This is a genomic window from Rickettsia fournieri, assembly GCF_900243065.1.
GTDB lineage: Bacteria > Pseudomonadota > Alphaproteobacteria > Rickettsiales > Rickettsiaceae > Rickettsia > Rickettsia rickettsii.
This window is the reverse complement of sequence record NZ_LT978484.1, coordinates 1-45,000: the sequence shown is the minus strand read 5'-3', so window position 1 is coordinate 45,000 and position 45,000 is coordinate 1. Positions and strand designations below refer to the sequence as shown.

Below are 45,000 nucleotides of genomic sequence, written 5' to 3'. Positions count from 1 at the left end.
ACTTATACAAATATAAGTAATTACTCAGTCCAAATATTTACTGTCACTATCTTTAACTAATTGTTTGCTTTTAAGACTATAATTTCTTTTCTTTTTTCAATTTCCTATATCTCTTCTCAAAAACAAATACTGTTTTGTCTAAAGAAAGAATTAAAGTAATGAGTAACAAAACTTATTTGCTTATATACTCATTAGACTTATTGCATATACTCCTTTTAAAGGTAGTTTGTCCACAGAATCTAGTAATGCTTGACATATTTTATAGTAACAATATCTTTTTATTAAAATTTTGGAGATATTTAGATTAACTTATGAAAATTGCTAAATTACAGGCAAAGATACTTTTTTCAGCATTAAATAAATGGAATAACGCCGGTTTACTTGTATAATACAACTATATTACTTAAACACGATATAGAAATATTAAATTTTGATTGGCAGAAATTAGCTAGATATTCTTTTTGGGTTTCTTGAATATGTATAGTTAATGCTATTTTGTCTGATCGTTATCTACACGAATTATTAGAATATATTTTTAATGCCCCGTATCTGCCGAAATTTATTACCTTATCAACTTTATCGGGAATAATTTATTTTGTTGGTTTTAAAAGACAGCAACAAAAACCAGAGAAAATTTTTAGCAATGGGGCAGTATTATTTTGAGGGGTCTTAACCACTGTTTGTGCTATTTATCAACTAGGAAAAGCATTTGATTCAGGGAGTGGACATTTTTCCATTTTATTGCTTTTATCTTTTATTGTTTATGCCATATTAGGATATTTCTCTAAATCAAATTTAATTTGGTGCGTTGCTTTAATTGCACTAGGTAGTTGGATGGGAGCAGAAACCGGGTATATGTCAGGATGGGGAGCATATTACTTAGGTATGAATTATCCATTACGTTTTATATTATTTGGAGGAATATTAGCATTCTCTGCTCTTGCACTAGAAGAAAATAAAACATTCAATCATTTTACTCAAGTAACTCTTGTAGTTGGTTTATTATACTCATTTATTGCAATGTGGTTATTATCAATATTTGGAAATTATGATCCTGAAGATTATTACTTAAGTAAAGCCGATAGAATTATTTCATTGGTCTTTATTATGTGCCTTAATGTCTGGAGTAGCTATTTATCACGGTTCAAAACAAGATAATTCGGTAACTAAAGGATTCGGGGTTACTTTTTTATTTATTAATTTATATACAAGATTTTTTGAATACAACTCATAAAGCAGTATTTTTACAATTCTAGGAATAAGCTTTTGGTAGCTTGGAAGTAAAGCAGAGAAAATTTGGAATCTTACTGCCAAAAAATAATTAATATATAAAGTTCTGCTTTTGTAAGGCACGTATATATTCAGATAGAACTTAAAAAATTGGCAGCAATGTCTTTGTAAGCCCTCGAATGCCGAACATTTCATAACTGCTGTTGTTTCTTGTCTGTGGCCTCTCTGCTCTTGTTAGCTATAAATTATAAGTTTTTTTTTGAAATAGGATATGTCCTCTCAAAAATATTATTAATTTTCGCTAAAAAATTTCTTTAATTATCACAATTAAAGTTATTTTGTTAACAGTCCCATAAAGTAGTTTTTAAGCAATAATATATAAATTAATTATTTTTAATTCATAAAGTATCTTAATAAAATATAATAAATACCCTACAATAATATTAAAAAATATTAAGGATAAAATATATGAATTACTTAGGATATGGTGGTATTGCTCTTGGAACAATACTTGCATAGTAATATCATTTAATGTGAATAAATCAATATTAGGGGCTATCATTCATGGATTTTTTGGATGGTTTTATATTGTATATTATTTGTTATTTAGAAAATAGACTTCTTGCATAACCTCCTTCTAAAGGCGATTTGTACGTCAATCCGGTACTCGCATCCTCACGTTACTTGCGTGTACGCTGCGGTGGCAAGTGCTTCCGTCTTTCTTTCAAGTCCCTCTTTCTAGATAGGTTATGCAAGAAGTCTAATAATAGGCATCATCTACGAGAATAAAAGCTTTAAGTTGCTTTAAAGAGTGAAGTTTGTTAATCTCTATAAAAAACATATTTGAGATTATATGATAACTACATATTTAAAGGAAAATAGTTCTATAGTAAAAAATGAAGAATATATTATTAATGAATCCACATTATGGGTTGATTTATTCAATATAACAGATGAAGAAAAAGTAATAGTAAACAATACATTAAATATAGAAATACCGACTTTAAAGGACATATCGCAAATTGAGATTTCTGAGAGGTTATATGTTGAAAATGAGGCATTATATCTAACTATTACGGAACTCGTTAATAAAGAGCAAGAATTTCCTGAAACACATTCTATAGTATTTATTTTGCATAAATGTTGTCTTATAACAGTTCGTTACGTAGAATTAATACCCTTTAATGACTGTATAAATAAATTTGCTAAGCAGCTTAATAACAAACATAATGCAGAAAATATTTTATTTATGTTACTTCGTAATATGGTAACAAGATTATCGAATATTGTACAGTCGATTAGTATGGATATTGATGATTATGGACGTTTAATACTTGATAATAATATTAATGATTTGCGTATAGATCATACCAATGTATTAAAGAAAATAGGTCGAAAAGGTGATTTACTTTCTAAAAGCCGTGAGTGTTTATTTTCTTTAACTATGGCTATTCAATATATTTTAAAATCTCCACAAATAACTCACAATAAAGCATCTAAGGATCTATTAGATATATTGCTTCGAGACGTAGACTCAATAATTAATTTTTCACAATTTATATCTAGCGAGATTGCAAGAACCCTAGACGCAGCACTCGGTATGATTGCAATTGAACAAAATAATATTATTAAAATTTTCTCGTTGGTTACTATATTTTTTCTCCCACCCACTTTAATAGCTAGTATTTACGGCATGAATTTTATCGTAATGCCTGAGCTTAAATCACCATATGGTTATCCTATAGCCTTATTCTTAATGCTATTATCTATAATTATCAACTCTAAATTTTTATAAATACTATATAGCTTTATATGATTTTTTCTTATTAAAAACTTAACAGCTATGAATAAAATACCAACTATATCTTGACTTTTATAAAAAATTGCCATATTATGTGGTAATTCCCATAGAATATGGTAATTAAGTTAATTATATAAGGATATAAATATGCAAAAAATATTGTTTAAAGGCCCGAATATAAGTGTGAGAAATGAAAATCCTGATATCAAGGAAATAAAAACCTTAGCTGACTTACCTTCAGGTACAGGTAGTGAATATTTTATAAGTGCACATGGATTAGAGTTTTTCTATAAACCTACTAATTTATAGTGGGAAAAATTAAATCATATTTTATGCCTGAGCCTTCTTACTTATCAATGCGTATATTTTCTGATGAAGGTACAACTTCTGTGTTAGATATTACACTGCTTAATAAAATATAAAATAATACCACTGCAAATCAATGTAATATTGTTCATATATTTTCTTGTCATTCAGGAGCCGCTCAACATCATTTAGATTGTATACAGGGCAATATGGTGTTTATGCACTTATAATAAGGCCAGCGATGCAAATATTGTACTATTAGCTCAAAATAATTACGATGCTAGAACAAAAAATGACTCTTTATTTGAATATATAAGAGATCATTTTCATCTATTAGTAGCATCAGATTTTAGTATAAGCTATAAATTAGACGATCAAATTTATAGTTTTTCTTTAAGTGCTAATAAAATTAAACAGATGAAAAGCATAGAGGAGTTGCCGGCTTTTCTCCATAAAGAATATAAAGCTTAAAATTTTATAAAAATATTCATGCGAAATATCATGAATCATATCCTGAAATATTTAACTTAAATATAGAAACAAAGCCGAAAGAATTAACATACGATGACTTAATCAGGGTATTTAGTAGAGCTTTAACCTTAGAAGCATATAATTTTAATAAATTTTCTCTAAGCAAGATAGAGACTATGTTAAATCAGAAAGGATTATACACTGATACTAGTATAGCGAACGCTATAGAGAAAGGTGATTTAGCGATTCTAAAAGCTGTACTTGAGCATCCTACTATAGAGGTAGGTAGCTCTAATATTTATAAGGCAGAAGAGACGCATAATTTAGACGTTATCGAATTAGTAGAAAAATATTATAATTCTACTATAAATACTATTACGTCTGAAGAAAATACTATAGATACAACACTTACTGTAGTAGAAGAAGTACCAGCATTAGGAGAGGGGACAGAGGGAGTATAAGTAATAAAATTCAATATTATTCCTGTGGAAGGCTTGCTTGCATGGCTTGAAAAACCTACTCGATGTCATTCCCGCTTTCGCGGGAATGACATAAAACGAGCCATGCCACAACGCAGCGACTGCAAGGAGCGTGGCAATCTATAAAAAATAGTAAAAAATCTGTAGATCAGAATTTTTTACTGGATTGCTTCGTCAAAATTTTCAATTTTTCCTCGCAATGACGGCAAAACCAAGCCACGTGAGTAATGCCAAGTCATTTCAATAGACCTCTTCGGACACTCTACTTCTAGAGGTAATTTGTACGTCGATCCGGTACATCGAATCCTCACGTACTCTTTTGTATGCTGCGGTTCTGCGTTCCGTGTCTCCTTCAAATTCCTCTCTATAAGCGAGTTTCCGAAGAGGTCTATTAAAATCTAAATATTTCTTAAAATTACTTTACTTAATTCATAATTCAAGTGTGAGAAGTTTATCTCTTCAAATCCTTTTCTCGGTATAATAATCATTGCAAATTTTATAGCCTTAAAGCTAGAATCACTAACAATAATTCTAATTAGATGTCGTATACGCCTTTTAATTTTGTTGCGAACTACAGCTTTTTTATTTAGCTTTCTGCTAACTTTGATTCCTAAAAAGGTGTTATATTTTGATTCAAGGAAGCTTTTTGGAAGTTTTGTGGCGATTACCAAAATAAAATATCTCTCATAGAGCTTCTTTCCAAGCTTATTTATAAGCTCAAATTCTTTTTGATTTTTTAAAGAGGTAATAGACAATTTGGTAAGTCAGATTATTTTAAGCAGATAATTTATGTCTACCTTTAGCACGACGTTTTCTTAAGATTGCTCTTCCGGTTGGAGTCGCCATTCTAGATCTAAAACCATGTCTTCTTTTTCTAACTAAATTACTAGGTTGAAATGTACGTTTCATAATATTTACACCGAACGAAAATAAAAATTAATTATTATAAATATGTCATCCCGTGGTCAAGCCACGGGATGACATTAAATACTTAAATATGTGCTTTTGCTTTTTCTACGATACTTACGAATCCGTCACTGTTATTGACGGCAAGTTCTGCAAGTACTTTACGATCTATATCGATTTCTGCTTTTTTAAGAGCTCCCATAAATTGAGAGTAAACAAGCCCATGTTCTCTTACTGCTGCATTTATTCTTTGAATCCATAAGCCTCTAAAATCACGTTTACGGTTTCTACGATCTCTATAAGCATATTGGAGGGCTTTTTCTACTTTTTCAATAGCTACTCTAAAACAGCTATTTGCTCTACCTCTATAGCCTTTGGCTAATTTAAGGATTTTCTTATGTCGACTTTTGGAAATTTTTCCTGATTTTGCACGTGTCATTGCTTTAGCTCCTAGTTAATTAATTTATACCGTACGGTAAAAAATATTTTTTAATATTATATCCGTCTTGAGGACAAAGTATTGTAGTTCCTCTAAGGTTACGAATTTGAGCTTTAGTACGACGACGCATAAAATGTTTTTTACCTGCTTGAGATGCAATAACCTTGCCGCTAGCAGTAAGTTTAAAACGTTTTTTTACGGCAGATTTTGTTTTTAATTTAGGCATATTGTTCCTTATAATTGGTATTTCTAGGTTGAAACGGTAAAACATTAGGCATACCAAAGCCATATTACCGATGAAACCTAGATAATAGTTTTTTTTATTAGTTATTGCAAGATTTTTTTATAAAAATGTACTATAATGTTTTTAATCAATCGATAATAATTTAAAAATGTTTGGACAAAATCCTAAAAGAAGCATATTAAACGGTGACGGTACTCGGTTAGAGGTACAGTCTATTTTTAAGACTATACAAGGGGAGGGGATTTTTGTAGGTTGTCCTGCGATCTTTATTAGGCTTGGAGGATGTAATCTTGCTTGTAATTTTTGTGATACGGAGTTTGAAGATTTTGATTTAGTAGATATAGATAAGATTTTGAATAAAGTAGAAAGCCTGGCATTAAATTCTAAAAATGAAAAATCGATTAATTTAGTAGTAATAACCGGCGGTGAGCCGATGCGTCAACCTATAGAGTTATTATGTCAGAAGTTATTAGACCGAGATGTTAAAGTTCAAATAGAGACTAACGGTACGTTATATCGTTCTTTGCCGAAAGAAGTGTCTATAATTTGTTCGCCGAAGGTAGGTAAAACCGGTTATAGTAAAATAAGAGAAGATTTATTGCCTAAAATTAGTGCGGTGAAATTTATCGTTGCTAAAAATATTTTAGAATATAGTCTCATACCGGAAGTAGGGCAAACCTCTTATAATATACCGGTTTTTATTCAACCTATGGATCAAAACAACCAAAGACTTAATGGCGAAAATAATGAGTTAGCAGTAAAATTAGCATTAGAGAGCGGTGCTAGATTATCTCTGCAAACTCATAAATTTTTAAATATCCCATAGATTTAGGTCGCCGTATGACCCCTTTTCATCACCTAATAATATTACTATTCCAACGTTACCATTGTCAGAATTAGAAGGGTAAAGCTATTTAAAAATTTTAATTATAACTATATAATTTCCCTAATTGTCTTTGTTGTTCTACAGAAGGGAAAGGTAAGATAATTTTGTCAGCATCTATGTTGCTTTTTGATGTTGATGTTATCATAGATTCAATTGAAAACTTTCGGTACAGAATTGTTGGAGTTGTGCTACATGTAATTACCTGCTTTTCATTGTCTAAATTAGAAACCTCCGCATTGTCTGCTTGTTCTCTAACATTTGTTTGGTAGCACATATGTAATATACTAAACTAAATCTAAGTGAATTTTGCATTCCGGTTCTTTAATTTTTAACAAGAGTATTGATACATAAGAATCGTCATCTTCACTATCTTCACTCTCGCTGTCACTCCCAAATTATAGTCAGCGTCAGAAGAGTACATAATAGATTCAAGGAGAAAATCCTTATTATATCCTTGGCAGCAATTTCTTCTCCACAGTTTGAGGGATTTGCAATACGCTTAGGTTGTATCTGTTTCATAATTTCCTTACAAAATAATTTCGGTTAGAACTAAATTTCTTTTCAATATCCAATAAATTAAAGAATTTTAACTAAGGAATATATTATAGTCAAAAATTAATTTACTTGAATTTTTAATTGTACTTAAGTATGATAATGAAGATTTATAATAAGTTAATATGGAGTAATAATGAGTGAAATATTAGAACTTGAAGCGGAATCCCGCACGGAATTCGGTACGGGAGCAGCAAGAGCATTAAGAAGAGCAGGGCGTGTTCCGGCTATTATTTATGGAGCGGCTAAAACACCTGTTAGTATTTCTTTGGAAGAAAAGGAAATAACTAAATATTATAGAAAGCCGGCTTTTATCTCTCAGTTAATTAATTTAACAATTGATAAGAAAAAATATAAAGTATTGCCGAAGGCTGTAGACTTACATCCTGTTACGGATATAGTACGCCATGTTGATTTTGTCTTTTTAGAAGAGAAAACCCAAAAAATGGAAGTACCTGTAGTATATGAAGGGAAAGAAAGAGCTTTAGGCGTTAAAAGAGGTGGATACTTTAATATAGTAAAAAGAAGAGTTACTTTATTATGTGATGTTAATAATATCCCAAGAAACGTAACTATAGATGTTACTAATATGCCTATGGCTACTTCGCTAAAATCGTCAAAAATAGAATTACCAAAAGGATGTAGTTTTGTTACAAAAAAAGAATTTGTCCTTGCAACTATTATAGGACGTAGAGGAGCAAAAACTGAAGCTGAAGGGGAACAACAAGCCGCTGAAGCAGGGAAGTAAGATAATTTTCACGATAAGGACTTGCTTAGATACTTAAATCGTTATTGCGAGGATTCGTAGGCGTTGTTGTTTAGCTCGTTTTATGCCATTCCTAGCTAGAAGCGGGAATCCGGTAATCTTTAATTGTCATACTGCGAGCTTGTAGCGGTATCCAGTCTTTGTTAATTTTTTTCTGGATACCGTGGTCAAGCCATAGTATGACATCGGGTAGGTTTTTCGATCCACGCAATAATGCTGAGCTAAGAATGACATTATTCTGTACTTCTTGCAAATCAATACTTCTTCAAAAATTTTCCATTACTATTTACTTAGGTAAATTATTATGATTCTTGTTATTGGTCTTGGTAATCCAGGAAAAGAGTATCAATATACGAGGCATAATGTCGGCTTTATTGCTATAGAGAAAATAGCAAACCAATATAATTCATCATTTAGTACAAAGAAAAAATTCAATTGTGAAATTGCTGAAACTATTAGTGATGGACAAAAGATAATTTTTATAAAGCCTACCACCTATATGAACTTGTCTGGTAAGTCAGTGATATCGGTGAAAACATATTATAATATCCACCCCGCAAAAATCTTTGTTATTCATGATGATATTGATTTAGAAACAGGTAGAATAAAATTTAAAACCGGTGGCGGTAATGGTGGGCATAATGGTTTAAAGTCGATTGATGGGGTTATAGGTAATAATTATAATCGGATTAGGATTGGAGTCGGTAGACCGCAAAATAATCAGGATATAGCAGATTACGTACTTAATAATTTCTCTAAACCGGAGTATGAAACAGTAATGCAAGATATAGATAGAATCACTAGTAACTTTGGTTTAATATTAGAGAATAAGTTAGAAGAATTTAAGAATAAGATAGCTTGATATATTCAATGTTATTCCTACGACTTGATCGACGTTGCTGAGTGGATACCAACTCGTCATTGCGAGGAGATGCGTAGCATCGACGTGGCAATCTCGTGCAGTAGTATAGAATTCCTGAGATTGCCACGTCGATGCTACGCATCTCCTCGCAATGACGGGAAAACGATATTAAAACTAAACAGCAAAGAAGCAAAGATTTATGACACAAAATTTTGAAATTGTTTATGCTGATGCAATGGATAGAACTCATAGAACTATAATTATTGAGGCTTTGAACAAAGATGCTAGAGAACAAAAGGGGTTAGTAGGAGATATTGAATCTTTTTCATTTTCCTGTTTAGATCAGGATAAAAATTTTGTTGTAGGAATTAGCGGTATGAGTTTTTGGGGGGATTTTACATTGATTCACTCTTTGTTAATGAAAATATAAGAAACTAAAATTATTATGGTACTGTACTAATGCAAAAGGCTGAGGATTTAGCACGTGAACGAGGCTGTAATTTTATTCATCTTGTTACTATGGACTTCCAAGCAAAATCGTTTTATGAGACACTGGGGTATAAAATTGAATTTGCTATGCACGGTTACGAAAAAGATTCTATAATGTATTATTTACGGAAAAATTTATGACACTAAAACTCGGAATTGTTGGGTTGCCAAATGTCGGTAAGTCGACGTTATTTAATGCCTTAACGGCAAGTCAGGCTGCAGATGCCGCTAATTATCCGTTTTGTACTATTGAGCCTAATAGCAGCAAAGTTTTAGTGCCTGATGCGCGTTTGCATAAACTAGCAAGCTTAGCCGGAAGCGGTAAAATTATTCCGTCTTATATTGAGTTTGTCGATATTGCAGGGCTTGTTAAAGGAGCAAGCAAAGGGGAGGGGCTAGGCAATAAGTTCTTATCTCATATCAGGGAAGTCGATGCAATACTGCACGTACTGCGTTGTTTTGAAGATGAGGATATAACGCACGTACATAACAAAGTCGATCCGCTGCATGACCTCGAGATTATTGAAACGGAATTAATACTTGCCGATATAGAATCGGTTGAAAAGCGTTTAGCTACAAGTGCAAAACGCTTGAAGTCAGGCGATAAAGCAATGGCAGAGCAGATAGAGCTGTTAAAAGAGGTTTATAAGGTATTAGGTGAGGATAAACCTGCAAGAGTGCTAAATGAAGCTTTAAGAGTTGATAATTTAAAACAATTGCAGTTAATTACCTCTAAGCCCGTTTTATATATATGTAACGTACTTGAAAAAGATGCAGCTATAGGTAATGAATTTACAAAATTAGTAGCGGAAAGAGCAAAGAAAGAAAATGCTAAAAGTGTCGTAATTTCTTCAAAAATAGAAGCTGAAATTGCTTTACTTGAAAGCATGGAAGAAAAGGAAGAGTTTTTAAAATTTATAGGTTTAGACGAAACAGGGCTTAGTAAAGTCGTTAAAGAGGGGTATAATCTTTTAAACCTTAAAAGCTTTTTTACTATAGGACCAAAGGAAGCCCATAGCTGGACTTTTAAAGACGGCACACTTGCACCGGCTGCTGCCGGTATTATTCATACCGATTTTGAAAAAGGTTTTATCAGAGCAGAAGTTATCGGCTATAAAGATTACATAAATCTCGGTAGTGAAGCAAAAGCCAAGGAAGTAGGTAAAATGCGTTTAGAGGGTAAAGAATATAAAATGCAGGATGGGGATATAGTACATTTTAGATTTAACGTTTAAATAACGATCAGCTATGAAAACAATTTGACCAAAACGGTCTCTTGAAGTTCAAGATAGGCTTGATTATATAGTGCAGCAAATTTTGGCTGTTGCCAAGGATAAAATTGCCTTGATTATCTTGTATGGCTCGTATGCTAGGTGATTGGGTTAAAGATATGTATACAGAAGATCATATTACTTATAGTTATACAAGTGATTTTGACTTTTTAGTAGAAAAAAAGATAAATTTAAGGAGCATGTTACTTTAAGGGTAGAATCTAAGATAGAAAAAAGGTTAGAACAAACAGGCTTAAGAAAAGCCGAGGTTTTTTCGCTAGAACCTTGGATAGACAAGCTTGAAAAAGGGCGTTATTTTTATACCGACATTAAGAATGAAGGTATTTTTTTATATGATAGTGGCGAGCAGCTTTCTCGAGCTAAAAATTTGCCTTGGAGTGAAGTAAAAGAAATGGCTAAAGAAGATTATGAATACTGGTTTGGTAGAGGCAAGAGTTTTTTTATTGATTGTAAATACCCATTAGAAAGAGGTGATTTTAGTAAAAGTGCTTTTGAGCTGCATCAAGCCACTGAAAGTGTTTACAGTAGCATTTTATTAGTTTGTGCGGTTGTATATTATTTGCGGTAAATGCTTTTATATTAGAAGTTATTTCAACGAGTCATAATCTTGCAATCGCTATGATATTTGCACCGATGATGATTCATATGGTTGGGCATAATCTACTTATCCCTATGACGCTTCGTTATGCACTGAAGGATTATGCTAAAGTAACAGGTACAGCAGGATCTATATTTGGTGCAATATACTACGTAGTTATCGCTGCTGTAACTTATTTGGTTTCTAAAATACACGGCACAACGATAAGCAATTTTGCTTTATTATGCTTCGTTTTAAGTATTAGCTCTGCTATTTCGTTTTACTGTATTTGGATTTTATATAATAAAAAGTCAAATATTCCTAACTAAACACAGGTGTCGTCATTATGAGCAGCTGTGGTGTTGTTGTATGGCCCGAAGAAAGCGTTCGATGTCATTCCTGCGAAAACAGGAATCCAAGGTAAAGCGAGATAAATCAAACTTTTAGTTTTAAAAGTCTAGCATATTTATACTTTTTTGACTGGATTCCCGCCTACACGGGAATGACATTAAGAAAGTTAGAGATAACCTGGTATATCATCTGTATGCTCTTCACCCTCAAGAGTCATATCCTCTTTTAAGGTTTCCATACGACAGCTACTAAATACATCAAGGTTATGCTGCTCGGCTTGCCATTTTAAGCTAGCTTCTTTAAAACTAACAATACCTTTTTCAATTTCTGCTAATGTCAAATTTTTTATTTCGTGTAAAAAATTCTCTATATCTGCTTTTGCTTCTGGATTTTTTTCGATGAATGGATTAAAAAACTCCTTGATACCTGCTAATAATTCTTTTTTCCCAGGTTCTATATCTTTAGAATCTAGAGCTTGAGCTATCGGTATATTAACTGTATCCTCGTTGTTTGCTATATCCTCTTCCTTTTCAAAACTTTTATCAAGTGCGTTATTAGAAGTATTAATATGGAATAACTCTTTATAAAAATTATTCATGACAATTTGGTCGTTAGGGTTATTTGCATTATAATGATTTATTATTTTATCAATAGCTTCTTTAAACTTTTCATTATAAGGTGCATCTCTAAAGGTGGAGCTTCCATATATAGATTTTTTAGCAAATTCTTTTAGTGCTTGCAGATTTTCAGTACTAGAATTACTCATCTCAGCATGTTTTTCCGGAATATAAGTAGCTATTTCTATTAATTTATTACCAAAAATGCTTTGAGCGGTTTTTTCATCAGCTTGTTGTGTTGCTGCTAATATTTTACTGGGCATATTATTTTTCACTAGTTCTAGTATGCCTCCGCCGCAACAAACAGTTTGGTAATCATCATTATTTTCTTCTTTTAATGATAAATACAAAGCGTTGTCTATGTGATAGTTATTTTCCTTTAATAATTTCCATGTTTGTAAGGTTGGGTCATTAGCATATATTCCACCATCAATAATTTTATGTGATTTAGTATTGGTTATATTACGGAAATTGTGGCTGGGGAAATATCCAGGTGCTGCAGTGATGCCTTGTATTATATCTGAAATGTAATAATCATTCTCTTCACTTTGTCTAGCATCTATAGTAGAGAAGGCTATAAGAGGATTTTGTTTATTATTTAGATCATAACCTGTAACTACAACATCACCGATTAAATCCTTGAGGGTATAATCCTTACAATATTCTTTCAATAATTTTACTAATGGTTCAGGAGAAAATTTATGGCTGAATAAGCCATTAAAACTCCAAAGTTTTCTAAAAGTTAATCCTACCGGAAAAATATTGTGTGCCATTTCTTCAAACAGTTCTTGAGCTTGCTCTGCACTGAATAAAGGTTTCCCGGGATTATTAGGATTCGGTAAATTAAGCAAAATAGAAATAAGTCCTCCAACACTGGTCCCTCCAGTAAAATCGAATATCTCACAAGTAGGCTTACCGGTTATTTGCTCCATTATTTTTAATTTTTCTAAATGGATATTTCCTTTTACTCCACCGCCTTCAAATAGTGCTAAGCTAATCTTATTATTGTTTATATCTACCATAACTACCTTTCAAAAATACTAAGCGAGCAAAATACAATAAAAATTAACTTTTGTCAATAAAAACTTATCTGTCTAAAGTCTAAACTGAAATTTAACTTATAAAATAAATTGTCACTATTAGTAAAGAAAACTTAATTAATGATTAATATTTTAGTATATAGCTAATATTATAACTACAATGGTATGAGATATGCTAAGTCATCCTAGTAATATAGATCCTCAGTTATTAGCTCAAGAAGTAAATACAATGATGCCCTTAGTAGAGAAAGATTTAGCTGATGTTGAAGATACAATAACTTATGGAAAAGAACAATTATTTAAATTTGTTAAAGATAAGAAAATTATGGAAGCTTTGGCATTTATGTATTGTTTTGAGGGAAATACTGGACAAACTTTAGATATTAAAGAATTTTGTACTACAAATGATTTATTGTATAGAGATGATTTCAGTGCCCTTACGGAGACACTAGATACTTTCACACCCCTTATAGGGATATTTTTTTCTAAATAATTTAACACTAATTCTACTATAAATAATAATGCTAAAATACGAAAACTTTGATAGCTCCTCTGATGAAGAGTTAAAAGAAAATTATACTTTATCTAAGTATCTTAATTTTTTACTTAAAAATATACTAGATATTAATTATATATATAACTCTGAAGATTTTAAACTTAAGCTAGGTTTAGTATTACATAATTTAGCTGATAGATTTTTTAAATATTCTACTATTAGAAATATTTATAAAAAAATTAAATCTGAAATATTAGTTGTAGATAATGAGTATTACGAAGAAAATTTTAATATTATCAAAACTGCTTTTAATAAACATAATTATTTAAAGATTATAACAAAGAAAATATAAGTGATAAGGATTATCAAAAGCTATTGCACTGTGTATTTAATCCAAATCACTCTATTCCTAAGATATTTGCTTTAGCAGACGGTATTACTGCTCAGCATGCAAAGAAAGTATTATTACAAGAATTGCAAAACAGTAATATCAACTTAAAAAAGTATAAGTAATAACCCATACATAATTCTAAATGACTTTTAGCTTTTGCTGAAATGATTGGCAGGAATAATAAAATCAGCTAAAGCACCGGATTTTAGAAGAAATAAATAGTGATTTATCTACTATATGTAAGATCTCAAATACTAAAGAAGAAACTTTTACAATTAATCATATAGTACATTATAAAACCGGTAATGTACAAACAGATGTACCTGGCTTAGGAAAGTATGATGAAATTTTATCTAAATTTGAGCAAGAACATGAATATAAACATGCTATTATAAAACGTATATTTGAAGTTGTGCATGCTAAAGCATCGACACAAAATATAGAAGAATTACCGCGAAAACTAAATTACTTTGCAGAAAAGTTAACACATTGGTTATTTATGCTTGCAACGCATAGAAATAATGCAACCTTATTTACGGCTCCTATGTTTTTAGCACTTATTGATAAAAATAGTATATTTATTATCATATAAGGAGTTTTTTCCTATGTCTGCTGAGCATGCCGTTGCTCAAACAAGAGGTATACTGAAAAACTATAAATATGTGTTACCAAATTCCTGTCCAATAGATTTATGACACTACAAATGTACAAAATGGTAATCTATTACTTATTAAAGAAGGTAATATATTAATAGAATGGCTTAGTAAAAAATTAAATAATTATAAACTAGCAAATATAGCACGAATATTTGACATCTTAGCTTCAATGTAATTTTACAAAAATATGGATAATGTAAAAAGCAATGATATAAAATCTTTTTTAGCAAAAGTGCATAAATTAGAGAATTGTTCTATAAATTTGTTAAATGCATTAGACCAAAATTTAACTGCTTTAATTCTTAAAGTAAACAATATAGGAGAAGGAGAACGCAATTTAAAGCTTACAAAAACTAAATTGCTTGAAAAAAAGGATTTTTCTCAAGATTTAAAGGATTTAATTGAAATAACCTACTTGGAATTTACTGAAAGCTTAAAAAATATTGAAGGGTTTTTAGCTCAAAAACACTCATCTCTCAAGAAAGAAATTAAAAAAATCCTACCTGAAATTCTACAAATTTTATGTGCTAAAATAAAAGAATGGTATGATATTGATGCACCTGAATATGCTAAGAATGTATTACAAGATATTACCCCCAAATTTAATCAAACTATTTCTCCTACCTCGTCTCAAAAGAGATTAAAGATATATATGATTCAAATGATGATAATAATCAAACTTTGGAAACAACTGATATAGACAATAGTATGAAAGAATATTTTAAACTAATTGGAGAACATACTAATACTATATACGATTAAAAACAGTATTAATATTATGGTCTTTTTGAGGTCCTAGAACTTGGTAGCTAAGAGTAAATGAATCAGGATTTAAAAATACATAGGTAGTATTATATTGATCTTTACCACATAGATGATTGCCTGTAGCTTGTATACTCAAATGATTTGAAGAATTGTTTCTGCAAAACTTCGGAGGACTCGCATGCTCACCATTCTTGATTAGCGTGGATTTGATAATCGTAGTCGTGATAGTGAATTTGTAATTCCTCTTTCTAGATTAATTCATTTAAACTTTTAAGTAAGAAATATGCTACCCCCTCACCGTAACCATAATTATCTATAATTCTGTTAATTTGGTATTTTCCGGAGAATCTTGAAAAAATTTCTTTTACTGAATCGTTTTTTGAGAGCATTTGATATATATCTATGTCATTCCTGCGACGTTTTGGCTTATTGTATGGTTGTTTATGTCATGCCCACGAAAGCGGAAATCCAGTAATTTAAAGGTTATACGCAATAAGTTTGTACAATTAAAAGCTCGATTTATTTTACTTTACCCGGGATTCCCGCTTTCGTGGGAATGACATCGAGTCGGTTTTTCGGACCATGCAACAAAGTCAGCTTGACCACGGTATGACATTTAGTTCTGCAATATTTTCATTAGCAAATTAATCTCTTCGCGTAATTCTATATCGTTTTCCAGTAATTCTTCTACTTTCTTAATAGCATGCATAACCGTCGTGTGGTCTTTTTTACCGAATTTTTTACCGATATCTGCAAGACTTTTCGGCGTTAATGCTTTACTAAGATACATGGCTATTTGACGCGGTCTTGCAACTTCTCGTAATCTCCGTGATGAAGACATATCGGATAACTTAATATTATAACGGCTAGCTACCTTTTTCTGAATATCTTCAACGGTAATTATTCTTTCATTAGAACGCAGTAAATCCCGCAAAATATTTTGTGTGTTTTCGAGTGTAATTTCTTTTAAAGTAAAATTAGAATGAGCGATCACCTTATTTAAAGCTCCTTCAAGTTCTCTAACGTTTGAAACGATTTTAGATGCTAAAAAATCAATTACGTCTTTTGGTATTTTAACGTTCATCTGCTCAATCTTAGATTCTAGAATACCAAGTCGTAGCTCATAAGTAGTACTATGAACGTCGGCAACTAAGCCCCATCCAAGACGAGATTTTATCCGATCTTCAATATTATCTAAATCTGAAGGCGATCTATCACAAGAAATAACCATTTGACGGTTATTATCAATCAATGTATTAAAAGTATGGAAAAATTCTTCCTGCGTACTATCTTTACCGCAAATAAATTGAATATCATCAATCATTAACACGTCAACCGAACGAAATTTCTCTTTAAACGAGATTACTTCTTTATTACGCAGAGCTTTAACAAACTGATACATAAATTTTTCTGCCGACATGTATATCACTTTGCGGCTTGGATTATTCTGCTTGATGTACCAACCGATTGCATGCATTAAATGAGTTTTACCAAGCCCTACGCCGCCATATAGAAAAAGCGGATTAGACTCAGAAACCGCACCTGATGATTCCGCAACCGCTCTTGCGGCTGCATAAGCTAGCTCATTTGGGGCTCCAACCACAAAATTATCGAAAGTAAAACGTACGTCAAGGGTTGAAAAGATATTTTCCGAATTAAGCTCACTGCTGCCGATATCGGCAAAAGTCTTAGTAGGTAAGTCTATAACTGTTTGGGTTGTTCCAGGTAACTCTTTAGTAATTATTTCAATTGACTTAATGGTATTATTATAATGTTGAAATAGTTGCAATATGACCATATAGTACTTGGATTTTATCCAATCTCTAACAAAGTTAGTAGGGGCACAAAGAATAACGGTATTTAATGAAGACTCTATAAAATTGACTTTACTAAACCAGCTATTATATAGAGTTTCACCGTAATGATTGTAAAGATCTTGAGCCACGTGACTCCAGACATTTACATAATTATCACCTTGATCCGTTAAAATTATTTGGTTAGTACTCACTTAAAACTGCCACGGTAAGTTATTTTGTTTCCAGCCTTTATCTTGATTATTTCCTTCAAAGCCGTCACTAATATTATAACAATTTTTATAACCTATATTAGTTATAAAGTTTGCTGCGATAAATGACCTATATCCTGAACGGCACAGAAAAAATATTATTGCATGAATTTTATCGTTAACGATAGATAAAAAATTATCTTCAAAATCTTTATTCAATTGCCAATTTAGAAAGATCACCTTATTTTTATTATCTAAATGAGGTATCCCCACTTGTTGCCACTCTTCTCTAGTTCTAACATCTACAAGAAAAGCATTATCATTTGAAATTAGCATATCATAAGCTTTTGTAGAACAGATATTTTGAACCGACATATTTACGCTTTTTTGCTGTTATTGATAATACAAAGTTAATAGAATTTTACCCATGTAGAATGGATTTATTAGAGTGCTGAATTATTAAAGCATTTTAAAATGATCTTGGTATATGATTATTTTAATAATATTATTATAAAAAAATTTTGCAAGATGTTATAGATGAATAAATTAAATAAAAACTCTTTACAAAAGAAACTTTTTTACCGTAGTAAAAATCGCGGTTGCAGAGAAATGGATTATATACTCGGTAGCTTTGCCGAAAAGTACCTATCCTTAATGGATGAAAAAAAACTTGGAAGCTATTCTTTAATACTTGATCAAAATGATAATGATCTTTATAATTGGATTAATAATAAATCTTCTGCTCCTTCTTATCTAGATGCCGAAATAATTGCTAAATTACGCAAAATAGCAAAAATATAAACTCCTGTAGAATGTTACAACAAAAATTTCCGGCTGCTGCCAAATCTTTCTTTGCAATTGATAATTTTACTAAGAATCTTAAACAAGATTTCATCTTGAGTGCGAGTAATGAAGAGGAGGCGTTGCAATTATACAAGCAAGCTTTATTTTTTTCTTCTAATGAAAAGATTTATTACTTTCCAAGCTATAATACCATCCCTTATGACCATACGTCACCAAATGCAAATATCTTATCTAGACGTGCAGAAACATTAACCAAGCTAACAACAAATAATAGTAATAGCAAATTACTCATCACTCATACAGCGAACTTATTAAACAAATTACCGCCGAAAGATTTTTTTTCTAAATATTTTTTGAAATTATCCCCTAAAATGAAATTTACTACGGATGAGCTTGCTATGTTTCTAGTAGAAAATAGTTTTACAAGAAATGCGAGTAGCATCGATGCCGGGGAATTTGCGGTTAGAGGCGAAATCATTGATATAATATTGCCCGGTCCTAAAGCTTATAGAATTCATTTTAGCTGGGGTTATATTGAATCAATAAAAGAATTTGATATTGATACGCAAATTTCGACTAAATCCTGCAGGGAGCTTATTATTAGTCCTGCAAATGAGATAGTTTTAAATAGTGAAACTATAGGTAATTTTAAGAATAATTACTTACGAAATTTTGGAGTTAATCATACTGATAATGCTTTATATGAGGCGGTAATATCTGGAAGAAAATTCACAGGATATGAACAATTACTCCCGTTATTTTACGATTCCTGCTCTAACTTAATAGATTATTTAAACGATCCTATTTTCATATTCGATAATTTGTCAAAACAAGCCATTTTAGAATTTGAACATAGTTATAACGATTTTTATTCGGCAAGGTCAGAGGCAAATAAACTTAAATTTAATAGTTTCTATCCCACCCTTGCACCGACTAGCTTATATTTTACCGCTTCTGAAATAACGGAATTACTAGAACAAAAAAATAATATACTACTTACTTTTGAAAACTCAGAGCAAGCTAGCTTAATTGAAAATATAGCTGCTACAAGTTTTATAGAAAAGAAAACAGTTTTCGATAAATTATTTGAGGTTATTAAAGCAAATTCTCATAAGAAAATTATTATAGGCTCAAGCGTTTTAAGTAGTTTTGAGCGAATCAAAAGCATAATTCAAAATTATGAATATAAATATAATGAGATAAATAAATTAGATGAGGCTAAGGCTTCAATGATAAATGTCGGGATAATTCCTTTAAATCAAAGCTTTTATACGAAAAAATATTTATTTATTACCGCTAGCGAATTATTAGAAGAAAAACCTAGCTCTACAAACACTAACAAAAAACTTAAAAATATCTTGCTGGAGCTTGATAATTTAGCTGAAGGCGAATTGGTTGTTCACAAAGATCATGGAATAGGGCAGTTTTTAAAGCTAGAAGCTTTAGAAATTAAAGGCAAACCACATGATTTTTTAAAGATTTTATATGCCGGCAATGATAAATTATATGTACCAGTTGAAAGTATAGAAGTAATAAAAAAATACGGCAATGATAATGCGGAGCTTGATAAGCTTGGTAGCGTTTCATGGCAAAGAAGTAAGGCAAAGCTTAAAAATCGTATAAAAGAGATAGCACTGCATTTAATACAAATAGCAGCTAAAAGGAAACTTAATAGTAGTGCTTCCGTTGAATTTGACCTTGAAGAATATGATAAATTTTGTGCTAATTTTCCTTTCAGCGAAACGGAAGACCAATTAATCGCTATAAACGATATTAAAGAAGATCTAAGAAACGGTATGTTAATGGATAGGTTAATATGCGGTGATGTCGGGTTTGGTAAAACAGAGGTAGCAATGCGTGCCGTTTTTATGGTAGCAAAATCTCTAAATGAACATTTACCTCAAGTAGCCGTAGTTGTACCGACAACTATTTTATGTAGTCAACATTTTTCAAGGTTCATAGAAAGGTTCAAAGGTTTTGGTTTAAATATCAAGCAATTATCTAGCGTTATTAGTTCTAAAGAAGCAAAAATTATAAGATCGGAGCTTGAAAGCGGTAAAATAAATATAATAATAGGCACTCATTCTTTATTACATAAAAATATAAAATTCTTTAATTTGAAATTGTTAATAATCGATGAAGAACAACACTTCGGTGTCGGTCAAAAAGAATTTCTTAAATCGCTAAAATCCTCTTCCCATGTACTTGCAATGTCGGCAACACCGATTCCTCGAACGCTGCAAATGTCAATGACCGGTTTAAAAGAACTTAGCATTATTGCAACGCCGCCTCTAAACAGGCTGGAAGTTCGTACCTCGGTGATGCCGTTTGATCCTGTTATTATCAGAGATGCATTATTACGCGAACATTTTAGAGGCGGAAGAAGCTTTTATGTAGTTCCAAGAATTAAAGATATAGAGGATATCACAAAACAATTAAAACAAATCGTGCCGGAATTAAGCTATAAAATAGCTTACGGAAAAATGACTCCGAGTAAAATTGATGAGGTTATGAGCGAGTTTTATGCCGGCAAATTCGATATACTAGTCTCAACTACTATTATAGAATCAGGAATTGATATAGCCGAGGCAAATACCATGATCATACATAATGCTGATATGCTGGGTCTTAGTCAGCTATATCAATTGCGTGGTCGCATAGGTCGAGGTAAAATGCGGGGTTATGCCTATCTAACGGTAGCAAGTCATAAAAAGATGACATCGCACTCCTTCAGACGCTTAGAGATAATACAAAATAGTTGTGCTTTGGGCTCAGGTTTTACTATTGTAAGCCGTGATATGGATTTACGAGGTTTCGGTAATTTGATAGGTGAAGAACAATCAGGACAAATTAAAGAAGTAGGTACAGAACTCTATAAAGAAATGCTGGAAGAACAAATAGCTATTTTAAAAGATGAACCGATTGTTTCAGAACAACCCTTTATCCCGACTATTAATTTGGGATTATCCGTCTTTATTCCAGATAATTATGTAGCCGATGCAGCTCTTAAACTTGGACTATATAGAAGAATAGGTAATTTAAGTAATGAGATAGAAGTAGAGACATTTAAAGATGAGATGATTGATAGATTCGGTTTACTACCGATTGAATTTAATAATTTACTTGATATTGTAAAAATAAAACTATTATGCTTTAAGTTAAATATTGAAAATCTAGATTCAGGAGATAACGGATTTGTGATTAAATTTTATAAAAATGCCGATATGACTGATAAAATTTTAAAATTCGTTAGTACTTACTCTAATCAGGCAAAAATCAAACCAGATAATAAATTAGTATATATCAAGAAATTAGTAGATAAAAATATAATTGTTGAGGCAAATCAACTACTTTGGAATTTATCGGAGGTGTAGACTCGGTGTCATTCCTGCTCCGTCATTGCGAGCAGCCGTAGGCTGCGTAGCAATCTCATGAAATAATAACAAACTCCTGAGATTGCTTCGTCAATTGCTATGCAATTTCCTCGCAATGACGGTAACACGTTTTTAACATAATAAATATGTCCCATAACCTAAAGCAATTATTTCAACAACATAACGTAAAAGGTTTGTCGATTAATTCTAAAACCGTTAAGGATAAAGACGTCTTTTTTGCGATTAAAGGACGGAATACTGATGGAAATGATTTTATTAAGGATGCTTTAAGCAAAGGTGCAGTATTAGTAATTACGGACAATAAAAAAAATATTGTTATAGATAAAGTAATTTACGTAAAAGATGTGCAGGCAGCTTTATATGAAGCCATAGAAATATTCTATCCTAAAAAACCAAAGGATCTAATAGCCGTAACCGGTACTAACGGTAAAAGCTCGGTAGTATCATATATAGCTCAAACATATTCATTACTTGGGAAAAAAGCAGCATCTATAGGTACGATAGGGGTAGAAATATTTGGCTGCGTTAATCTTATAAATGATGTACCGGAATTAACAACTTTAGACTATTTAAGCTTTAGAAAAATTGCTCATAATTTAGCTGAAAATGGTATAGAATATTTAGTTTTTGAAGCTTCTAGTCATGGTCTTGATCAAGCAAGACTTAGGGACATAAAAGTAAATATTGCATGTTTTACTAGCTTTAGTCAGGATCATCTAGATTACCACCATACAAAAGAAAATTATTTATTAGCCAAACTGAAATTATTTATAAATCATTTATTACCGAACGGCATCGCAATATTAAATTCTGATATAGAAGAAATAGAGTTTGTTAAAGATTATCTACATAATCATAATATTAAATTTATAACCGTTGGGAAAAAAGGTGATTTAGAAATAACTAGAATTAACGGTTCTTTAAAAGGACAAAATATTAATTTTACATTTAATAATAGAGAATATAATTTTAATACCCCGATAATTGGTAGCTTTCAGGCTAGTAATTTATTAATTGCTGTTCTTAGCATTCATTATATTGGTTTTGCTTTTGATGATGTTATAGATTCTTTAGTAGAAGTTAAAGCAGTAAAAGGCAGAATGGAGAGAATAGATAACACTAATATCTTCGTTGATTATGCCCACACTCCGGACGCTCTTGAAAAAGCTTTAACGGAACTGAAAAATATTAAATTACGTAATAGTAAGCTAAGCGTAGTTTTTGGCTGCGGCGGTAATCGTGATAAGGCAAAGAGAAGTCTTATGGGGCAAATAGCCGCAAAACGTGTCGATACCATCATAATTACAGATGATAATCCACGCCATGAAGACCCAAAGCTTATTAGAGCTGAAATCATAAGCGGTATAGAGAAAGCAGATTATACAGAAATAGCCAATAGAGAAGAGGCTATTAAATACGGTATAAATAATTTAAAACAAGATGATATCTTATTAGTTGCCGGCAAAGGTCATGAAAATTACCAAATTATAGGCGATAAGAAATTACCTTTTGATGATGCTGAGGTTGTGAGGAAGTGTGTAAAAGTTTGTCATCCCGTGGCTTGACCCATAGTACCGGACAGTTTTAAAAAAACCTTGATGTCATCCCCGCGGAAGCGGGGATCCAGAAAAATAACTTCAATATTAATACAGAAGTTACATATTTGATAAAATAAACATATAAAGGGACTGTTGCGAGATAATTTTTAATAGTAAAATGAGAGGAAAACAGATAAATAAATATTTAGCTCTGTCCAAATATTTTTAAAAAGAAATTCTGTTTAATATTGAGATAAAATTTATTCAATAGTATAGTAATTTAATAGAGATTTGTTTACAGAGTTAGGATTTTTATTAACAAATTTCTCTAAGCTATTAAAGTTGTTAAAACCACTAATCGTTTTAAATTAAAACATATGGCATTCATAAATTCAGAGAATTGATTTTTGGCAATTCCTATATATCTAACCCGTTTATTATCTTTTGAAAATACCCTCTCAAAAGGTGCTCTGATTTTCGTATAATATTTATCAAGGTCAAAATTCTTATCTTTCATATTATTTTTCTTTATTGAGCAAAGATGGAACCCCTTTTTAGCTGCTGCATTCTTGGCAGAGATTGTACAATAACCTTTATCAACATATGTAGCACCGGAGCTTGGCATAACATGCTTAAAACCTTTGCTATCAGTAACATTTGCAGGGGTAACTGCAACCTTATTGATCATTCCTGATTGAATATCGACACTCACATGTTTTTTATAACCATACCAAAATTTATTTGCTCCCTTACAGCCAATTTTAGCTTGTTTATCCTTTACAACCTTAGGCAGAGTCTCATTATTCAATTTATCATATTTTTGTGTTCTTAGTTTATCACGTTCCTCCCAAAGATTAGCTTTTGAGATTAAATGAGAAGCATCTACAAAGGTAAATACTTCACCCATATAGCCTTGTGCTCGTAGTTGATCTCGGAATTTTACAAATATTTTTGATAGTAAATTAGTGCCTATTTTTTTACGTATTTTACTAAATACACTATAATCAGGCGTCTTCTCTGTAAGAGCAAAATCACAAAACCATTTTGCCGCTGTGCTATCAGCTAAATAACGTTCCAATTCCCGATCCGATAAGTCTTCCATAAATTGCAGCAGCAAACATTTAAACAGCCTCACTATACCATAGCCTTTATAGTTAGCTTCGCATTCTACTGCTAATAACTCAGCTTCAACTGCTTTAAAATTGAATAAACTTTTGAATTTACGATATTGATGATCCACACTTATTAACTCATCTAAACTTACCATTATCATTTGATACTCAGACATATGAACATATTTTTTGTTTTTTTTAATTATACCTGCTATCCTCTCATCTCGCAACAGTCCCATAAAAAGCTTGCTTTTTATATGTTTACTGGCTTCCCGCCTACGCGGGAATGACATAAACAAGCCATACAACAACACATAAATAACAAAAACATATGATCTGGAACTCTAAAACTTTAAGTGCTGTTCTCGGTATAACAATCTCTAATTCTATAAATTGTAATGAAGTGCAATTTAATTCCAAAGATGTTAAAAAAGGTGATTTATTTATAGCACTTCAAGGTAATAGAGATGGTCACGATTATGTTCTAGATGCAATAGATAAAGGAGCAGCAGCCGTAATTATTAGTAAGCGAGTAGAGATCAATGATAAAGATAAAATTATCTTAGTCGATAATTGTTTTGAAGCTCTACAAAAAATGGCTTTATATAAACGAGAGAATTCAAAAGCTAAATTTATAGCTATAACAGGCAGCGTCGGTAAAACTTCTACCAAAGAAGCACTGAAAGTATTATTACAACATGATTTTCTAGTTTTTGCTAGCCGAGGTAACTTCAATAACAAACTCGGTATGCTTATTAATCTTGCTTCAATGGCTGATGATACGGAATATGCTATTTTTGAGCTTGGCATGAACCATAAAGGTGAAATAAGAGAGCTGGTTCAAATATTAAAGCCGAATATTGCCATGATTACTAATATTTCGGAGGCGCATTTAGAATTTTTTAACTCGCTTGAAGAGATAGCTGAAGCTAAATGTGAGATTTTTGCAAATTTTAGCAAAAATGATATTGCCGTTATTAATGCCGATACTAATTGCTATAACAAAATATTATCGATATTAAAAAACCTTTCTATAACCGATATACATAGTTTCGGTAGATCAGCTAAAACTTCAGCAGAATTAATTTTATATGAGAACCTAGGAGAGCAAGTCTACTTAAAGTATAAGATAAATAATAAAGTCTTAGATGTAACGATACCGTTTATTCCTCGGCATTTTACCGAAAATTATACTGGTGTACTTTTAATTATCGATATATTAGGTAAAGATATAGAGATAGCTGCAAATCACTTAGCAAATATTTCTCCTACTAAAGGAAGAGGGGAAATTATCAATATACAAAATTGTCGTGTAATTTGTGATTACTATAACGCAAGTCCGCAGTCAATGAAAGCTGCATTAGAATATTTAAAACAAGTACCTGCCGAGCATAAAACTGCTATAATAGGCGATATGCTAGAGCTAGGGGAAAATTCTAAACGATTACATGAGAAACTAGTGCAGTACATATTAGATGCCGCTTGTTCTAAGGTCTATTTAGTAGGAGTAAATACTAAATATATTGATGATTTACTACCTTCCAAAATAGCTAAAAAATACTTTAAAAATGTTGATGAATTAATTACGCATATTACGGATTTATTTGAAGGTAATGAGCTTATTCTAATAAAAGGGTCAAGAGGCGTAAAACTTGATAAGATTGTTGATTATTATAAATAAATACACTAGGATATTTTTAATATTATGTGGTTTTGTTGTCCGTCATTGCGCGGAAATTACGTAGTAATTGACGAAGTAATCTCAGTATGTTTGACTAGATTGCTGCCGCGCAGTCTACGACTGCTCGCAATGACGATTTGGTATCCATGCACAATGAATAACATCAAAATATACTTTTAAATTTAAATCTACAAATGTTATACAATCTTTTACTTCCTCATATCCATAATTCACATATAGCTAATTTATTTCACTATATTACTTTTCGTAGCGGTCTTGCTATTATTATAACTCTAAGTCTTAGTTTTATCACGGGTCCGATATTAATAGAATTTCTGCGATCTCTTCAAAAAAACGGTCAGCCTATACGCTCAGACGGACCTGAATCGCATCAAACAAAAGTAGGTACCCCGACAATGGGGGGCATTATGATTATTTTGTCTAGTTGTCTTTCTACTTTATTACTTGCTGATTTAACGAATAAATATATTTGGATTACGTTATTTGGTTTTATTAGTTTTGGTATTATAGGATTTATGGATGATTATGCTAAGGTAACTAAAAATAATCATTACGGAGTAAGAGGAAAAAGTAAGCTTTTACTTCAAGGAATTATTAGCTTCATTATATGTGTTTTACTAGAATATCTAGATAAAAGTCCAAGTCATTTACTTAACGTACCGTTTTTTAAAAATTTAAGTTTGGATCTTGGTTATTTTTATATAGTTTTTGCTATATTTGTTATAGTCGGCTCTTCTAATGCTGTGAATCTAACGGATGGGCTTGATGGTCTTGCTACCGTTCCTATTGCCTTTACTGCTGGTTCTTTTGCTTTAATAAGTTATTTAGTAGGAAATCTAATTTACTCGAACTACTTACAGCTAACCTATATACCGAATACCGGAGAGTTAACGGTGTTATGTGCGGGATTAGTCGGTAGCTGCCTTGGATTTTTATGGTTTAATGCGCAACCGGCAGAAGTTTTTATGGGCGATACCGGTAGTCTAAGTCTTGGCGGTGTGCTTGGTATTATTAGCGTTATTACTAAGCATGAAATAGTTTTAGCTATAGTCGGCGGCTTGTTTGTTATTGAAACGGCATCCGTAATTTTACAGGTATATTACTTCAAAGCTACTAAAGGAAAAAGAATATTTAAAATGGCACCGCTCCATCATCATTTTGAAAAACACGGCTGGGCAGAATCAAAAGTCGTAATAAGATTTTGGATTATTTCAGTTATATTTGCTCTTATAGGCTTATCATCCTTAAAATTACGTTAACTATATTCGTTTATCTATCTTTTATTTATCAAAAATACATTACATAAATTAACTTTCTCTTTGCTTTTGTATAAGAAATTTGCTATAATAATGATATTAATTTATAGTAGGTGTATGGCATGGTTAAAGAAATAGATATAAATAAATTATTAGCACAAGAAAATAATGCTTTAAATACTATATTAAGCCAAGTAAATGAATTATGCGAACAAAATAAGCAGTTGCAAGGTTTAATCGAAATACAAAATGAAACTAAAGAACTAGAAAAAGAACATAATAGATCGCTGCCTTGGTTTAAAAGATTTGTAAAAACAGTTTCTAATGTAAAGTATATTTTGATAAAAAGTGAAGAACAGTTAACAAATGAAGCAATAAAGTATAATAATAAAATATTAAAAGATATTGATAATAAGATATATAATATAGCGGAAAAATCTGCACCTTTAAAGCAAGAATTACAAGAAGAAATCGCAAAAAATTTTAAGGATTTAACAAAGAAAGATTTATCTAAAGATCAAAGAGCAAGATTATCGGAAGTATTTTTTAGTTATAAGAGTAAACCTGAAAGATTCTCAGCTCTACATATGACAAATCCCTTACAATTCATTAATGCTGAAGCACTAGAGAAACAATATAATTCTTTAAATGCTACAAAACAAAACATCCAAAATTTAATATCCGAAAATTCTAATATCAGAGAACTTAAAGAAATACAAAAACAGGTTGCTGAAATTAGGGCAGAAGTACCTTATACATTTTTTGAAAAATTAAATAATATTTGGCAAAATGTTAAAAATGTTTTTGTAAATAATAGTGAGCAGGTTTTAGCAAAAAACAAAGAGAGTAATACTAGAACAATTAGAAAGATTGAGGAACAATTATATAAAACGAAGCATAAATTTGAGGAATTAATTGAAAATAAAGAAAGAAATATTAAGGATATAATTGCAAAATTACCTGACAATGAGGAGTTACAAAAGATAGTAAGTAACCTTACAAATCACATGGCTTCAAAAAAAGAACCAATATTAGCAAATTCGTCCCTAGCTAAACCTTTGGAAAATAATATAACACCACCGCCTTCTTTACCGGAAAATAACATTCCACCACCGCCTTCTTTACCGGAAAATAACATTCCACCACCGCCTTCTTTACCGGAAAATAACATTCCACCACCGCCTTCTTTACCGGAAAATAACATTCCACCTCCACCTCCACCTCCACCTCCACCTCCACCTCCGCCACCGCCTATGCCTACTATGGCTCCGGCTCAGACTGATACATTATCTAAGCCTGTAGAAGCTACTACGGTTAAAAAACCGGAAAATCAACCACGTCCTTCTATAGATACTGCTGATTTAATGAGAGAAATAGTAGGGCCAAAAAAACTAAGAAAAGTTGAATTTGACCCTAATACAGGAAAACCGGTTGCACATTCTCAGAGTAAGTCTGCTCAGAATGTTAACAAAATTAGTGGAGTTGCATCAATTTTAGCACGAAGAGTTGCTATGGAGATGAGTGATAGTAGTAGCAGTGAAAGCGATAGTGGTAACTGGAGTGATGTTAGTGTTAATAGGAATAAATCAAAAATTCTTAAAACTAAAGGAGAACGAGATGCTAAAATGACTACGCATGCTCAAAAAATTAATAATAGGAACTCACAAAAACCATCATTTGTTAGATAATAAATGTCATTCCCGCGGAAGCGAGAATCCAGTAAAACCTATAAAAAACTTGTTTTTTTAGGTTTATTTTATCAATTAATGGTAATTTTATAGCAGCATTAAAGTTATTTTTTGGATTCCCGCTTCCGCGGGAATGACATAAAACACCATATAAATCTCCCCTTTAAACTTCTTAGTTATTTCAACTATTCTTTTACCAAAGAAATTAGCAGTTTTTAAATCGCCTTGAGTAGGAGTAATATCAGGAGAAGATTTGTGGTTAGATTGAGTCATACGTCCTGACCAGCTACCTAAGCGGTTAATTTTAATTTTATCGGGATCAGGCATCTCATGATCGGAAAAATTCGGAGCAGCTTCAGCTTGCCCGACCCAAATCATACAATGCTGCATAGCGAAGTGCAATAGCTGCTGAATACTGCATAACTTATCACCTGCATAAGAAGCAGAATTAGTAAAAGCTGCAGCTATTTTATCTTGCCATTGTTGTTGTGCCCATCTAGTTGAGGTAGCTTCCATAAATATTTTAAACGATCTGGCTAAACTACCCATATAGGTTGGGACTCCAAAAATGATAGCATCTGCATTGTCTAATAAATCCCAATCGAGATTATCAGGTTTATCTTTATTTATTTGTATAAGAAACATTTGCTCCTACTTCTTGTATGCTCTTATTTAGTTCTTCAGCTACTTTTGCAGTATGACCGTATCCACTATAATATACGATACTTTAACCATTTTATTCTCCATATTATAAATTAACTATAAACTCGGCTTCAGTTTTAGACTTTATTTCTTCAATAGTAACATCGTCAGCTTGTCTAACTAATATCATTTCATCTTTATCAATATCAAAAATTCCAAGATCGGTAATTACTCTGTTAACTACTTTTTTACCTGTTAACGGAAAGCTGCATTCTTTTAATAATTTAGCACTGCCATCTTTTGCGTTATGTTCCATTATAATAACTACTCTTTTGGTGTTAGCGACCAAATCCATAGCTCCTCCCATACCTTTAACCATTTTACCTGGAATAGTCCAGTTGGCAAGATCTCCTGTTTGTGAGACTTGCATAGCACCTAAAATAGTTAAATCGACATGCGAACCTCTAATCATCCCAAATGAAAAGCTACTGTCGAAATAGCGGCTTTCAGGAATAGCAGTAATAGTTTGCTTACCGGCGTTAATTAAATCAGGATCTTCCTCTCCTGCGTAAGGAAATGGTCCCATACCAAGCATACCGTTCTCGCTTTGAAATATTACATTCACTCCTTGAGGTATATAATTTGCTACATGCGTAGGCATACCTCAATACGTTTCTCATATTTTTCACCTACTATTAATCGCTGTATGAAAATATTAGGTGTGTGAATATTGTTAGGGTCAAGCTCTCCCACCTCAACTATTTCCTCTACTTCACAAACTGTAACTTTAGCGGCACCTGCCATGACTGAATTAAAATTTCGTGCAGTTTTATTGTAAATCACGTTGCCGCTTTTATCAGCTTTAAAGCCTTTAATAATAGCAAGGTCAGCTTGAAGGGCAGTTTCCATTATATATTTTTTGCCGTTAAACTCCTTTGTTTCTTTACCTTCCTCTACAATTGTACCTATACCTGTTTTAGTATAAAAAGCCGGAATTCCCATACAAGCAGCCCTAATTCGTTCAGCTAAAGTTCCTTGTGGGTTTAGCTCAAGCTCTAAAACCTTATCAAGATATTGTTGCTCAAAAATCTTATTTTCTCCGACATACGAAGAAATCATTTTTTTTATTTGTTTAGTTTGAAGAAGAAGCCCAAGTCCGAAATTGTCAACACCGCAATTATTGCTTATAACTGTTAAATTTTGAACATTGATTTTAAGAAGTGCATTTATTAAATTTTCAGGAATACCGCATAGACCGAATCCGCCCGACATTATAGTCATGCCGTCATAAAGAAGTCCTTCAAGAGCAGCTTCAGCCGAAGGATAGATTTTATTCATAAATTTTAAATTATTTAATATCTATTATTTAAGAAATTAGGAGGCTTTTCAAAAGAAGTCAAGGATATACACAAGTTTGGTATATTAAAAAAATACTTTACAAGAAATTAAATTTAACCATTGCTGCTTATTTTTTGTATTCATCAACAGTATTAGTAACTGCATCAAATATTGATGACGATATAACAATTCAAGAAAATTCTAAAAAAAATTATAGTTATGTAGTGACTTATGATAAAGATATGTCCTCAAGAGCGAGTAGCGATGCTGCTATGTCATTAATTGAAGGTTACCATCAATTAGATGATGCTATGTTTGCCGATTCAGATAATATAGCTATGAAGATCTTAAGTTATATTACAAGATTTACTGCTACATCTTGGATTATGGTAGGTAATCATGAAATAGGAGGTTATAGAGCAAGAGCAAAGAATTTGATTTAAAAGTAACAAAATATGAAGTAGATCCTTTTGAGGATACAACATATTTTAAAACTAAAGATTTTAATTCTTTGCAAGTTCATAAGCAAATTGCTATAGATACAGGGGGAATGCAAGCAAGTTATTTGTTATCTGAAAATATTAAAGATAGATACATGGCAAGTAACAAAATTAATCCTACTTACGGTATAGGTTATTTATGGACAAGACTAGATCAAGCAAGTTATATTTTTAGTACTAAGTTTGATGGCAAAGATAAAAGCGTTAATGATATAAATGCATATGTAAAAGCGATTAACTCCATATACGGTAAAAATTATATTACTAAAAATAAAATTCGTTCATATGCTTATTTAGATTTATTTGATCCGTTTTTATTCTATTCAGGATATTCATTTTTAATGAATACTAACTTAAATAATATTCCGATGATTGAATTAGGACCGGTTAAATACTTACCGGCTACTAGAGCGATACTTGCTCCATACGGTTTAGAGCGTGGTTTAGTTAACCATTTTGTTGTTGATAACAAATATATGCAAGTTAATATTCATTACGGCAAAAATCAAAAATTTAAGTCTTACGGTGTCGGAGTTAAAGCTAATAACTTAGTCAAAGTTGAATTTATCGGTTTAGGTTTAGAAGCGACATTTTGGAATCAGCCTAAAATGTTAACCGCTACCCCTTTAAAAGAAAGTTGTAAGCAAGTTGGACTTGGAGCCGTTAATTTTGGGCTTAGCTTAAATGAAACATTTAAGATAGTCGGCTCAGACGGTTACAAAACAGCGGGATTTATAGAAGGTATGCCTTTAAAATTCTCAGCTATAGTTAGAGCAGGGTTAAAATTAGATTTATAAGAGAAGGCTTGTTGCATGATTAATATGTCATTCCTGCGAAAGCAGAAATCCAGAAAAAAGCGCGATACATCAAGCTTTTAATTTTAAAAACTTACTGTGTATGCACCGTTTAATTACTGGATTCCCGCTTTTGCAGGAATGACATATTAGTCATAATTTGTATATTTTATTATTCTTCTTTTATTATAAAGTATATATATTTGTATATAAGATAATTATGACTATATATGCTAACTATTTTAGAAAAATTCTTATTCTCTTCTGTAAAAACGTTCATCAATATACGTGAAGATACCGTATCTGCTCTTAAAAGGCTTGGTATTAACAATATTCGTGATTTATTATTTTATCTACCTGTTTCATATCAAAATAAAATATTATCGCCTAATTTAACTGAAGTTAGAGACGGTGACATAATCCAAACAGAAATTGTAATTGAGAGCATTAATTTACCAAAGAAAAGTAGTCAGCCTTTAAAAATTACAGCTAGCAATGATACTGGTTCTTTGTTATTAGTGTTTTTTCATAAACCCCCACCGTTTATTTTTAATAAGCTGCAAGTTGGTACTTCTCATATTATCAGCGGAAAGGTACAATTTTTTGATCATTACTTACAAATTGCGCATCCTGAATTTATTGTAAATCCTAAACTCGCAAAAGAAATAGAGCCGATTTATTCCCTGACATATTTACTTAGTAACAAGCAGTTATATTCATATATCATAAAAGCAATAGAGATATTTGCAGAGAAGTGTAAGAGTATAGAAGATAAAGAAGTAAAAGATTATTTAGATATTATATTGCAGAATTTGCAAATGTTGCATGTTTTCCGTCATTGCGAGGAGGCATTCATGCCGACGAAGCAATCCAGTAATGTAAAATTAATAAATTCTAGATTGCCGCAGCCCCTAAAGGGGCTTCGCAATGACGATTTATATACTAACGCCAAAAAACAACTAGCAGCTAAGGAGCTTATCGCTAATCAAATATCTCTTTTAAATGTACGTACGCAAATAAGTAGAAGACAAGGTAATATTTACCCTAAAGCTGTATCTATTCAAACAAATATATTAAATGAGCTAGGATTTGAGTTAACTTCTTATCAAAAGCAAGTCATAGAAGAAATAGAGTGTGATCAAAGCAATAAAATAGAAATGATGAGATTGTTGCAAGGCGATGTTGGCTCTGGTAAAACTTTGGTAGCTCTGCTGACGATGGTAAATGTGGTAGCCACTGGATTTCAAGCAACGCTTATGGCTCCAACTGATTTGCTTGCCAATCAGCATTATGAGTTTTTTGTTAAAGCTTTAAAAAATACTAATATAAGAGTCGGATTACTTACAGGTAAGATACTGGGGGCAGCTCGTAAAAATATTATGATACAACTTGACAACGATGAGATTGATATATTAGTCGGCACTCATGCTTTATTTCAAGAAAAAGTAACTTTTAAGAAACTAGGTTATATAGTTATTGATGAGCAGCATAGATTTGGGGTGCAACAGCGTTTGAATTTAATAAATAAAGGGGTAAATCCCGATGTGTTAGTTATGACTGCAACGCCGATTCCTCGAAGCCTTGCACTTACTATGTTTGGTGATATGACTATCTCAAAGCTAATGGGTAAGCCAAAAAGTCGTTTACCTATCGCTACAAATACCATATCCGTTAATAAGATAGAGCATATTATAGCAGCGATAAATAAGAAGCTTATTGCAGGTGAGCGGGTATATTGGATTTGTCCATTGATAGAGCAGGGAGCGAAAGAAACGCCGGAAGAGGATAGTTTATTGATGGATGTGATGAATCGTTTTAACTCTATAGACAATATCTATCAAGGTTATACCGGTATTATTCACGGTAAGATGAAAAACGAGCAGAAAGACCAAATAATGAAGCAATTTAAGGAAGGTGAAATTAAGATATTAGTTGCAACAACCGTTATTGAAGTCGGAATAGACATACCTGAAGCCACTTTGATAATTATTGAGAATGCCGAGCAATTTGGTCTCGCTCAACTTCATCAGCTTAGAGGTAGAGTAGGGCGGGGTAGTTTGCAGTCATATTGTATATTGTTATACAATCCTAAAAGGCTTAGAAAAGTTGCACGAGGTAGGTTTGAGATAATGAAACAAACTAATGATGGATTTTATATAGCTGAGCAGGATTTAAAACTTCGAGGTAGCGGTGAGATTTTAGGAGTAAAACAAAGCGGCGAAATCGCATTTTTCTTCGCCGATTTAGCGGACGATTATGACCTACTTCTTAAAGCGCATAAATTTGCGGAAATAGGCTCAAAAGGTAATGTAAATTTTGTTAACTTTCAGATCAAGCTCTTTGCCAAATCTCAAGTAAGCGAGTTGGTTTAGTTTGAATATGCTATTGCCGCTTGGCATTGGCGTTGTTGTGTGGTTCGATTTTTACCGTCATTGCGAGAAAAGAATTACGCAGTAATTTGATGAAGCAATCTTGTGCCAAAGTCCTGAGATTGCCGTGCTCCTTTCAGTCGCTTGCAATGACGAAAAACCGCACCGTGCAAGCAAGCTTTTTTATAAAATCTAGAATACTATAAGTTAAAGCTAATCCTGTGTGATTTCAGCAAGTCTAGTAAACAGAGCGTCAATCATATCCCAGCCTTTTTTTTGAATAGTGAGTAAAGAAGAATCATTAATGTTTATTTGTTTTAATAAATCTATTCCCATTTGTTCATGTTCAGGATCAAGATACATATGTATTTTGAAATGTTTTGCTGCTTTATGATTAAAAAATATTGATCCTAGTTTTGCATAAAATATAGTAGCACAAGACTCTATTACTAAATGGACAAGGACGGCTTTTTCACTATCTCCAAGAGTCATCATTTTTAGCGTAAACCAAGAACCTAAGGCCTCAAAAATAGAATCTGTAGTTTCTTCATTATTTTCTAGATTTTGGAATAATTCTCTATTATGTCCAAATTCATCGGTAAGATGCTCCCATGCAAGTTGTTGAAATTCTTTTGTTTCAGAAAACACTACTCTTGCTAATACCATTTTTTGAAACTCATCTGACCAAATCCGAAAATGTTTAAGAAATTTATTTTTTCGTAGCGTACTATCTAACTTAATTTTAAATAGTTTGTTTTTTTAAATTGCTCTTTATATTGTTCATTATCCAAAATTAAACGATCTATTATATTCATATATTTAATTATCAATTTATTTAAATATATTAATATTAACTAAATTACGCTGTCACTCATTATTAATGTTTATTTACCAATTTTTAAAACCATATGTGTATTTATAGATTAATATGAATTGTAAGATCATAATGTGTATGCAGTAAATATATAAAACATTGCGACTTATCCATTTTAGATTTATAGCTATTTTTTGTGAATAATCGCTTAGGATCATTAATATATAGGTAATTGTTAAGAAAGTGAGGTTTAAAATTAAGTCAGTATTTGAAAAATTAAACTCATTAAAGGAAAAAATCGCAAGAGTAAAAAGAGTTGAATGCACGAAAGAGGCAAAAATTGCTATAAAACAGCAAAGTTTTAAGTTTGCCTGCTCATGTTTTGAAATAAATCCAAGTATCATTGTAGCAATTACAAGAGTCCCGTAATCAATCAAAGCCCAGCTAATATACCACAATAGTACCATTATAATTGCATGACAATAACCGCTATAGAAAAAGTGAGTTAAAGAATTACGAAAATAATAAATATACCATTGCCCTAAATAGATAGAGATTAAAATATTTGTAGTAAGAAACTGTTTAAATAGTACAGTGGTATATATTTGTAATAAAACACCGAATATTATTATATGGGTTTTTGGTTTATCATGAAAATTATAACCGGCAAAAAAGCAAAATACTGGCATAGCTGTACGACCTATGATCCGCATAATCGTTAATTCAGGATATAGATATAAACCTACATGATCAATGATCATGGTTATAATAGCTAAGGCTTTTAGCCAATCCTGATAATTTGATTGGTGCTTATTTTTTGTTATTATCATAATTAACCGCTTTTAATAAATATGCCGTGCCGAAAAATGCTCCCATTCCAACTGCAATTGTACTACCTAGCATACAGACTTTAATCAGTAAATATTCCGAATAAAAATATTCTAAATAATAATGCTTTATTAAAGCAATTATAATAGACATTAAGATACAGCATAACAAAATTTTACCGCAGAAAAGTTTTATACCGGCTTCTATATGAAGCTTATTTTGTTTTGTAGTATAGCTATATAATAAACCTAGATTATACCAAGCTGCAATAGATGTACCGACTGCAATACCGATATGTTTCAAAGAATCCATTAATAATAGGTTCATGCCGGTATTAATTATTATTGAAAATAAGGTTATTTTGAGCGGTGCTTTAGTATCTCCGTTAGCATAAAAAATAGGAGTTAAAATTTTTGCCAAAATAAAAGCAGGGAGCCCAAGTGCAAACGCAGAAATAGCCTCAGCTGTATTTGTAGTATCTTGGCTCGTGAATACTCCTCTTTCATAAATTATATTAATAATCGGATGAGATAGAATTATAATACCGAATGTAGCAGGCAACGATAATAATAATCCCATTCTAATAGCATTATTCTGTATTTTTTTTGCAGCTACTATATCATTTGATTTATAGATTTTTGACAGCTCAGGTAGCAATATAGTAGAGAAGCTAGTACCTATTATTGATAGAGGAAATTGATATATCCGGTCGGCATAAGATAATATAGAAATAGCACCTTCAATAAAGCTAGCAATAGATTGGGATATGAAAAGGTTTAATTGCTGTATGCCGGAGCTAATGGTTGCCGGTCCCATATTAATCAAAAGCTTTTTTACATCGGGATCGCTTGGGTTAAAAATTATCGGAAAGTTTAAATCCGCTCTTTTCACACAGACAAACATAAACGAAACTTGTAATATTCCGGCCATTATTAAAGATAAGCTAATTGAGATAGTAGATTCTATATAATGATCAAATGTTAAAGTAAAAATTATTACGCATATACTTAAAATAACCGGTGAAAAAGCAAATGCAGCGAATTTTTTTACAGAGTTTAATATTCCGCCAAGTAGAGCCGTTAATGAAACAAATATTAAATAAGGTATTGTAATGCGGCATAAAAATACCGTAAGCTCAAACTTTTCTTTTTTACCGTGAAATCCAGGAACAATAAACAGCATTAATTGTGGCATGAAGATTTGCATTAATGCTATTATTACTATTAATGTCAGAAGTAAAAGGGTAAAAACCTCACCTGAAAAATTATTAGCGGCTTTCTTAGAAATAAGCATTTTTTCATTATAAATAGGAATGAATACGCTTGATAATGCTCCTTCTGCAAAAATTCTTCTAAATAGATTCGGTAGTTTAAAAGCAACATTAATGCTATCACCCATAGGTGTAGAGCCGAATAATGATGCGATAAACTGTTCACGCACTAAGCCAAATATGCGAGAAATTAATGTGCAAAAAGCTACTACGACTCCTGAACGAAATAATCGACTTCTTGCATAACTTGCTTCTAAAGGTAATTTGTGCGTCAATCCGGTACTCGCATTCTCATGTACTAAAGTGTACGCTGCGGTGCTGCGTTCCGTGTTTCTTTCAAATTCCTCTTTATTAGCTACATTATGCAAGAAGTCGGTCACTGTTTGTTTTTTATCTTATTTTTCTGATGTCATTCCCGCGGAGGCGGGAATCCAGTAAAACCTATAAAAACTTGTTTTTATAGGTTTATTTTGTTAATTAATGTGTAATTGTTGAGATCGGGATTAAGGCTACTTTTTCTGGCTTCCCGCCTCCGCGGGAATGACATTAAGCACCATGCAAGCAACGTCATGAATTCTTATCCCTAGTTGACCCTATCTATTCCTTCATTGATTAAAGCGTCTGCTTTTGATTTATTTTCCCATCCAGTAACTTTAACCCATTTACCTTTTTCTAAATCTTTATAATGCTCAAAGAAATGCACGATACGTTTCTTGAGCATGTCACATAAATCATCTAGCTCTTTAATATGATCGAAAGTAATATCGAGCTTAGAAGTCGGTACTGCGATTATTTTCTCATCAAGCCCTGATTCGTCTTCCATCATCAATACACCGACTGCTCGGCATTTTATAACCGACCCAGGCACTACTGGATGATGAGCTACGACAAGTACGTCTACCGGATCACCGTCATTTGAAAGAGTATGAGGAATAAAACCGTAATTGCATGGATAGCTCATGGTAGTTTGCATAAAGCGATCAACAAAAACTGCTCCTGATTCTTTGTCAAATTCGTATTTGATTGGACCGCTATTCATCGGAATTTCGATAATTACGTTTATTTCGTAATTATTTGCTTTTGCTTTGATTTTATCTATAAACATGTTTTTATTTATTTGGTTTAGTTATTTTTCGTCATTGCGAGGAGAATTACAACGTAATTCGACGAAGCAATCTCAGGCCTATTTTACTAGATTGCCACGTCGCTTCGCTCTTCGCAATGACGTTGTTATTGCGGAGGTCTGTAATTCTCATCATGCTTTGCAAGTAATTGTCTTGCTATAAATTTCCCGTTCGATAATTGCCCGATGGCAATAATTCCTTGTCCTTTACGAAATAGAGCCGGAAGGGCTCCTTGATATAATATCTCGAAATCCTTAATATTATCGGTAATAACAAAACTTATCTTATCATCAGCAATTTTATTTATTGAGTCTGTTTTAACAAGCCCACCGACTCTTAACTCTTTGCCTTGTTCTATTTCATTAATTTTTGACGGCGGCAAAAAAAATACTATATTTTTCTCTAAATTGTAAAGTATTATAATAATTCCTAAACATGCTGAGCAGAAACAAATAATTATTGTTATTAATCTATTCCTTACTCTCTTTTGCATTAAAGTTCTGTTTATTTTTCAATGACTTGTAATTTAAAAAACTTACAATTAACAATATCGCTAAGGTTAAAAAGGTAAATAAATACGCTACCGATATATAATTATTCATTTCTTAAAAATTCCATAATTTCCTTAGGTGAAGAATCTAAATAGAAATGTTTCAGATATTTTCCGTTTGCATCGATTAAATATGTAAAAGATGAATGATCAAGCATATAGTTCGGGTCGTCATCATCACCATGCACACGAGCATAGAAAACCTTGAATTTATCAGTTACATCTTTTATTTGCTGCTCGTTACCGGTAAGACCTATAAATTTCGGATGAAAATGTTTTAGATATTCTTTAAGTGCTATAGGAGTATCACGTTTTGGGTCAATAGTGATAAAAACAGGTAGAATATCTATTTTATGTTTATTTAAAATTTCTACAATCTCCGTCATTTTATTTAGAGAGGTTGGGCATATATCAGGACAACTAGTAAATCCAAAGTAAATGAGGCTTAAGTTGCCTTTCAACTTATCACTATTAAATATCTCTCCATTTTGGTCTATTAGTTCAAAATCACCGCCGATTTTTACGTTATCTTCATAGATATTAACTTGACCGGCAAGTGGCTTTTCAGGCGTTCTTAAAGATAACAACAAATATAATGCTCCTACTCCTATTAATAAGCTAATTACGATAATTATTTTTATAACATTAGACTGTATTTTCATAAGATACTATCCATTTTTGCGTTGTCATCCTAGCTCTGGTCCTGCTGTATGGCTCTTATGTCATTCCTGCGAAAGCAGGAATCCAGAGAAAAGTGAAAATGTCATACCGTGGCTTGACTACGGTATCTTATATCACAGGCCGTGTTCTGAGATCCCGCAATCAAGTTGCGGGATGACATTAAAGGTTATACTGGATTCTCGCTTTCGTGGGAATGACATAAAAAGACCATACAACCAAGTCTACTCTTTTACACAAGCCCTAATTTTTTAGGTTTAAAATATTTTACCCAAATATCTATTAACAATTTAGTAATGATAATCGCCGAAAACATTGAAGATATAATCCCGATCGTTAATGCAACGGCAAAACCTTTTATTGCACCTACTCCAAATATATAAAGTAAAAAAGCAACGATTAAAGTAGTTAGGTTAGCATCAAGGATAGTGGCAAACGCAGATTCAAAACCGGTTCTAATAGCATAAAGATTAGACACTCCTTTATGCAGTTCCTCTTTAATTCTTTCGTAAATCAATACATTAGCATCAACAGCCATACCCATAGTGAGTATTATTCCTGCAATTCCCGGCAGAGTTAAAGTAGCTTGGAAAAGTGAAAGTAAAGCTAAAATATATAACAATGCAAGGCTTAAGGCTATATTGGCAAATAAACCAAGCACACCGTAAGACCAAACCATAAATATACACACTGCTATAAATCCTATAAGTCCTGCCTTTTTGCCCGACTCTATAGAATCAGCACCCAAATTTGGACCTATACTTCTCTCTTCAATAATTTTAAGTGGGGCAGGAAGCGAACCGGCTCGCAATAATAGTGCAAGCTCATTTGCCGACTCAACGGTAAAATTTCCTGTTATTATACCGCTTCCGCCCATAATCGCTCCGTTTATCGTTGGAGCACTTAGTAATTTATTGTCTAAAACTATAGCAAGGCGTTTACCGGTATTATTTTTAGTTATTTCACCAAATATTTTACTACCTAAATTGTTGAAAGAAAAAGCAACTACCGCTTGCGAATTTTGGTCAAAAGAAGCTGAAGCAGTTGTAAGCTGATCCCCACCCAAAACAACTTTTTTCTTTATAACGACATAATACTCCCCATGACTTTCGTTATCTCCCTTAACTAGCATTGAACCTACTGGAACATGTCCTTTTACCGCTTCTTCGATATTGGCATTTTCATCAACTAAATGAAAAGTTAGCTTTGCAGTTTTCCCTAATATATTCTTCAGGTAAGAGGGATTTTCTTCACCGGGAACTTGCAGTAATATATGCTTATCGCCTTGTTTCTGTAGGGTCGGCTCTTTAGTGCCGGTACTATCAACTCTCATGCGAACGATCTCAATAGATTGGTCTACTACCTTATTAAGTAAGTCATTTAATCTAGATTCGCTGTAGCTAAGCTTTATTTTATTTTCATTTACTTCAGCGATAATTTCTGGATCGATTTTATTAATTATTTTCTTTAACGGCTTTAATTTCTCAGGCGATCTTACTTCTAATTGAATGCTATTTTGTCTAACTAACAGATTTTTATAGCCGATTTTATCCTCACGAAAATTTTTGCGTAAAGTGTCGGCAAGATTTTCCATTGAATCATTTAAGTAGGTGTCAAAATCAACATCGAGTAATAAATGGGCTCCTCCTCTAAGATCAAGTCCTAGATTTACTGAATCATGAGGTAGAAACTTAGAGTTTACTTGCATGAAATTAGGTAAGGCACAAATAACTGCAAAAACCGTACATATAATTGAAAGAAAAATTTTCCACTTAGGAAGATTTTGCACCGCTTACCTTCTTGTCTTTTTTGTTGTTTTCTTTTTTTACTGCTACTTCTTTTGTACGACTAGTTATATCGATAATAGCACTTTTTAAAACTTTAATACGTACATCTTTAGCTATTTCGATTTCAATATTATTGTCATTTTCACTTATTTTAGTCACAATACCATAAATGCCGCTATTTGTTAGAACTTCTTCGCCTTTTTTAACTTCACTTACTAATTTCTCTCTTTCTTTGCGTCGTGTTTCTTGTGGACGTAATAATAAGAAGTAAAATACAGCAAAAATTAAAACCATCGGTATTAAGCTTGTTAACCCCGATTGTAAAGAATTTGTTTCTACGGGCACTACCTCAGTTTCCTGTATTTCTATAGTGTCGTTATTATTTGCCTGATTATCTTGCGTATTTGCTGACATATGTAATTTCCTAATTGTTGCAATAGTCTTCCTGTATAACCTCTTTCTAAAAGTAATTTGTATACCGCAGATACTTCAAGATTTGGTACGTCAAATTTTAGGCTTCGCCTTTGCTCATGTAGTTTGCTACGCTCCGCAGGCTCACCACTTATTTGGCTTCCAACTTTTGAAGTATCTGCGGTATACATCAATCCGGTACTCGCATCTCACGTCCCTTTTTGTACGCTGCGGTGCTGCGTGCCATGTTTCCTTAAAATTTCTCTTTATAAGATAGGTTATGCACTAAGTCTAATAAAATAAAAATAGCTACCTAATAGCTTTAATGCAAGGGTAAAATAATAATATAAAATATATTTAAATGTATTTTATACTAATATAAGTTATCACAAAACCGATAAATGGCTATTTTTATGACAGTTATAACTACTAGAATTTCTAATGAACTAGATATTATACTTTCTAATGTTGCTAAGGAAATCGATAGACCAAAAGGATATATTATACGTAAAGCAATAGAAAGTTATATAGAAGAAAAAGCAGATTTATTAATTGCTTTGTCTCGTATAGAAAAAAGAGAAGAAGTAATCTCATTAGAAGATATTAAGAAAAAATATGGTTTGGAAGATTGAATTTATGATAAACTTACTGATGTCATTTGCAAAAGGGCGTTGTTGCTTAGCTCGAAAAACATGCTCTATGTCATTCCCGCTTACGCGGGAATGACATAAAACGGACAAAATCACTGGAGCGGGTGAAGGGATTCGAACCCTCGACTTCAACCTTGGCAAGGTAGCGCTCTACCCCTGAGCTACACCCGCTTAAATAAAATAACGGCGTTTTAATGTAAAAAGTTTAAGGGGATCAAAATTAATTACATATAAAACGCCTTAGTGCTTTTTAATCTAAGCGGATCTGAATATAAGTAATTATAAGATAAATTGCAAGTATTAAATTAGAAATTTATTGGCATTGCTAAATAAAGATAGATTTATTTAATAAATTAACGCCATTGCAAGGAAATTACAAAGTATATTGACTAAGCAATCTAGTTAAAAACTCTGTAAACTAGAATTTATTATTATTTTTTTAGATTGATACGCTCCTTTCAGTCGCTCAGCTCATACGACACCTGTCTTGAGTTAGCAATGCTATAAAATCTAATTTTGTTAAATTGACTTTTATATAAAACAGTATAGTTCTTTATTAATTTTAACTAATCTGTAAAAAAGTATGTGAAGTTACGCAAAAGAGCAAAAAAGTTTAGCCCGTAATCAAAAAGAAGCAATAGGGAGTCAATCATTTTTTTTGTGTAAGTTCATTTTTTATTTTCCAATAAATCATATTTAAAATTCCCACAAAGTATTTCAAATTGATTTAAAGCTAATGACCAATCTTTTATAGGCATAGTCCATTTTTTAGCCGCATTTTGCAAGGCTAAAAATATTATCTTTTGAATTGATTTATCATCTGGAAATACACCTTTATTTTTAATAATTTTCCTAATTTGACGATTTATAGACTCTATGGTATTCGTGGTATAAATCACCTTTCTAATCTCCTCAGGAAAGGCAAAAAATGGTATTATTCCTGACCAACTACGCTGCCAAATATCAGAAATTACTGGATATTTTTTATCCCATTTTACACTAAATTGTTGCAGTTTTAAACGAGCCATTTCTTCGTTATTTGCCGTGTAAATTTGTTTTAAATCTGATGTTACCTCTTTTAAATCCTTATGTGACACGTACTTTACTGAATTGCGTACCATATGCACTATACATAGTTGTACTATAGTAGCAGGAAATATGCTACTGATAGCCTCAGAAAAACCTTTTAAACCATCAACGCAAGCAACATAAATTTGTTCTACACCTCGATTCTTTAATTCAGTTATACTTGCATCCAAAATTTAGAGCCTTCATTTTTTCCTATCCAAATGCCCAATAACTCCTTCTTGCCTTCTATATTAACCGCAATTGCCAAATATACAGCTTTATTTATTACTATATGATTATCTCTAGATTTAACATATATGCAATCCAAATACAATATTGGGTATATCCTATCTAAATAGCGATTTTGCCACCTAGTTACCTCCTCTAGTACTCCATCTGTTATGGTTGATATTAAATCACTAGATACTTCAGTTTGATATATTTCTTCTAAGTGACCACGAATCTCACTGACTGTCATACCTCTACCATAAAGTGAAATTACCTTCTCATCAAATCCATTAAATCTCCTCAGCCCTTTTGGTATTAATTGTGGATTATACTCACCTTCCCGGTCTCTTGGTACTTCTAATGTCAACTTACGACCATCATCATCAATTACTGTCTTTTCATAGCTACCATTACGACGATTATTGTCTACTTTTTCTACTTTACTATGCTTTGAGTAGCCCAATTCATGATCTAACTCACTTGCTAATATTTTCTCAACTATTTGTTTCTTTAGCTGTTGAAATAAACCATCTCGACCAAATAACTCTGATGGGTCTGCTTTTGATAATAATTCTTCTACTAGCTGATTACTTATGTTTAATTTTTCTTTATCTTTACCTATTTCTTTAGCCATAATTTCCCTTTGTTTTTATCGTTTTAAATTAAAACATATGGCATTCATAAATTCAGAGAATTGATTTTTGGCAATTCCTATATATCTAACCCGTTTATTATCTTTTGAAAATACCCTCTCAAAAGGTGCTCTGATTTTCGTATAATATTTATCAAGGTCAAAATTCTTATCTTTCATATTATTTTTCTTTATTGAGCAA

General features: G+C 32.0%; 43 protein-coding genes, 1 tRNA gene and 8 pseudogenes. 26 read left to right on the top strand and 26 right to left on the bottom strand.

Annotated features, from left to right (window positions below):
* Positions 1-741: 741 nt before the first annotated feature.
* From C4Q30_RS03075 to C4Q30_RS03060, 3 genes and pseudogenes are all read left to right on the top strand, one after another.
* Positions 742-1,158: a hypothetical protein gene (locus tag C4Q30_RS03075; protein WP_245207456.1), complete on the top strand. Its 417-nt coding sequence runs from the start codon at positions 742-744 to the stop codon at positions 1,156-1,158.
* 925 nt (positions 1,159-2,083) lie between these two features.
* Positions 2,084-3,025, top strand: a complete 942-nt coding sequence (locus tag C4Q30_RS03065; RefSeq protein WP_103897181.1) for a magnesium transporter CorA family protein — start codon at positions 2,084-2,086, stop codon at positions 3,023-3,025.
* 153 nt (positions 3,026-3,178) lie between these two features.
* Positions 3,179-4,269 (top strand): annotated as a pseudogene (locus tag C4Q30_RS03060) (hypothetical protein).
* 416 nt (positions 4,270-4,685) lie between these two features.
* Here C4Q30_RS03060 and rnpA read toward each other — a convergent pair.
* The 4 genes from rnpA to rpmI form a co-directional block, all read right to left on the bottom strand.
* Positions 4,686-5,042, bottom strand: a complete 357-nt coding sequence (gene rnpA / locus C4Q30_RS03050; protein WP_103897180.1) for a ribonuclease P protein component — start codon at positions 5,040-5,042, stop codon at positions 4,686-4,688.
* 19 nt (positions 5,043-5,061) lie between these two features.
* On the bottom strand, positions 5,062-5,196 hold the full coding sequence (gene rpmH / locus C4Q30_RS03045) for a 50S ribosomal protein L34 (RefSeq protein ID WP_011270688.1): 135 nt from the start codon (positions 5,194-5,196) through the stop codon (positions 5,062-5,064).
* A gap of 82 nt (positions 5,197-5,278) precedes the next feature.
* A complete protein-coding gene (gene rplT / locus C4Q30_RS03040) occupies positions 5,279-5,632 on the bottom strand; it encodes a 50S ribosomal protein L20 (RefSeq protein ID WP_014014575.1) in 354 nt (117 codons plus the stop codon).
* 19 nt (positions 5,633-5,651) lie between these two features.
* Positions 5,652-5,858, bottom strand: coding sequence for a 50S ribosomal protein L35 (gene rpmI / locus C4Q30_RS03035; RefSeq protein ID WP_004997924.1), 207 nt, complete (start codon positions 5,856-5,858; stop codon positions 5,652-5,654).
* A gap of 166 nt (positions 5,859-6,024) precedes the next feature.
* Between rpmI and C4Q30_RS03030 the strand changes: the two genes are divergently transcribed.
* The 9 genes and pseudogenes from C4Q30_RS03030 to C4Q30_RS02985 form a co-directional block, all read left to right on the top strand.
* Positions 6,025-6,702 (top strand): 7-carboxy-7-deazaguanine synthase QueE, encoded by a 678-nt coding sequence (locus C4Q30_RS03030; RefSeq protein ID WP_103897179.1) that lies wholly within the window; start codon positions 6,025-6,027, stop codon positions 6,700-6,702.
* Positions 6,703-7,450: 748 nt separating this feature from the next.
* On the top strand, positions 7,451-8,062 hold the full coding sequence (locus tag C4Q30_RS03015) for a 50S ribosomal protein L25/general stress protein Ctc (RefSeq protein ID WP_103897178.1): 612 nt from the start codon (positions 7,451-7,453) through the stop codon (positions 8,060-8,062).
* Positions 8,063-8,384: 322 nt separating this feature from the next.
* Positions 8,385-8,942, top strand: a complete 558-nt coding sequence (gene pth / locus C4Q30_RS03010) for an aminoacyl-tRNA hydrolase (protein WP_103897177.1) — start codon at positions 8,385-8,387, stop codon at positions 8,940-8,942.
* 199 nt (positions 8,943-9,141) lie between these two features.
* Positions 9,142-9,372: an acetyltransferase gene (locus C4Q30_RS03005; RefSeq protein WP_103897176.1), complete on the top strand. Its 231-nt coding sequence runs from the start codon at positions 9,142-9,144 to the stop codon at positions 9,370-9,372.
* Positions 9,373-9,401: 29 nt separating this feature from the next.
* Positions 9,402-9,572 carry an N-acetyltransferase gene (locus tag C4Q30_RS03000; RefSeq protein WP_024704620.1) on the top strand — a complete coding sequence of 57 codons (171 nt, stop codon included), beginning with the start codon at positions 9,402-9,404 and terminating at the stop codon, positions 9,570-9,572.
* Positions 9,569-10,666 (top strand): redox-regulated ATPase YchF, encoded by a 1,098-nt coding sequence (gene ychF, locus C4Q30_RS02995; RefSeq protein WP_103897175.1) that lies wholly within the window; start codon positions 9,569-9,571, stop codon positions 10,664-10,666. Before C4Q30_RS03000 ends, ychF begins: the two co-directional genes overlap by 4 nt.
* A gap of 82 nt (positions 10,667-10,748) precedes the next feature.
* Positions 10,749-10,914, top strand: a pseudogene (locus tag C4Q30_RS10445) (nucleotidyltransferase domain-containing protein).
* 200 nt (positions 10,915-11,114) lie between these two features.
* Positions 11,115-11,291 carry a hypothetical protein gene (locus C4Q30_RS09515; protein WP_245207455.1) on the top strand — a complete coding sequence of 59 codons (177 nt, stop codon included), beginning with the start codon at positions 11,115-11,117 and terminating at the stop codon, positions 11,289-11,291.
* Positions 11,261-11,629: pseudogene (locus C4Q30_RS02985) on the top strand (Bcr/CflA family multidrug efflux MFS transporter); the annotation flags it as partial. The gene C4Q30_RS09515 and the pseudogene C4Q30_RS02985, both read left to right, overlap by 31 nt.
* A 188-nt stretch (positions 11,630-11,817) precedes the next feature.
* Here the strand turns inward: C4Q30_RS02985 and C4Q30_RS02975 are convergent.
* Complete coding sequence (locus tag C4Q30_RS02975) at positions 11,818-13,290, bottom strand: patatin-like phospholipase family protein (protein WP_103897172.1); 1,473 nt, start codon at positions 13,288-13,290, stop codon at positions 11,818-11,820.
* A gap of 190 nt (positions 13,291-13,480) precedes the next feature.
* Between C4Q30_RS02975 and C4Q30_RS02970 the strand changes: the two genes are divergently transcribed.
* The 4 genes from C4Q30_RS02970 (at position 13,481) to C4Q30_RS09505 (ending at position 15,551) form a co-directional block, all read left to right on the top strand.
* Positions 13,481-13,801, top strand: coding sequence for a hypothetical protein (locus C4Q30_RS02970; protein WP_103897171.1), 321 nt, complete (start codon positions 13,481-13,483; stop codon positions 13,799-13,801).
* Positions 13,802-13,829: 28 nt separating this feature from the next.
* A complete protein-coding gene (locus C4Q30_RS02965; protein ID WP_103897170.1) occupies positions 13,830-14,156 on the top strand; it encodes a hypothetical protein in 327 nt (108 codons plus the stop codon).
* A 451-nt stretch (positions 14,157-14,607) separates the two neighbouring features.
* Positions 14,608-14,787: a hypothetical protein gene (locus tag C4Q30_RS09510; RefSeq protein ID WP_245207454.1), complete on the top strand. Its 180-nt coding sequence runs from the start codon at positions 14,608-14,610 to the stop codon at positions 14,785-14,787.
* A gap of 251 nt (positions 14,788-15,038) precedes the next feature.
* Positions 15,039-15,551, top strand: a complete 513-nt coding sequence (locus C4Q30_RS09505) for a hypothetical protein (protein ID WP_245207453.1) — start codon at positions 15,039-15,041, stop codon at positions 15,549-15,551.
* Between the two features lie 48 nt (positions 15,552-15,599).
* On the opposite strand, the gene C4Q30_RS09500 is transcribed toward C4Q30_RS09505, so the two are convergent.
* From C4Q30_RS09500 to C4Q30_RS02940, 4 genes are all read right to left on the bottom strand, one after another.
* Positions 15,600-15,752 (bottom strand): DUF6314 family protein, encoded by a 153-nt coding sequence (locus C4Q30_RS09500; protein WP_222610397.1) that lies wholly within the window; start codon positions 15,750-15,752, stop codon positions 15,600-15,602.
* 112 nt (positions 15,753-15,864) lie between these two features.
* On the bottom strand, positions 15,865-16,005 hold the full coding sequence (locus tag C4Q30_RS08755) for a hypothetical protein (protein WP_167535735.1): 141 nt from the start codon (positions 16,003-16,005) through the stop codon (positions 15,865-15,867).
* A 227-nt stretch (positions 16,006-16,232) separates the two neighbouring features.
* Positions 16,233-17,624 carry a chromosomal replication initiator protein DnaA gene (dnaA, locus tag C4Q30_RS02945; protein WP_103897168.1) on the bottom strand — a complete coding sequence of 464 codons (1,392 nt, stop codon included), beginning with the start codon at positions 17,622-17,624 and terminating at the stop codon, positions 16,233-16,235.
* Positions 17,625-17,996, bottom strand: coding sequence for a rhodanese-like domain-containing protein (locus tag C4Q30_RS02940; protein ID WP_103897167.1), 372 nt, complete (start codon positions 17,994-17,996; stop codon positions 17,625-17,627).
* Positions 17,997-18,158: 162 nt separating this feature from the next.
* Here C4Q30_RS02940 and C4Q30_RS02935 point away from each other — a divergent pair, with 162 nt between their 5' ends.
* The 3 genes from C4Q30_RS02935 to C4Q30_RS02920 all read left to right on the top strand — a co-directional run bounded on the left by C4Q30_RS02935 (position 18,159) and on the right by C4Q30_RS02920 (position 23,385).
* Positions 18,159-18,422, top strand: a complete 264-nt coding sequence (locus C4Q30_RS02935) for an FAD assembly factor SdhE (RefSeq protein WP_103897166.1) — start codon at positions 18,159-18,161, stop codon at positions 18,420-18,422.
* Positions 18,423-18,433: 11 nt separating this feature from the next.
* Complete coding sequence (gene mfd, locus C4Q30_RS02930) at positions 18,434-21,799, top strand: transcription-repair coupling factor (RefSeq protein WP_103897165.1); 3,366 nt, start codon at positions 18,434-18,436, stop codon at positions 21,797-21,799.
* Between the two features lie 146 nt (positions 21,800-21,945).
* On the top strand, positions 21,946-23,385 hold the full coding sequence (locus tag C4Q30_RS02920) for a UDP-N-acetylmuramoyl-L-alanyl-D-glutamate--2,6-diaminopimelate ligase (RefSeq protein WP_103897164.1): 1,440 nt from the start codon (positions 21,946-21,948) through the stop codon (positions 23,383-23,385).
* Between the two features lie 301 nt (positions 23,386-23,686).
* Here the strand turns inward: C4Q30_RS02920 and C4Q30_RS02915 are convergent, their stop codons facing one another.
* Entirely contained in the window at positions 23,687-24,709 is a 1,023-nt protein-coding gene (locus C4Q30_RS02915) for a transposase (RefSeq protein ID WP_209445172.1), read from the bottom strand.
* A 92-nt stretch (positions 24,710-24,801) separates the two neighbouring features.
* Here C4Q30_RS02915 and C4Q30_RS02910 point away from each other — a divergent pair, with 92 nt between their 5' ends.
* The 3 genes from C4Q30_RS02910 to rickA all read left to right on the top strand — a co-directional run bounded on the left by C4Q30_RS02910 (position 24,802) and on the right by rickA (position 29,116).
* A complete protein-coding gene (locus C4Q30_RS02910) occupies positions 24,802-26,151 on the top strand; it encodes a UDP-N-acetylmuramoyl-tripeptide--D-alanyl-D-alanine ligase (RefSeq protein ID WP_014014554.1) in 1,350 nt (449 codons plus the stop codon).
* 194 nt (positions 26,152-26,345) lie between these two features.
* On the top strand, positions 26,346-27,431 hold the full coding sequence (gene mraY / locus C4Q30_RS02905) for a phospho-N-acetylmuramoyl-pentapeptide-transferase (protein ID WP_103897163.1): 1,086 nt from the start codon (positions 26,346-26,348) through the stop codon (positions 27,429-27,431).
* 119 nt (positions 27,432-27,550) lie between these two features.
* A complete protein-coding gene (gene rickA / locus C4Q30_RS02900) occupies positions 27,551-29,116 on the top strand; it encodes an Arp2/3 complex-activating protein RickA (protein WP_103897162.1) in 1,566 nt (521 codons plus the stop codon).
* A 159-nt stretch (positions 29,117-29,275) separates the two neighbouring features.
* On the opposite strand, the pseudogene C4Q30_RS09495 reads toward rickA, so the two are convergent.
* The 4 genes and pseudogenes from C4Q30_RS09495 to C4Q30_RS02885 all read right to left on the bottom strand — a co-directional run.
* Positions 29,276-29,494, bottom strand: a pseudogene (locus tag C4Q30_RS09495) (transcriptional regulator); the annotation flags it as partial.
* 42 nt (positions 29,495-29,536) lie between these two features.
* Positions 29,537-29,665, bottom strand: a pseudogene (locus tag C4Q30_RS09490) (flavodoxin family protein); the annotation flags it as partial.
* A 199-nt stretch (positions 29,666-29,864) separates the two neighbouring features.
* Positions 29,865-30,422: pseudogene (locus tag C4Q30_RS02890) on the bottom strand (3-oxoacid CoA-transferase subunit B); the annotation flags it as partial.
* Positions 30,404-31,096: a CoA transferase subunit A gene (locus C4Q30_RS02885; protein WP_103897160.1), complete on the bottom strand. Its 693-nt coding sequence runs from the start codon at positions 31,094-31,096 to the stop codon at positions 30,404-30,406. The pseudogene C4Q30_RS02890 and the gene C4Q30_RS02885, both read right to left, overlap by 19 nt.
* Positions 31,097-31,230: 134 nt before the next feature.
* Between C4Q30_RS02885 and C4Q30_RS02880 the strand changes: the two genes are divergently transcribed.
* The 3 genes from C4Q30_RS02880 to C4Q30_RS02865 all read left to right on the top strand — a co-directional run bounded on the left by C4Q30_RS02880 (position 31,231) and on the right by C4Q30_RS02865 (position 34,762).
* On the top strand, positions 31,231-31,539 hold the full coding sequence (locus C4Q30_RS02880; RefSeq protein ID WP_103897159.1) for a hypothetical protein: 309 nt from the start codon (positions 31,231-31,233) through the stop codon (positions 31,537-31,539).
* 68 nt (positions 31,540-31,607) lie between these two features.
* A complete protein-coding gene (locus tag C4Q30_RS02875; protein WP_245207452.1) occupies positions 31,608-32,393 on the top strand; it encodes a hypothetical protein in 786 nt (261 codons plus the stop codon).
* A gap of 227 nt (positions 32,394-32,620) precedes the next feature.
* Complete coding sequence (locus C4Q30_RS02865) at positions 32,621-34,762, top strand: ATP-dependent DNA helicase RecG (protein ID WP_103897158.1); 2,142 nt, start codon at positions 32,621-32,623, stop codon at positions 34,760-34,762.
* A 210-nt stretch (positions 34,763-34,972) separates the two neighbouring features.
* On the opposite strand, the pseudogene C4Q30_RS02860 reads toward C4Q30_RS02865, so the two are convergent.
* From C4Q30_RS02860 to C4Q30_RS02820, 9 genes and pseudogenes are all read right to left on the bottom strand, one after another.
* A pseudogene (locus tag C4Q30_RS02860) lies at positions 34,973-35,574 on the bottom strand (hypothetical protein).
* A gap of 73 nt (positions 35,575-35,647) precedes the next feature.
* On the bottom strand, positions 35,648-36,403 hold the full coding sequence (locus tag C4Q30_RS02855) for a TraX family protein (RefSeq protein WP_103897157.1): 756 nt from the start codon (positions 36,401-36,403) through the stop codon (positions 35,648-35,650).
* Entirely contained in the window at positions 36,384-37,946 is a 1,563-nt protein-coding gene (murJ, locus tag C4Q30_RS02850; protein ID WP_410525780.1) for a murein biosynthesis integral membrane protein MurJ, read from the bottom strand. Before murJ ends, C4Q30_RS02855 begins: the two co-directional genes overlap by 20 nt.
* Before the next feature lie 308 nt (positions 37,947-38,254).
* The gene (gene ppa, locus C4Q30_RS02845; RefSeq protein WP_103897155.1) at positions 38,255-38,776 is read right to left on the bottom strand and encodes an inorganic diphosphatase; all 522 of its coding nucleotides are present in this window, start codon (positions 38,774-38,776) and stop codon (positions 38,255-38,257) included.
* A gap of 125 nt (positions 38,777-38,901) precedes the next feature.
* Positions 38,902-39,288, bottom strand: a complete 387-nt coding sequence (gene ccmE / locus C4Q30_RS02840; RefSeq protein WP_014120981.1) for a cytochrome c maturation protein CcmE — start codon at positions 39,286-39,288, stop codon at positions 38,902-38,904.
* A gap of 101 nt (positions 39,289-39,389) precedes the next feature.
* On the bottom strand, positions 39,390-40,007 hold the full coding sequence (locus C4Q30_RS02835; RefSeq protein ID WP_012736692.1) for an SCO family protein: 618 nt from the start codon (positions 40,005-40,007) through the stop codon (positions 39,390-39,392).
* 248 nt (positions 40,008-40,255) lie between these two features.
* Positions 40,256-41,812: a protein translocase subunit SecD gene (gene secD, locus C4Q30_RS02830; protein ID WP_014014541.1), complete on the bottom strand. Its 1,557-nt coding sequence runs from the start codon at positions 41,810-41,812 to the stop codon at positions 40,256-40,258.
* Positions 41,796-42,224 (bottom strand): preprotein translocase subunit YajC, encoded by a 429-nt coding sequence (gene yajC / locus C4Q30_RS02825; RefSeq protein WP_103897154.1) that lies wholly within the window; start codon positions 42,222-42,224, stop codon positions 41,796-41,798. The genes secD and yajC overlap by 17 nt, the downstream gene beginning before the upstream one ends.
* A complete protein-coding gene (locus C4Q30_RS02820; protein WP_014014539.1) occupies positions 42,176-42,415 on the bottom strand; it encodes a palindromic element RPE5 domain-containing protein in 240 nt (79 codons plus the stop codon). Before C4Q30_RS02820 ends, yajC begins: the two co-directional genes overlap by 49 nt.
* Positions 42,416-42,622: 207 nt before the next feature.
* Between C4Q30_RS02820 and C4Q30_RS02815 the strand changes: the two genes are divergently transcribed.
* Positions 42,623-42,853: a DUF6290 family protein gene (locus C4Q30_RS02815; RefSeq protein ID WP_103897153.1), complete on the top strand. Its 231-nt coding sequence runs from the start codon at positions 42,623-42,625 to the stop codon at positions 42,851-42,853.
* Between the two features lie 114 nt (positions 42,854-42,967).
* Here the strand turns inward: C4Q30_RS02815 and C4Q30_RS02810 are convergent.
* The 3 genes and pseudogenes from C4Q30_RS02810 to C4Q30_RS02800 form a co-directional block, all read right to left on the bottom strand.
* Positions 42,968-43,042 (bottom strand) — tRNA-Gly (locus tag C4Q30_RS02810).
* 497 nt (positions 43,043-43,539) lie between these two features.
* A pseudogene (locus C4Q30_RS02805) lies at positions 43,540-44,801 on the bottom strand (IS256 family transposase).
* A 15-nt stretch (positions 44,802-44,816) separates the two neighbouring features.
* On the bottom strand, positions 44,817-45,000 hold a 184-nt coding region (locus C4Q30_RS02800), incomplete at its 5' end, for a hypothetical protein (protein ID WP_209445199.1).

Coding starts and splice junctions, on each gene's coding strand:
- C4Q30_RS03065 (WP_103897181.1), top strand. CDS start 2,084: ATGATAACTACATATTTAAAGGAAAATAGTTCTATAGTAAAAAATGAA.
- rpmH (WP_011270688.1), bottom strand. CDS start 5,196: ATGAAACGTACATTTCAACCTAGTAATTTAGTTAGAAAAAGAAGACAT.
- rplT (WP_014014575.1), bottom strand. CDS start 5,632: ATGACACGTGCAAAATCAGGAAAAATTTCCAAAAGTCGACATAAGAAA.
- rpmI (WP_004997924.1), bottom strand. CDS start 5,858: ATGCCTAAATTAAAAACAAAATCTGCCGTAAAAAAACGTTTTAAACTT.
- C4Q30_RS03030 (WP_103897179.1), top strand. CDS start 6,025: ATGTTTGGACAAAATCCTAAAAGAAGCATATTAAACGGTGACGGTACT.
- C4Q30_RS03015 (WP_103897178.1), top strand. CDS start 7,451: ATGAGTGAAATATTAGAACTTGAAGCGGAATCCCGCACGGAATTCGGT.
- pth (WP_103897177.1), top strand. CDS start 8,385: ATGATTCTTGTTATTGGTCTTGGTAATCCAGGAAAAGAGTATCAATAT.
- C4Q30_RS03005 (WP_103897176.1), top strand. CDS start 9,142: ATGACACAAAATTTTGAAATTGTTTATGCTGATGCAATGGATAGAACT.
- C4Q30_RS03000 (WP_024704620.1), top strand. CDS start 9,402: ATGCAAAAGGCTGAGGATTTAGCACGTGAACGAGGCTGTAATTTTATT.
- ychF (WP_103897175.1), top strand. CDS start 9,569: ATGACACTAAAACTCGGAATTGTTGGGTTGCCAAATGTCGGTAAGTCG.
- C4Q30_RS09515 (WP_245207455.1), top strand. CDS start 11,115: ATGGCTAAAGAAGATTATGAATACTGGTTTGGTAGAGGCAAGAGTTTT.
- C4Q30_RS02975 (WP_103897172.1), bottom strand. CDS start 13,290: ATGGTAGATATAAACAATAATAAGATTAGCTTAGCACTATTTGAAGGC.
- C4Q30_RS02970 (WP_103897171.1), top strand. CDS start 13,481: ATGCTAAGTCATCCTAGTAATATAGATCCTCAGTTATTAGCTCAAGAA.
- C4Q30_RS02965 (WP_103897170.1), top strand. CDS start 13,830: ATGCTAAAATACGAAAACTTTGATAGCTCCTCTGATGAAGAGTTAAAA.
- C4Q30_RS09505 (WP_245207453.1), top strand. CDS start 15,039: ATGGATAATGTAAAAAGCAATGATATAAAATCTTTTTTAGCAAAAGTG.
- C4Q30_RS08755 (WP_167535735.1), bottom strand. CDS start 16,005: ATGCTCTCAAAAAACGATTCAGTAAAAGAAATTTTTTCAAGATTCTCC.
- C4Q30_RS02940 (WP_103897167.1), bottom strand. CDS start 17,996: ATGTCGGTTCAAAATATCTGTTCTACAAAAGCTTATGATATGCTAATT.
- C4Q30_RS02935 (WP_103897166.1), top strand. CDS start 18,159: ATGAATAAATTAAATAAAAACTCTTTACAAAAGAAACTTTTTTACCGT.
- mfd (WP_103897165.1), top strand. CDS start 18,434: ATGTTACAACAAAAATTTCCGGCTGCTGCCAAATCTTTCTTTGCAATT.
- C4Q30_RS02920 (WP_103897164.1), top strand. CDS start 21,946: ATGTCCCATAACCTAAAGCAATTATTTCAACAACATAACGTAAAAGGT.
- C4Q30_RS02915 (WP_209445172.1), bottom strand. CDS start 24,709: ATGGGACTGTTGCGAGATGAGAGGATAGCAGGTATAATTAAAAAAAAC.
- C4Q30_RS02910 (WP_014014554.1), top strand. CDS start 24,802: ATGATCTGGAACTCTAAAACTTTAAGTGCTGTTCTCGGTATAACAATC.
- mraY (WP_103897163.1), top strand. CDS start 26,346: ATGTTATACAATCTTTTACTTCCTCATATCCATAATTCACATATAGCT.
- rickA (WP_103897162.1), top strand. CDS start 27,551: ATGGTTAAAGAAATAGATATAAATAAATTATTAGCACAAGAAAATAAT.
- C4Q30_RS02885 (WP_103897160.1), bottom strand. CDS start 31,096: ATGAATAAAATCTATCCTTCGGCTGAAGCTGCTCTTGAAGGACTTCTT.
- C4Q30_RS02865 (WP_103897158.1), top strand. CDS start 32,621: ATGCTAACTATTTTAGAAAAATTCTTATTCTCTTCTGTAAAAACGTTC.
- C4Q30_RS02855 (WP_103897157.1), bottom strand. CDS start 36,403: ATGATAATAACAAAAAATAAGCACCAATCAAATTATCAGGATTGGCTA.
- ppa (WP_103897155.1), bottom strand. CDS start 38,776: ATGTTTATAGATAAAATCAAAGCAAAAGCAAATAATTACGAAATAAAC.
- ccmE (WP_014120981.1), bottom strand. CDS start 39,288: ATGCAAAAGAGAGTAAGGAATAGATTAATAACAATAATTATTTGTTTC.
- C4Q30_RS02835 (WP_012736692.1), bottom strand. CDS start 40,007: ATGAAAATACAGTCTAATGTTATAAAAATAATTATCGTAATTAGCTTA.
- yajC (WP_103897154.1), bottom strand. CDS start 42,224: ATGTCAGCAAATACGCAAGATAATCAGGCAAATAATAACGACACTATA.
- C4Q30_RS02815 (WP_103897153.1), top strand. CDS start 42,623: ATGGCTATTTTTATGACAGTTATAACTACTAGAATTTCTAATGAACTA.